Here is a 56106-nt window from a genome sequence, read left to right as displayed (position 1 = left end):
ATGCGGAAGATGGCGAGCACGAACATGATGATTTTGAAAGCTTTGTGGTAGCCGTGCCAGAACAGCACAGTGTGGATGAGTTCCTGACCACCTTGCAAAACACGGCCCGCAGCTTTGACGTGCTGCGCATGAAAGGCTTTGCAAGCGTTGCAGGCAAACCCATGCGTCTGGCCGTGCAGGGGGTGGGCAGCCGCTTCCGGCATGAATTCGACCGTCCCCTCGGTGTTGGGGAGGATCGTACGGGCCGTATTGTGGTCATTGGCCAGAAAGGGCTGGACGCCACGGCCATTGCCACCGCTCTTGCGGGCCATCTGGCCGCGTAAGGGAGTTTACGGGCATGCACCTTCTGGTCCGCGAAAACCGGACACTGGATGAACAGGATACAGCCGAAGACCTGGGCCTGCCCGGTGCGGATATTGTTGTTCTATCCTTTACAGAGAGCGATCTGCTGGGGCTGCGCCACGCGGCACAGCAGATGCGCGCGCAGGTGCATGCCCGCTTACCATCCGTTCAGGTGACAAGTCTGGCCCGCCTGCGGCACCCCATGTCGATCGACCTGTATGTGGAAAGTACCCTGCAGGGTGCCAGATGCGTGGTGGTGCGTCTGCTGGGTGGGCTGGATTACTGGCGTTACGGGGTGGAGGAGCTGGCCGCGTGGGCGCGCGAGCAGGCTGTGCCCGTTGTGTTTCTGCCCGGTCATACTGGGTGCGGTGGGGCTGGGCAGCCAGCAGGCAATACGGTGGAAGATACCCGTCTGGCCGAACTGTCCTACTGTGTACAGGCCGCCCAATGGCAACGCCTGAACGGCTTTTTTGCCCAAGGTGGGCCGGATAACATGGCCGCGGCCCTGCGGCTTATGTCAGCCCTTGCCGGATATGGGGAGGATGACGGCACACAGCCCGAGCCTCTGCCCACATGGGGTGTTTACCGTACGTATCCGGCAGCCGGTGAGCAGGCGGTCTGTTCGGCCGTGCTGGTTTTTTACCGAGCGCACCTTCAGGCATCGGACATGGCGGGAGTGGAACGGCTGGCCACGGTGCTGGCCGGGCAGGGCTGCACCGTGGCGGTGCTGTTTGTGACATCCCTCAAGGACCACGGCGTTGCGCAGGGTGTTGCTGAGTATTTGCGCCGCACAAAGCCCGATGTGGTGTTGAATGCCACCTGTTTTTCCGCTCGTGGGAGGCTGGGGAGTTCCCCGCTGGATGCGGCGTGTGCGCCTGTTTTGCAGGTGCTCCAGCCGGGCTGCACGCAGGCCTTGTGGGCTAAAAGCGCACGCGGGCTGGGGCGCTCGGACCTTGCCATGCAGGTTGTTCTGCCAGAACTTGATGGAACAATCGCCACATTTCCCATTTCCTTCCGTCAGGAGGCGGCTCCGGGCCTGCCTGCCCAGCGCGTGGCGTATGATGCCGGCATTGCCATGGTGGCGGCGCGGGCCATGGCATGGGCGCGGTTGCGGCATACGCCTGTAGAGCAAAAACGGGTTGGTATTGTACTCTCGGACTACCCCGGCGCAGGGTTGGAGCAGGGCAGCGCGCATGTGGCTCATGCCGTTGGTCTGGATGGTTTTGCCAGTCTGCACAACATTATGGAGCATATGCAGCAGCAGGGGTACCGGGTGGGGGAGCCGCCGGTGCCAGCCGCGCAGGAACTGGCCCGCCTTATGGCTCAATCCCCCCCGCAGGCCGTTTTATCTCTGGCAGATTATAAAGCTTTAAGCGCGGAACTGCCGCCGGACTTTATGGCCACCATTGCGGACGCATGGGGCCCGCCAGAGCAGGATGCAGCGGTAAGGGATGGCGCATTCCACCTGCGTTATGTGGCTTTGGGTGCCATAACCCTTGCCGTGCAGCCCGACCGAGGGAAAACCGCAGAGCGTAAAGCCACTTATCACGACCCGGACCAGCCGCCGTGCCATGCCTATGTGGCGTTTTACCTCTGGCTCCGCCACAGCCAAAAACTGGATGCACTGGTGCATCTGGGCACACACGGCACGCTGGAATGGCTGCCGGGCAAGGCAACGGCTCTTTCCCCGCTCTGTGCGCCTGCGGTGCTTACGGGGGATATGCCGGTCATTTACCCCTTTATTGTCAATAATCCGGGGGAGGCCGCTGCTGCTCGCAGGCGTCTGGGTGCTGTAACCATCGGGCATATGACGCCCCCGGTCATGCAGGCCAGCCTGTCGGGTGAAATGCAGGAACTCGAACGCCTGATTGATGAATACGCAGAGGCCGATGGGCTGGACCCCCGCCGTGGTGCCCTGCTGCGGGCGGATATTCTGGAGCGTGCAACCCGCACGGGTGTTCTGGCCGAAAGTGGTGTCAGGCCCGGAGAGCTGGATGAGACAGAAGCACTGGCACGGCTGGATGCGTATCTGTGCGATGTCAAGGATCTGCAAATCCGTGACGGGCTGCATGTTTTTGGTAAAACAGCACCGCGCTGCACGGCTCTTGTGCAAACCATTGCACAGGCCTGTGCCCGGCAGGGGGACCAGGCATTTGAGGCCGATGTTACGCAACGCATAAAGCAGTGCGGCACGGCGGAAATGCACGCCCTGCTGGCAGCTCTGGCAGGGCAGCCGGTAGCGGCTGGGCCAGCCGGTGCCCCCACGCGTGGGCGTATTGACGTGCTGCCAACCGGGCGCAACCTTTTTACCGTGGACCCGCGCGCCCTGCCAACGCCGTCTGCCGTGGTGCTGGCGACCCGGATGGAGCAGGTCCTGCTGACCCGCCATCTGCAGGAACACGGCGAACCCCTGACCAGACTTGTTATGGATATGTGGGGTTCAGCCAGCCTGCGCACGGGGGGGGAGGATCTGGCTCTGGCCCTGCGTCTTATGGGTGTGGAGGTGCAGCGCACTGCCAGCACGGGCCATGTGTGCGGGTTTGAGGTTATTCCCCTCCCCGTGCTGGACCGGCCTAGGGTGGATGTCACGCTCCGTATTTCCGGCCTGTTCCGGGATGCCTTTGGCGAGCAGATTGCCCTGTTCGATCAGGCGGTCAGCGCAGTTGCCGCTCGGCGTGAACCTGATGACTGGAACCCCCTTGCAGCACAGGCCCGTGGGTTGGAAGGGGAGGCCCGCAAACGGGCAACCGCACGTATTTTTGGTGCCGCCACAGGAAGTTACGGTACCGGGGTGGAGGACCATCTGCTCCACGGCACATGGCATAACCGTGAAGAACTGGGGGCCGCATGGCTGGAAGGTTCCTCGTGGATGTATGGTGGCGGGCGGGATGGCACGCGCGATCAGGCTGCCCTGTCCACCCTGCTGGGGCGGGCGGAAACTGTCCTGCATGTGCAGGACAATGCCGAAACCGACTTGCTGGAAAGCCCCGATATTGCTGCGCATGAAGGGGGGCTGGCCGCCGCCAGTCACATGGCGGGGGGCGCACCTGCGGTTCTGCATGGAGATACCTCCCGCCCACAATCCCCCCGCCTGCGCGGCACAGCAGATGAGGTCGCCCGCATTGTGCGGGGCCGTCTGGCCAACCCGCAATGGATAAAAGGCATGCAGCAGCACGGATATGCCGGTGCTGCCGAACTGGCGCGCGGGCTGGACGCGCTGCACGGTTTTGCCGCCACCATGCCCCAGCGCTTTGACCCGCAGTTTGATCTGGTGTTTGCCGCAACACTGGGGAATGCGGAATGTGATGATTTTTTGCGCCAGGCCAACCCTGCGGCAAGGGAGGCCATGCGCCAGCGCTTTAAGGAGGCCATGCAGCGTGGTCTGTGGCACCCACGCGGTAACAGCGTGGCCTGTGTGCTGGATGAGGGTGAATAACGCATGACAACACGGGCCATTATGGTCGCTGCTCCACGGTCTGGCGGGGGCAAGACAACGCTTACACTGGCCCTGCTGGCAGCGTTTGGCAGGCGGGGTTTGCGGGTTGGCGCGGTCAAAACCGGGCCAGATTATATAGACCCGGCTTTTCATGCCGCCATTACGGGCCGTCCGGGCCTTAATCTGGATAGCTGGTGCATGCCCGATGCCCTGCTGGGCCGTGTTATGCAGGCCGCTTGTCAGGATGTGGATATTCTGGTCGTGGAATCGGCCATGGGGCTGTTTGATGGCTTATCCCTGCCCGACGGGCAGCGGGGAGCGCCGTCCGATATTGCTGCGCATTTTGGTATTCCGGTTCTGCTTGTGCTCGACATGTCGGGGCAGGGGCAGTCTGTGGGGCCAATCGCCAGGGGGTTTGCGCAGTGGTCCCCCCATGTGCAGGTGAGCGGGGTTGTGCTCAACCGCGTGGCCTCCCCCCGGCATGAGCGGCTGGGGCGCGAGGCCGTGCAGGCCGCGCAGCTACCCGTGTATGGCGCATTGATGCGGCAGATGGGGCAAACCCTGCCAGAGCGGCATCTGGGGCTTGTGCAGGCGCGTGAGCACGGGAACCTCGCTGGCTGGCTGGCTGATCTGGCAGACAAGGCCGAGCGTGAGCTGGATCTGGATGGTATTCTGGCTGCTGCCCGGCCTTTGCAGAGGGGAGTGGGGGAAGAACTATCCCAGACCGGCGTGTTACCGCCACCGGGGCAGCGGATTGCCGTGGCGGATGATGCGGCTTTTTCCTTCCTGTATGGGCATCTGGCCCTGTTCTGGCGGCAGGCCGGGGCGGAGCTGGTGCCGTTTTCCCCTCTGGCGGATGAAGCCCCGGACCCATCCTGCACAGCCTGCTGGCTCCCCGGTGGTTACCCCGAACTCCATGCAGGCGTGCTGGCGGGGGCTGCCACCTTCCGAACCGGGTTGGCGCATTTTGCCCGCACACGGCCTGTGCACGGCGAATGTGGGGGCTTTATGGTGCTGGGGCAGGGGCTGGAAGATGCACAGGGCGTGCGGCATGGCATGGCAGGTTTGCTTGGCCACAGCACGTCTTTTGCGCGACGCAAGTTGAATCTGGGCTACCGTGAGGCCACTCTTGTAGCCGATGGTGTTCTGGGTGCGCGTGGGGCGCGTTTGCGCGGGCATGAGTTCCATTATGCCACCGTGCTGGAGGGGGGGCAGGATGCCCCACTGGCCAGCCTGCGCTCTGGCATAGGTGAGGAACTGGGGGTGTGTGGTGGCCAGCGTGGGTTTGTGTCTGGCTCCTTTTTCCATGTGCTGGCCAGTGTGCCCGAGCCGATCACCATGTCTTGCGCCTGAATTAAGGGGGTGGTGGTGTGCCCGGCTTGTCGGCAAAGTGTCTGGGGCAGGTCGGGGCCGGTTTGTCTGGCCCGTCTGGTCGGTGTGAACAACGGACAGAGATGAAAAGAGGAGACAGGCCATGCAGTCTTTTCCTGTATTGCTGGTAAGGCATGCTCCCGTGCTGCTGCCCGAAGGTGTCTGTTACGGCAGGCAGGATGTGGCGTTGCGTCCGGGATGGGAAAAAATCGTGTCCGGGCTTTCTGTTCTGGCCAAGGGGGCGGTCTGCCGTGTGCTGTATAGCTCGCCAGCACAGCGCTGCCGGGACATGGCGCAACGTCTGGCATTGGCAACCGGTATGGAACTGCGGGTGGACCCAAGGCTGGCCGAACTGGACTTTGGCCGCTGGGAAGGGCTGCGCTGGCAGGATATCGAGCGCAGGCAACTGGATGAATGGGCTAGGGATCCATCCAGCTTTGCCCCGCCGGAGGGGGAGAGCGGTCTGGCGCTCTGCCACCGCATTACCGACTTCTGGCAGGATATGCACCGTAAGGGGGAGGCCGCGTGTGTGCTTTCACACGGCGGGCCGTTGCGTATTCTCAGCGCACTGGCGGCGGGGGAGCAGCCGGAACTGCTGGCCCCTTCCATGCCGCAGGGTTTTGCCCGGCTGTTTATGGTGGAGCAGGCCGCTACCCGCCCGGCCCTGCACCCTGTTGGGTGAGCCGACCGTACACACGCATTGGATAGACAGAGAATACCAAAACCATGAGTAACGAGCAGCACAATACGCCAGAGCACGACGCCGAACGCCATAAGGAAAAAATGCGCAAACGCAAGGCTGTGCAGGATAAGGAGGTCGCCAGCAAAACCGGGGAAAAAGGTCTGCTGCTGGTTAATACAGGGCCGGGCAAAGGCAAGTCCACGGCAGCCTTTGGGCTTGCATTGCGCATGCTGGGCTATGACCGGCGCGTGGTGGTGGTGCAGTTTATCAAAGGCGCATGGCATACGGGTGAGCGCCGGGCACTCGAACGCTTTGGCGATCTGGTGGAATGGCACAGCATGGGCGAAGGGTTTACGTGGGAAACACAGGACCGCGCGCGGGATGTGGCAGCGTGCGAACGCGCATGGGCCGTGGCGGTGCAGGCACTGGCCCGGCCGGATGTTGCCCTTGTGGTGCTGGATGAACTGAATGTAGCCCTGCGCTACGAATATCTGGATATAGAGCGGGTTCTGACGGATATTAACGCCCGGCCACAAAGCCAGCATGTTGTGGTAACGGGCCGTAACGCCAGACAGTCCATGCTGGACGCGGCTGATCTGGTCACGGAAATGACATTGGTCAAGCACCACTTCAAGGCCGGGATCAAGGCGCAGGAAGGCGTGGAGTTTTGAGCGCTCGCGTTCTTATGGTGCAAGGCACAGGCTCAAGCGTTGGCAAATCCACACTGGTTGCAGGGCTGGCGCGGGCTCTGGTGCGGCGGGGGCTGCGGGTATTGCCCTTTAAGCCACAGAACATGTCCAACAATGCCGCCGTTACGCTGGATGGTGGAGAAATCGGGCGGGCACAGGCCCTACAGGCCCGAGCCTGTGGTGTGCCGCCCATGGCGGACATGAACCCGGTTTTGCTAAAACCACAGGGCGAGACCGGGTCTCAGCTTGTTGTGCGTGGCCAGCGGGTGGATACGGTGGAGGCCCGGCATTACCAGAGCCGTAAAGAGCAGCTTATGCCGCAGGTTCTGCAAAGTTTTAAAAATCTGGCGGCCAGTGCGGATATTGTTCTGGTGGAGGGAGCGGGATCTGCCTCTGAAGTTAATCTGCGGCGGCATGATATTGCCAATATGGGCTTTGCCCGTGCCGTGCAGGCACCTGTTGTGCTGGTAGGGGATATTGACCGAGGTGGCGTGATTGCCAGCCTTGTGGGTACACAGGTTGTGTTGCAGCCAGAAGATGCAGAGCGGATCAAGGGGTTTGTGGTCAACCGCATGCGTGGGGACCCGACCCTGTTTGCCGATGGTATGCAGTTTGTTGCCCAAAAAACCGGCTGGCAGGCGCTTGGGTTGGTGCCTTACCTGCCTGATGTACACGACCTGCCCGCCGAGGATGCCGCCGACCTTATGGATACCCTGCGGGCAAGGCGGTTGCAGGGCCGAGTGGGGGATACGCAACCAGAACCCCGCTTGCGCGTGGTTGTGCCCATATTACCTATGATTGCAAATTTTGATGATCTGGACCCGCTCTGTGCCGAACCGGGGGTCGAGGTTATTCCTGTTATGGAAGGGGAGGCCCTGCCGCAGGCCGATGTTATTTTGCTGCCCGGTTCCAAAGCTACTCTGGCGGATCTGGCGTGCCTGCGCGCGCGTGGCTGGGCCGGGCGTATTGTAGAGCATGCGCAAAAAGGCGGTGTGGTTATGGGTATTTGCGGTGGCTACCAGATGCTGGGCCATAGCGTTGCCGACCCGCACGGCACGGAAGGCCCGCCCTGCACGGCGCAGGGGCTAGGGCTGTTAACCATCCACACCGTTCTGGGGGATGATAAAAAACTTGAATATGGCAAGGGTTTTCTGGCTCAGGGCGGTCAGCCCGTTGCAGGGTACGAAATGCATCTGGGGCACACCCACAGGCCGGAGGGCTTTACCCCTCTCCTGTGGTTGAACGGGCAGGCCGAAGGGTGCGTGTCGGGGAATGGCCGGGTCTGGGGCACATACCTGCATGGCGTGTTTACACACCGTGCGGCCCGGCTGGCCTTGCTTGAACGTGCTGCAGGTGCTGCGTTTGCACCAGAGGGCATATGGGCGCAGGCCGGGCAGACCCTGCCGGACACGCATGATGGTGTGGTGGATGCCGCACTGGACCATCTGGCTGACCATCTGGAACGGCATATGGATATAGACGCTCTTCTGGCACTGGCCAGTCTGCCGGTTTACGCTGCGTGATGGTAAAGGGGTGTATGCCCCGCACGGTACGGGCTAGCGGGCAATCCATTTGCGGCGTGCGGGGTTGCGCTGTTCCCAGCCACGGCGTTCCAGCTCGGGTGAGCTGGCAGGTTCCAGCGGATAGCCAACGCACAGATAGGCCAGAAACTGCCATTCCGGGTTAATGCCCAGCACCCTGTTGGCCTCTTTTGGGTCCAGAATGGAAACCCAGCCAACACCAATGCCCTGTGCGGTTGCTGCAAGCCAAAAGGTATGGATGGCCATAACGGCGGACCATGTGGTGGTCTGGGGCATGGTACCCCGGCCTAGCCCGCGGCCTTGCGCGGGGTTGGTTTCGCAAAAAACGGCAATATGGTGGGGGGCATCGTCCAGCCCGGCCAGTTTGAGCGATGCGTAATGCTGGGCGTCGTCCCCGCCTCGTCCGGCCAGTTCACGCGCATTGCTGTGCGCAAAGTTCTCACGGATCGCATGGCGGCGGGTCGGGCTATCCACTTTTACAAAGCGCCACGGCTCGCTCAGCCCCACGGAGGGAGCCAGGCAGGCGGTTTCCAGCAGGTGTGTTAGGGTACGGTCGGGGAGCGGGTCTGTCCGGAAATGGCGCACATCCCTCCGCCATATAAAAAGCTGCTCAAGTTCGGCTGCAAAAGCGGGGGAAAAGGAGGGTGCATTCATGCCCCTATCATGCCGCCAAGTGCAGCGCACAGCAACCCGGCAATAAGCACGCCGCATGCACGCCGGTACAGGCGCAGCCCACGCTCCAGATCAGCCACACCGGCCCCGGACGTGCCGCTGCCAATCCATGGGTCTTTGGTCATTTTGCCGCCATAGGAGCGCGGGCCTGCCAGCAGGGTGTTCAGGGCTGCGGCCATGGCGGCTTCCGGCCAGCCTGCATTGGGGGAGCGGTGGCGGGGCGCATCGCGTTTTATGGTCCGCCAGATATGGGGCCATTGCTGCCGTGGGGCGGCCAGCATCAGGCACAGCGCAGCCAAGCGGGACGCTGGCAGGTTGATCAGGTCATCCAGTTTGGCCGCAGCCATGCCAAAGGCTCTGTAACGGGGGTTAAGATGGCCAATCATGCTATCGGCTGTGTTGACACATTTGTAAAAAACCGCCCCCGGCAGGCCAAACAGGGCGGTCCAGAACAATGGCGCCACAATCCCGTCTGAAAAGTTTTCGGCCAGACTTTCCAATGCCGCGCGCACAACTGCGGCTTCATCCAGTGCGCTGGTGTCTCGCCCTACAATCATGCTTACGGCTTTGCGGCCAGCAGACAGGCCATTGTGGCGCAGGGCTGTGCCCACAGCCTGCACATGCACCCATAGCGAGCGCTGTGCCACAAGCGTGCTGGCCAGCCCTGCCTGCACAAGCAACATGACAGGGGCAGGCAAAAGGGTATAACCCACCCCAAGCAGGCCGGCTGTAAGGGTAACGGGTATGGCAATGATCAGGGCCAGTGCCACAAACCCCAGTAACCGCCGTGTGCGCTCGGATGTGTCCATCCTGTTCAGCACATGTTCGAGCCGGTCGATCAGCGCGCCAATCCACATAACGGGGTGGCCGATTATGTTCAGCAGGGGGGCGGGGTAACCCCAGGCGGCTTCCATGCCAGCGGCAAGGGCTGCCACTGGCAGGGTGATGGAGAGGGGGAAGAACAGCATGGGGGCGGGTATGAACACTAGGCTGGCACAAAAGATTACGGACGCTACCATGCACCATGCAGCACCGCCTAACGGTTTGTCCTCCACAACAGGTGCAGCAGAATTGCCGGTGCCCAGCCATGGCGGGCAGGTGCAGGCTGTCATGCGGCATTTTGTGGGTGCGCCGGAGCCTTTTATAGACCTCTCCACAGGGATTAACCCCGTTGCATACCCGCTGGTCTGGCCAGACCCGAAAACCCTGCAACGCCTGCCCGAAGAAGGGGAAGAGCAGGCTTTGCAACAGGTTGCCGCCCGTGCCTATGGCGTGCCATCGCCCGACATGGTGGTAACCGGGGCGGGCAGCCAGAGCCTTATAGCCCTGCTGCCCCGGTTGCTGGGGGCACGGAGGGCCTGTGTGCTGGGGCCAACCTATTCTGGCCACGGGCAGGCGTGGGAGCACAATGGTGTGCCATGGAGCGGCGTGGAGCACGTGCAGCAGGTCCGCAAGGCCGCACAACAGGCGGGAACGGCCTGTGTGATCTGTAACCCCAATAACCCCGATGGCCGCCTGCTGGACATGCAGGACCTTGCCACTTTGGCGGAACAGTGCGCAAAGGCGGGGAGCTGGCTTGTGGTGGATGAGGCCTTCGGGGATTTTGCCACCCATAGCGTGGCTTCCCTGCTGCCGCACCCGGCACTTGTGGTACTGCGTTCGTTTGGCAAGAGCTACGGCCTGCCGGGTGTGCGGCTGGGCTTTTTGCTGGCGGCTCCGGCACTGGCACAAAAGGCGCGGTCCCTGCTGGGGTCATGGCCGGTTGGGGCAGTCGCCCTTGCCGCGGGCACGCAGGCACTGGCCGATACGCACTGGGTGCAGCAGGCGGCGCAAAAAGCCCGTCTGGACCATGCAAGGCTGGTAGAGATGCTGCATGGCGCAGGCCTTGCATGGCGGGGGCAGGCGACGCTGTTCACGCTGGTTGATACCCCCCATGCCTATGGGTTGTGGGTGCATCTGTGCCGCCACGGCATTGTAACCCGCCGCTTTGCCGGGTGCTCCCATAGCCTGCGGATTGGCCTGCCCGCCAACGAGGCAGAATGGACCCGGCTCGCATGTGCGCTCAAGGCATGGCAGGTGGGCCGGCAGGAGGCGTAAAAAAGAGATGAACGGGGCGTGGAATGGCGGATTTTAGGGCCTTATGGCTGCAAAAACCTGCCTTGTCATATTTTCATCAAACTGTTTGTCACGCTTTCCTCTTCCCTTTTTTGCGGCATGGTTCATAGAAGGAAACAGGCAGAAAAGGATACCGCCATGCAAGACCAAGACGAAGTGATCGTAGGCTACCTCATCCAGCGTGAAGATGCAGAGGGTGAACTGTCCTTCTGGGAGCCACGGAACGAGTGGCAGGAAGACCCCAACGAAGGCAAGCTCTACGAAAAGGTGGAAGAAGCCGAAGCAGACGCCAAGGCCCTGCAGGAAGGGGACGACGCGACCATTACGGTAGAACTGGTCTTTGAAGCAGACGATGAAGACTGGGACGAAGACGAAGAAGAAGACGCCCCCAAAGCCTGATAAGGCCCCTTGCGTGCCGCTTTAACAGGGCGGCACGCAAATGCGGGTGCTTGTATGCGGCAGGGCTTAGGCTAATGCCGCGTAAAAGCTCAGCAGCAGGCATTCCGCCACCACTGCGCAGCACCCCAGTACATCCCCCGTAAAACCACCAAGCAGACGTCTGGCGCATGATGCAACAAGTGCTGCCGTGGCGCAGCCGATGCCCGCAGGGGCTGCCATAAGTGCCAGAAAGACCCACAGGCTCAGCCCTGCGTGGCCATATGCCAGAACGCTCAGGCAGGCCATGACCCCCACCGCCACAAAAACCGCTCCCCACAGGGAAGGAAAGGGAAGGGGGGAGAGCATGCGCGCCAGCCCGTTGGCGCGGGCCGGGGGCACAAGGGCTGGCACCAGCAGCATGGCCATTCTGGCAAGGCAGGCGGTTGTGGCGCATACCCCAATGCTCGCCCATATGGGGAGTGCCGCCAGAGCGGCCGCACGTACAAGCAGGCTTAGTCCAAGGGCCATAACGCCGTAACTACCTACATGGCTGTCCCGCATGATGGCCAGCCTGCGCTCTGGTGTGCTGCCACCACAACCATCGGCCATGTCTGCCAGTCCATCTTCATGCAGGCCGCCTGTCAGGATGCTCTGGCAGGCAAGGGCCAGACCGGCGGCGGCAAGGGGGGGCACATGCGCCATACGGAGTGCAGCGAGCACACTGCCGGTTAATGCCCCGATCAGGGTGGCAATAACCGGCCAACACCAGATTGATCTGGCCAGTGGCCAGGGTTGGGTGCTGTCTCTGTCCGCAGGTGGGGCCAGCCAGATGGAGGGCAGGCGTGTCAGCAGGCTCAGGCCACATGCAAGGTCGAGCCTGCGCCTGTCCAGCCAGTGGCCGGGCTGGGCGGATGTCATGCTTTTTCAGAAACAGCAGCTTGGGCAAAGGTTGCCATGCCTGTATGGCACGCAACCGCCGCCCGCAGGATGGGAATAGCCAGTGCGGCACCAGAGCCCTCGCCAAGGCGCAGGCCAAGCCCGCTCAAAATGGGCCGCATATGCAGGTGTCGGGCCAGTTGGGCGGTATGGCCTGTTTCGGTCGGGCAGTGGGAGAGGGCGGTATGGTCCAGCGCATTGGGGCGCAGGTGTGCCAGAGGCGCAACCGCTGCGGTGCAGACAAACCCATCGAGTATGACGGGAATACGCATCAGCCGGGCAGCAAGGGTAGCCCCCAGTGTTGCGGCCAGTTCGTACCCGCCCAGACGGCGTGCCACTTCCAGCGGGTGTGCCAGATGAGCGGCATGGTGCTGGAGTGCTGTGTCTATAACCCCGGCTTTATGTGCCGTGCCTGCGGCGTCCAACCCGGTGCCCTGACCAGCCCAGTCTGCACCGCTCTGGCGGGTCAGGGCGGCGCACAGGGCAGAGGCAGCGGTTGTGTTGCCTATGCCCATTTCGCCCAGACAGAGCAGGTCGCATGTCCGGGGCACAGCGTTAAAACCGACCTGCACGGCAGCCAGAAAATCCTGCTCCGTCATGGCCGGGCTGGTGGTAAAATCCGCGGTGGGAACCAAGTTGTTAAGTGCGACTACCGCCAGTTCCGCCTGTGCCACGCGGGCAAGCTGGTTAATGGCGGCCCCTCCCTGCTCAAAGTTCTGCACCATCTGGGCCGTGACTTCCACAGGCCAGGGCGAGACATGGTGCGCCATAACACCATGATTACCTGCAAAAATGAGCACCTGCACGTGTTCCAGCCGGGGGGGCGCGCTGTGTTGCCATCCGCCTAGCCAGCGTGTCATCTCCTCCAGATGGCCAAGGCTGCCGGGTGGTTTGGTCAGCTCCGCCTCCCTTTGCGCTATGGTCTGCTGTGCCTGCAGGTTGGGTGGGGGCAGATCCGCGCACAGGGCCTCTAGTGCAAGCATGGAGGAAAACGGGCCGGGCTGGGGAGAGGTGGAAGAAGAGGGCATGGTGGTAATTGTGTGCTGTTATGGAGGTTCACGCAAATGGAAACAGGGGCAGGCGCGCATATGCACAGTGTAAGGCTCGATCTCCACAAGGGAGGTGCCGCAGGTAGCCTGCTTGTGCTGGGTGGCGCAAGATCAGGCAAAAGCCGCTTTGCCGAAAACGCCATAACAGCTCTGCCCGGCCCAAGAATATATCTGGCCACGGGCCGCGCGTTTGATGATGAAATGCATGACCGCATTGCCCGGCATAAGCGCGAGCGCGCCAGTGCAGGCTGGCAGACGGTGGAAGAAGCCCTGAATGTGGCCGATGTGCTCCAGCAACACGCCAGCACCCCGGTTTTGCTGGACTGCCTGACCTTGTGGCTGACCAATCTTTTGCTCGACGAAAGGGAGGTGGAAGGCCCCACCACCGCCCTGCTTGCCAGTTTGCACGCACGCACCGCTCCGACGGTTATGGTGGGGAACGAGGTCGGGCTGGGTATTGTGCCCCAAAGCCCGCTGGGGCGGCGCTTCCGGGATGAGGCCGGGCTTTTGCACCAGCGTCTGGCAGCCTGTGTGGGCAAGGTGGTGTTTGTGGCGGCAGGGTTGCCCATGGTGCTCAAGAACGAAGGTGCTTCTGCCTAAGTTACGGTAAGGGGCCGGTGGCAGGTGGAGGGTAAAACGCCCTTTGCCCGGTGGCGCGTGGTCTGCCATTATGGCCCAGGCTTTTTTGCGGGCGTGCCAGCGCAGGGCGTAAAATGCAGCCAGACCTCTTGCGCACTCGGGCGGAAGATGGTGAGTGGCTGACGCTTGTGTGGGCATAACCGGGTTATCACCATACCCGTTCATTTTGGCTGAGAGATGCATATGTCAGAGACACCAATCAACACCCAGCTTCTGATCGCAGGACAGTGGCAGGATGCGGCTGATGGCCGTACACTCCCCATTCTGGACCCTGCCAGTGGCGAGCTTATTGGCAAGGTTGCCCATGCCTCTGTTGCCGATCTGGATAAAACGGTGGCCGGTGCCGCTGTGGGTTATGACGCATGGCGCAACCTGAGCGCATGGGACCGCTATGCGATCATGCGCAAGGCTGCCGACCTGCTGCGTGAGCGTGCAGATACCATTGGCCGGATTATGAGCCGCGAACAGGGCAAGCCTCTGGCTCAGGCCGTGATCGAAATTAATGCCGCCGCTGGTGTGATCGAATATTTTGGTGAAGAAGGCCGCCGCCTGAACGACGAGCTGGTGCCCGCGCGCGTGCCAGATGTTGAACAGCGTGTGCTGCACCGCCCCATTGGTGTGGTCGCTGCCTTTACGCCGTGGAACTTCCCCATCAACCAGATTGCCCGCAAGCTGGGGGCAGCACTTGGGGCCGGGTGTGGTGTTATTGTTAAAGCTCCGGAGGATACCCCCGCCTCTCCGGCCGAGCTGATCCGCTGTTTTTGTGATGCGGGTATTCCCGCAGGGGCTGTGTCTTTGGTTTATGGCACGCCAGCGGAAATTTCGGAGTATCTGATCGCCCATCCGGTGGTGCGCAAGATTTCCTTTACCGGTTCTACCCCCGTGGGCAAGCATCTGGCCGCACTGGCTGGTGGGCAGATGAAGCCGGTGACCATGGAACTGGGTGGTCATGGTCCGGTGATTGTCTGCCGGGATGCGGATCTGGATCAGGCGGCCGAGCGTGTGGCTGCTGCCAAGTTCCGCAATGCCGGGCAGGTGTGCATCGCCCCCACCCGCTTTTTGCTGCACAAGGACATTGCCGCCGCGTTTATTGAAAAGTTCAAGGCCCAGATGAGCGCGCTCAAAATTGGCCGTGGGCTGGACGCAGGCGTGACAATGGGCCCCGTTATTAACGAACGGCGCGTCAAGGCATTGACCGAACTGGTGGATGATGCCCGCGCCAAAGGGGCAGAGCTGTGGCAGCCTGATACCGCACTGCCTAACAAAGGCTTTTTCTTCCCCCCGACGCTGGTGCTCAAGCCCACACTGGATATGCGGGTCATGCAGGAAGAACCGTTTGGCCCGATTGCCATTATGGATGAGTTTTCCGAACTCGCAGACGCCATAAAGGAAGCCAACCGTCTGCCTTACGGTCTGGCAGCATATGTGTACACCGGCTGTGAGCGGACAGAACGCCTGCTGGGTGAAAAACTGGAAGCTGGTATGGTGGCTATTAACCACCACGGTATTGGCGTTCCGGAAGTGCCGTTTGGCGGCATCAAGGATTCCGGCTACGGCACGGAGGGTGGCCCTGCTGCTCTGCGGGCGCACACGATCATCAAACTGGTTTCCAGCCTGCATCGGCCATCTGCTTACTAAAAGCATTTGGTTTTATCATCAGGTTTAAAAAATGCCGTGCGCTGGTGGAGCGCACGGCATTTTTGTATGTAAAAGGCGGCCCAAAAAATCAGAAAGTGGCAGAAAGACTGACGTTGAACGAACGACCCATACCCGGCATGGGCATGCGTGTGCCATCGCGCTTTAAGTCGTATGTCAGAATACCGCCAAGAGGCATGTAGTAAGCCTGATTCAGCACGTTATCGATCCCTGCTGTCAGGGTCATCATTTTCCAGTTGTAGCTGCCGTTCAGGTTCAGCAGCGCATAGCCGGGGGTGCGTGGCTCGTTACGCAGTGAGTCCACTGTATCCTTGGCTTTGACAAAGTTCATTTCTGCCCGGCCTGTCCACGGGCCTACGGTTTCGTTCAGGCCGAGTGTACCGTTCAGGGGCATTTGCTGGTACAGGCCGGTATGGGTGACCTTGTCCTGCCCACGGACCCAGTTGAGTACGCCGGTTATTTCCCCTTTGCCGTAACGGTTTGTATTCCACACCGTATAATGGCCGGAGGTGTTAATGCCGTACATCTGGGCATTATGGTTTTCAAAAATATACTGGTTACTGTTGGCGCTCAGGTTTTTGACAAAATTGACGTTAATGTAGTTGTGCACATAGGTGTAATAGGGCTGCACCTTCAGCTCCCACCTCTGGGCGGAGGTGGGGTCATGCCAGTCGAATGTTACGCTGGCCGTGTTCCCGATTTCGGACTTCAGGTTCGGGTTGCCAACGTAGCCGTTGCCATCACCAAACCAGCCGATCATTTTGGAGGACATGCCTCCCTGCCCCCATGCATAGCGCTCGTACAGGTTGGGCGCGCGGGATTTGCGGGCATAGCCTGCTTCTATGGTCAGGCTGTCTGTCGCTTTCCAGCGGGTCAGGGCGGTGACGTCAAAGTTTACGTCCGAGCGCCCGTGGTTAATGCGGTTGAAGTTGTCGGCGGCTTTTATGTCCGCAGCACTCATCATGCCGGTCCAGGAATAGGGCGAAACATTGCCCGTGTTCATCATGACCAGGTCATTGCGCATGCCAAGCAGGGTGGAAACGCGGGGTGTCCACTGGGCCTCCCATTCCGCAAAGTGGCCCAGCCGGTCTCTATGGCCGTTATTAATGTTGTTGAAGGTGTTGGGCCCCATCATCATGCTGCCAACAAGGGGGGGCCACCAGTCCCGCAGGCCTTCATGGTCGAATGAGCTGCCAAGGCGGAGTGTATGCTGGCGGGCCAGCGGAATTGTAGCCTTTATGGAATAACCAGCCGAGCGCTGGTCATCATTCATGGGCATGCCTTTTGTGGTGGAGTGCCCACCCTTGTCATCCAGCATGTTCATGGCGTGGGTGACGCGCTGCCAGTGGCCACGGGCTTCCAGCGTACCCCAGTTGAAGTCCCCCACATATTTGCCGTTTACGTAGGTGGAGCGGTTGTTGGTCATGTCCATGTACTGGTTGGCAAACCCTTCCCGCGGGGCGTCCTGCTGGCCAAAGGTCAGCACCAGCAGATGGTTTTTCTTATGTATGCCAAGCGTTACGTCATGCGTGTAGCGCACGTATTCGGTCGATCCGACTTTACCTATGCCGCCCCCGCCGCTGTAGTCCTCCGACTGGTCGTAAGAGGCATTGTAGCGCAGGCTGAAGGTGTCGTTCGCAACGGTCATACTGCCTGCGGCGGAATAGCCGCCACCATTGCTGCGGTAGGTGCCGCGTGCGCGCCCGGTAAACAGGATTTTGCCGTGGCGGGCAAAGCGGGGGTCTGCGCGTTCCACATCAATGGTGCCACCCAGACTGTCCCCCCCATTGCTGACCGATGTCAGCCCTGCAATGGCGGTTGCGGTCTCCACACTGTCAGGGTCGATGTAAGAGAGTGCAGGGTTCATGTGGTTAGGGCAGGCGGGGTTGATGCGCACACCATCCACCACGGTTGCAACCCGGTCATCCGCCATGCCGTTGAGCACGGGCAGGTTGGCCAGACGCCCCCCGCCGTAACTGCTGAAACCCGGCTGGTTACGGAAGAGCGATGCCGCATCCGGGCTGGAAAGGCGCGACATGCGAGCCGAGCTTTTATCAACCTGTGACGCACTTAAAAGGCTATCGGCCAGAGCGGCATCTTCCTGCGCGGTGGAAATATCCACCCGTGGGAGGGTCACAACAGTTGCGGCCAGGCCGGGGCTTGCGGCGCAGGGGAGTGCACACGCAGCCATAAGCCACAGCCAGTTACGCTGGCTGCGGGCAAAAAATGGATAGGACATAAACAGAAAAAACCCTGTTCAAAGCATACTGAGTAAAGTCCCCGGTCAAGAGCACATGGGCGCAAGCGCACGGATGCACCAAAGCGGGGAGCGAGGTTTCAGAAAGCCTGAAGCAGGGTAAGGGGTGGTCCGCGGGAGGGGGGCAGGCCCAGAATGCAGGCGGGTGGTGCCCGTGGGGCGGAGGCCGCACTGCCACGGCGGATCCAGCGCAGGGCAGGGGCTGGCAGAAGCAGGAAAACAGCAGGCAGTGCCGCAAAAAATGCCAGTAATGGGCAAAGCGGGCAGCTTGCCTCATCATGATGATGGGCGGGATGCTGCTGCTGGTTTTTTTGCGCACTGGCCATGCAGTGCATGTGGTGCATGCTGCCCCCGGGCATGGGGGCGCAGTGTGCCTGCGCACTGTGCGGTTGTGCCGCGTGCGGGGCAATATCTATGCCTGTCAGCCGGATAAGCGTTGCACGGGGGAGTTCTTCTGGCAGGGAAAGCGACTGGAGTGCCATAAGCCCAACAAGACCCGCCAGCGTAACCATGACCAGCGGCCATAACAGCAGCGCGCGAATAATGGGGTTGCGACGGAACATAGGGCGGATCAGAAGCTTTTCAACAGTCAGAAGTACACAGGCACTTTGCCATGGTTGTGCCATGTTTGCGCTTTTATGAACCACCCTGTCAAATCAAACAGGGCTATGCCATAATTCAGGGCGGAGGCAGCACCGTGAGCAAATGGCATACAGACAGACAGCAACAGGTTGAGCCTGACCACAAGGCCGTGCCATGCGCGCCTGTGGAGTGTTCTGTTGGAGCGCGCAGGCAGCGCGGGCTGGCTATTGGGCTGTCTGACGAGCACAGGTTTGTCTGGCTGGTGGCTTTTGCCGTGGCGGTTCTGGCGCATGTTGCCATGACCGTGTGGCTGATCATGACAGTCTCCCCCCAGACCGGCACGCAGCAGCCCGCTGCGGTTTCCATGCTGTTTGAAGCGCCCAAGGCACCATTGCCTGAAGCTGAACAGGCGCAGGCGGGGCAAACAGCCCCCAAACTTCAGGCCCAGCCCGCTCCGGCCATGGAAGATATGCCGGATATGGATCCGCAATCCCTTACTCAGAACGAGGCAGTGGTTCTGCCGCCTTCTGCCAGGGCTGAAGCCGAACATCTTCCCCCGGCATCTGCCGTGCCCAAAAAACTGGTTCAGCCCGCTCCGGCTATGCAACACGACAAAAGTGTACATGCCACCACCAAAGTGCCACCGGAGGCAGCGCATACGGGGGAAGGTACTACAACGGCTCATACCCATGCAAAAACGGATATGGCTGCAACAGGTGGGCACGCCGTGGCACCTCCCAGCGCTGCTGCTGCGGGGCAGAAAGGGGGCTTTCAGCTCTCCTGCTCTGCCCCCGAATCACACTACCCCGTATCTGCACGCCATTTGCATGAAGAGGGTGAGGCCGTGGCCGAAGTCAGTATCAACGTCAAGGGACAGGTAATTGCCGCAAGGCTGGTGCAAAGCACGGGGTATGATGATCTGGATGATCAGGCGTTGCAGACCGTTAAAAATCTCCATTGCACTCCCCCTGAATCGGCTGTGGTCACGGGCCGGATACCTGTTGGCTTCCACATTCAGTAATTAAGCTTGTGTCGGAGAGAATTTTACAGTAGGAGACTGGTCATTGCCTCTGTCCCGTTCGTCTAGAGGCCTAGGACACTGCCCTTTCACGGCGGCAACACGGGTTCGAATCCCGTACGGGACACCATACGTCTAAAAGGCATTGATTTTTCAACAAAAATCATACTTGTCTTCCCTCACTGTGTAACATGTCTGTGTTACATAAGGGACGCCAACTTTGCCTACTCCATATATGGTTAGACGACACCATACCTGGTATCTCAGACTGCGTGTTCCTGCTGACCTTTCCCCTGTCGCTGGTCAGCATATTGTTCGTTCCCTCAAAACCAGTGATAGAACAGTCGCAAGGGCAAAAGCTCTCGGACTGGCTTCAGCGTTCAATGGTATCTGGATGGAACTCAGACAAAGACTGGCAGAAAAGCTTCAAGCCTATTTCAACAGGGAAATCCCTGTTGATGAGATGAAAGCCTTTGTGCATGAACACGCTTCAGAAATCGAAGCCATGCCAGAGAACGTCAAAAAACATTTCTCCGACTGGCTCAACGTTGTCATGCAACGCAAGACACAGGAAGCACAGGATGCCCGCGAGAGTGCTGATATGACAGCAACCCTTGCAGATATGTGGAAACAGGCCAAACAACAGGGAATGCTGGAAGGGATGGAAAAAGCCATTTCCCTTGGTGGACTGACAACACAGGCTCCTCCTGCTCCCTCTATCCTCCCTACTCCATCAGCAAGCACAGAATGCTCTGAACCATGGACAAACCTGATTGAACGTTTCCATGACGATAATCCGGGGCAGACAGAAAAAACACGTGTCAGCTACCGCATTACCTTCACACAGTTTCAGGAAATTGTTGGCAATAAAGCCCTGAACCTCCTGACCAAACAGGACATTAAAGCCTATGCGGACTGGCTGAAAAACAAGCCTTCCTTACGTGGGGGAACATTGGGTCATGGCACGATTGTCAGGCACCTTGGGGAAGTAAAATTTTTTCTGAAATGGTGCGTCCAGTCAGGTCTGATTGAGGATAAAGGCTTTGCAGATGTCAAAGCCAGAGCCAAGACCCAGAAAGAGAAACTGACCAGACAGGAAGAAGTTCGCAGGGCGTTCACCAATGATGAACTGAAACAGATTTTCAACAGCCCCCTGTTTTCCGGCTACCATAGCAAGCACTTCAAAAGCAGACCCGGCCACCAGACAAAACGTCTGACTGACTTCTGGTTTATCTGCATTCTTGCCCTGACTGGTGCCAGAATTGGGGAAATTTCTGACGTTCCTGCCAAACTCTATGACCTGGAAGGAATTCCCTGTCTGGATTTACGCCAGACAGGAACAAAAACAGGAAACAGTCCCCGTCTGATTCCCATCCTGCCAGAACTGCGAAAAATTGGCTTTCTTCATTATGTCCAGAAACAGGCCCAGGCTGGTCTGGGATTAATGCAGTCACGCAGAGGGGAGGTTATCAAGCCTGAATCATGGTCAAAGCGTATCAATCGTTACCTTGAAGATATTGGACTGACAGACAAAAGCCTTGTGGCTTATTCCTTCCGTCATACCTTCAGGCAGGCTTTAAGAACCTCTGACCTGAACATGGAAATCATCAATAAAATTTTTGGACATGAAACGGATTCTGTTGGGGCTGGATATGGTTCCAACCTTTCCAGAGGGGAAGCACAGGCTTTTCTGGATAAGGTGAAATACCCCATTTTCCTTGACCATCTGGCAGACAGGAATGGGGTCTTCCTTAAATAGCATCCTGCCTGATGGTGTCAAAAATACTGCTCTGGCGTGTAAACTGGTTTTGCTGTTGCATGGCCTGAACACGTCTGACCAATGTGGCTAAAGACACACCAGCAATGGAACACGCATGTCTGTAACTTTTTCCTGATGCCAGAAGCTCAAGAGCATGTTGAACTTTAACAGAACTAACTTTGGGTCTTCCTATGGGGCGACCTGATTTTGTCCCATATTTCTGGGCATGGTCTATGCCACACCTGATGCGCTCATTAATGGTTTCACGCTCATTTTGAGCAATGACAGACATCAGCAGATAACTGACACGGCTTGACCTGTCTGACGTATCAACCCCTTCTGTCAGACTCCTGACTGTAATCCCTTTTTCGTTAAACTCTTCCAGCAATCGTGCAAGATGGGCTGTTCTTCTCCCAAGCCTGTCCACTTTCCAGACAGTCACAACATCCCCCTTGTGCAACAGATTTAATAATTTGTTTAACTCTGGTCTGTCTTCTGTTGCACCGGATATATTTTCAGTAAAAATTCTTTCTTTTGGAATTCCAGATTCCAGCAAACGAGTGACCTGCATATCAGTGGACTGGTCTCTGGTGCTGACACGTGCGTAACCATAAATTGCCATTAAAATATCCTCCTTAAATTATCGATCAGGTATTAATTTTTAAAATTAATTATGAATACATAGTATTGAATACAATTTAACCCTTATGTTTACAGTGTAAGGGGTTTGTGTTCCTAAAGGCAAGTTTTTGGAACAGTCTATATTTGAATATTTTTTGATTTATATTTTCAGAAAAATTTTACACTTCATCATGATTTAGGCAATAAAAAACCACCAGACCGTTTTTGGAGGGGGTCTGATGGTCACTTATGTCGCTACAACATAAAATTATTATTTAACATAAAAAAGATAATGTCAAGAAAATAATTTAAAAAAGTTCGATTTTCTTGCATATTAGCAAATGTATTTATTATTATATATTTAAGGCATCATAATAGTATGGTGTTCAATATTAATATTTGGAGGATTTTCATATGAAAACTTTAATTAAATCACGTAAAAATGAAGTCGGGGCAACCGCTATCGAATATGGTCTGATTGCTGCCTTAATTTCAGTCGTAATTATCGGTGCTGTCTCAACTGTTGGTGGAAACTTGAAAACTACCTTTAATACTATTGGTACTACTATAGGTGAAACCTCTACTGCTGGTTAATCCACAGAATCAATCACAAGGCTTTAACGGGGAACCTTTCGGGGTTCCTTTTTTTGTGTTCAAAGTCTGGAAGAATTTTTCCAAATAGTTCGATATAATTGAAGTTATTCCTGAATATATACTACAATAATTTACGTATATACAATGGAGGATTTTAAATCATGATTTTAACAAGGGTAAAAAATGAGATTGGGGCAACAGCCATAGAATATGGGCTTATAGCCTCTTTGATTGGTGTAGCTACAATAACGGGACTGCAATTAACTGGTGTAAAACTTGATAATACATATTGTTACATCGCTACCCAAATAAGTAAAGCTGTCGGAGGAAGTGGTGGTGGTTGTTCTGCTACGTCTTCGTCAAATTCAAACTCTTCCAGTAGCAGTGCTGATGGTTCAAGTTCTTCTGTCGATAACTCTGGCTCATCTGCTGACAGTAGTAGCGCAGATGCTTCATCATCTGCTGACAGTAGTAGCGCAAGCAGTTCACAAGAAAATAATGTGATTATTAACACCGGACAAAACGCATTTCATGGACAAGCAGGTCAGATGGATGATTTCATACAGTCATTGGCCGATAATAATATTACATCAATAACCGGTATATATGATGAGTATGGAAACGAATTATCAACACCTGAAAAGCTTATGAATTATTTTGGTGTTTCAATGGACACCTATAATGATGCTGTTAACAAAACATCTTCCAGGGCAGATTACAATTTGCAATTGGCTGCCAATAAAACTACGCCATGGATTTATTCGAAAGATTTAACACGGGTGTCCGTCGGAAATAGTAACGGAGTTTATTCTTATGATTCAAAAAACTCTAGCGGCGGTTTTGTAAAAATATCTGGATTGAAAAATACAAGCTTCAATATCTACCGTCCTGGCTTTATGTTGCCTTGATGCGGGAACCTTTCGGGGTTCCTTTTTTTGTGCGTTTCACATCATATTTTCAAAATTTTTCCATGACTTTCAACGTCTGAATTATCCTGTTTCATCCATGTCATGGCTTCATTGGTCTGTTGGAGAATTTTCGCATTTTCTGCGTCCATCTTCCTGTTCTTCCAGTCAATAACTTTGTCTTCCAGATAATCCACATTTTTGGAAATCATCTGTGTCAGAACGTCTTTTCCATGCAGGTTCAGGAAAGACTCAAACGTGACAGGAATTCTGTCCTGGTGTTCATAAAATTTCTGATAATTTTTGTAGGAAGCCCTGTATAAAAGGTAGCTCTGAAACAGGATATCTTCCTGCTGGTCATCGCTCATCATGTTCCATGTCGCATCACTGATGGGAGCAGGAAATCCAAAATTAATCGCAACAGGATAAACCTTCTCTCTGATGGTCACAGACCCACCAAAAAACAGACTTAGAAACAGTTCAACAAGCAAAAGCAGAATGTTGCTGTCGATGCTGTTGTTCCATTGGTCAAGCCAGTATTCCTGGTCTTTAAGGTTCTGATAGGCCCTGCGATAGAAATACCAGTCTTCCTGTTTTGCCTGTTTCAATCGGGTTTTTATATCCCTGATATAATCCGGGGTTATCAGAACAATATGGGACAGGCTGACAACATGGGTGATGCGTCTGTTCAGTGTTCCAGTGCAGACAATCTTTTTAATATCTGGCTTTGTGCTGACAGGATTTGAACCTGTTGCTGTGCGATGGTTTCGAGCAACTGCTGTATCTGGTCGATGGGTGAGGGTTTGTCTCCCGTCTGGTTGCTCATGAGGTCGAGAATGTCCTGTGTGTTCCTGTTCGCTCCACAGGCTTCCTGGTAGGTCTGCTGGTATAAAAAAATTCTCTTGTCCTGTTCCGAGTTCTGGAAGTGTTCTGTCATTAATTTTTCCTTTCTTTTGAATGTCTGCATACAATGGGAGGTCATACCCCCTGACGTAGTCCACAGCCTGTTTTGCTGTGATTTTCAGAGGTTTCCCCTCTGCTTTGGAGGCCATGTTGACCAGCCTGTTCAGCGCATGAACATTGCCCGTCTGGTCTATGACAACCGGCCCCTTATCCCCCATAGCCAGAAAACAGCCCTGAGCCTTTAACTGCTCCTTGAGAACATCCGGGTTATAGCCCTTCCAGCCCTTAAGAACGATTAAAGCCAGTCCAGCCTTATCAATATGGGTGCGTTCCTGTTGGGCACGTTCCTGGGGCTTCAGTTTCCCTCTGGTGCGTGTTCCTGACAGTCCTGCATCCCTGAGTAATTGGGCTTCTGCTGTTTTCCCTTCAGCATCCAGAGCCTTGATGACAGCATCATTATGTCTGCCGGACAGGATAGGTTCTCCTGTGCGTATTTCTGCCAGTCGATTCAGCTTCTCACGTCTGATGAAATCGTTATCCATTCGGATACAGGAGCCAGATGGTAATAGAAGGGAATAAACCCTGTGCTTATGTTCCCTGCCATGTTTGACATGCACAACTTCAGTGAAGGGCTGTTTTTGGAGAGAAAATTCATTTTCGTAATCCTGCCAGAAATCAGCCCATTGGTCTGATGTCCAGTCTTTCGCGGGGTCTGCATGAACATGGTGTAGAGGTTTGGAATGGCTGGCATAACGGCCAATACTGGTCAGTTCCTTAATCTGGTCTTTCGTGCCGGTTTCAATCAACCCACGTGATGCACCAACCATGACAGCATCATTCTGACGCTTGTAGTCCAGAAGGTGACGCCATAGTCCTGAGCCACCCTTGCCACGTGTAGCCCCGCTAATCATTATTTTCCTTCAAGCTTCTTGCGGAGCCTGTCCAGATTACGCACAGCATCACGCACATCAGGGATAAGGGTCTCTGCTTCAGCATGAGCCATGGCATGGCCCTCATGACGTGATTTGATGGCATATTGAACCAATGCTCCACACAGTTCAGCCGTGCTTTCCCTGAGCCTGTAGAGTTCCTTGATGTATTCCGGTTTCGGGGGAGCAAAGGCTTTAACAGTCTGCTTTGGAGGCAATGGGTAGGATAATGTGTCAGCCATCGTGCGACGAACAAGACTGTTTGCAGTCACATCCTGCTGTCTGGCCTGTTCTGTTATCCTGCCATACAGGTCATCGTCCAAACGGACTAAAAGGGAATGGTTCAGTTTTCTTTTTTCACTCATGAAATGGGTCTCCTGCTTAAATGGGGGTCAACGGGGGAAAAGCATTTTCCCCCTTGCCAGATTACCGAGTGTAGCAACGCGGATACTCGGTATGCCTGGCTATAATCAAAAGATAACAAAGGAGATGGCAAACAAGATGAGAAAACATAAACAGGTATAAAAAGGTATTTTACAGGTGAAATACAGGTGCTTTACATAAAATGTGTTACATATATAAAAACTTAAACATAATTTTGTGTTGATGTGATTTTATAAAAACAGGTCAATAGTCAACATAAAATCCTGTTGACTATGAAGGGAAAAACATAAGGAATGGTCAAGCGGGAACGCTGTTGACTGTTTCCTGTTTTTTCTGTTGGCGTGACTTCCTACGAACAACCTTGCTGACAGCATCCTTAAACGCATAAGCATGTTGTTTGATTTCTGCGAGGTCTTCAGGATTATCCTGAATAACATCCAGTAAGGTGCCAAGGTCCTGGAAGATGGAAGGAAGGGTTGTAATCTGTCTTCTGACACGTTCCCTGTTTACGGCTTCACTGGTGACACGCCACCATTCCAGAACCTCAGCTTTTTCCTGCGTGGTGCATTTATCCAGAATGGCACTTGAAACCATGGAATAACGGCAGGGGAAAGAGCCAAGGGTTTCCTTGATGGCTCGCTTCTTTTCAGGGTTGTATGTCCAACGACTGATTTCCCATTTGGATGTGCCTTTGTTGTCTAATAATCGAAATTGCATAGTTAAAATCTCCTTATAAAATAAATGGTCAACATTTCATCAATGTGACGGTCAAATATAATTATAAGTAAATAATAAACAGTATTTCAAATATATTATTATAACTATTTTAAAAATAAATATCCAACATAATTGTATGCTGATGCATCAGATTGTAATTTGGCGTATGCTGACGTAATGACCATCTCGCCTAAAGACAGTTTGCTCACTAGGCAAAGAGAAGACCAAAGATATTTCTTTCTTTCCCATGTCTGTCAAAATTTTTCTATCCGCATATACGACAAACTGATTATGGTTTTTGTTGAAGATAACACGCCCACGGGGCCATTCTTCATATTCAGACCAAAGGGGAACGCGAGACACTAAGGGTGTCTTTTTTTGTGTTCGGATTTTTTCCCAAAAATCATAGTGTCCACTCCATGTAACGGAGTCACCATATTCCTCCCCATCTTCAACCGAAATCATATCTGTTAGAAAACGTGATTCTCCATTTTCTATGATAAGCCAAAAAATACCAATTTTAGGAGAACAGGATATATTGATATTAGTGTCACTCATCACGCACTACATCCCATATTAATCTTAATTATAAAACATAAAAATTTTGATGCGTCAATTGTTAAATGCAGGTCTACAGAGCACATCAGAAATCTCATAAAAATAGAAAAATTTTCAATCGTAAACGCTCTTTAAAGCCTGTTGGCAAACATGACGAGTTCGCGTCATTGTCGACCATCTCTAATGGAGTAAATTATATGTCTAACATTAATCCAATAGACCTTCTTCCTCCTTCTTTGAAAAACCACCAGTTTGGTGGCCCTGGAGACATTGGTTCTCCCGAGAAACGCTCCCTATGGTTGTGTGGCATTGAATATGGTGAGTCAGAGAATGAAAACGGAACAGAAACCGAAATTGAAAATTATACGGTAGGTCTCCAGTGGCGTAATTGGACCTACAATCGGAATGCTTTCAAATTAATTGCATCTATCGAGGGACAAAAAGTCGAAGATGCATTGTCATATGCAGAACAGAAAAAGATTTTTGAGAGTTCAACAGCAGGCTATTTCCAGACCAACTTATTCCCTGTGGAATGTCGCACCCTTGAAGCGTGGTCTGAAGATGCGAAAATCAGAACGGGTTTCCTTGACAAAAGAGCCTATGCCGATTACATTCGGTCAATCTGTTTCGAAAATATGCATAAGCAGTTACAGGCCAAAAAACCTCGTTTGTTTTTAGGTGTTGGTATTACCCATGTGGGTGATTTTTCGCAGGTTGTGTTTGGGAAACAGGTTGAACTGGACCGTCATGACTTTGAGGTTGGTGGACATAGGAAGACTGTTTTTCTTCGTCCGGGAGAAATACCATTTGCTGTAGTTTCTCATCTTTCGTCCCCAAGTGGTTTGAATAGCAATGAAGCTCTGGAAACGGCAGGACATCTTATTCGAAAGATGATGCACAAATAACTGGGAAATCCGTGCAGGGATATCCTCGACATTCCTGCACATAGCGTTTTTCTTAGAAGTAATAATAGGAAAATTTATATGTCTGAAATTGAAGCAAGTAAAAATTTTTTAGAGGATGCAAAAACGCATTTTCCAGTAAAAAAACCATTAAACATATTTAGTCTTATGAAGTTAGATCATTATGAAAATCCAATAACTGACCTTTTGGCATTTTTCTTATATGACAAAAACGACCATGGTTTAGGCAATGTGTTTTTCCAAGGTTTTTTGGACTGCATACCTAATGGCGATATTTTGGGGAGAGAATTAATTTGTAAGCCCCAAAGGGAGGTATCGACCGAAGATGGAAAACGGATTGATTTGATTCTTTCAGGAGCAGATTTTTCTATTATCGTAGAGAATAAAATCAGACATTCTGCTGTTAATCCTTTTAAGTCTTACGTTGAATATGCCGAAAAATATTTAATGGAAGACGAGGAAAAGATTATTTACGTTCTGCTTTCTCCAGGAGGGCAGTCTGAAAAGAAAAATTGGATTGGAGTATCTTACCCCAATCTTGTTTCTGCAATTAGAAAACGTTTACTGACTATTTCTCTTAAAAAAGAAAATAAATGGTATATGTTTTCTGAAGAATTTTTGAACCATTTGGCAAGTTTAACGGAGAAATATGAAATGCAAGATAGGAATAAAGATTTTATTTTTAGTAATCTTACGAATATTAAAGAGTTAGAGAAAATTAAAAAAAATGTTTATAATATATACGAGAGTGAGATAAGTGAAAAAATATTTCCTTTTCTACACGGCTTTAAAAAGAAAGTGTCTTGTAAAGCGCCTTGGCCGAATGGCCCACGTTGGGAAATAGAATCTTGGAATGGAGCCGCAAAAATTATTCTGTATTACAAATCGATTGGCAACAATATCACCCCACAAATCCGGTTTTATGTATATAAAATAAACACAGACAAATATAAAAAGGAAGATGGCCAGGAATTATTGGAAAAACATTTCTTTGATTGGTTTAATGAAACCAATTTAGATTCTAAAAAAAATAAGTTTGAAGTAGACTGGACCAGTGATGTTTTTGATGAAGATATAGTGTTTTCAAAGCTGATATCCGGCATAGAGAAAATGAACACTTTTTATAAAGATTTCATTGAATAATTTCCATATTTGATGTGATTTTTTCTGGTGCAAACTGTTGCCAACGATGAGCCGGAAAGGGAATAATCTGAGCCGGTTCATCCATAATTTTCCCGAACTTCGCAACCAGTTCACTCGATAAATTCCTACCAATATTAGTAGCTGAGTTCATGAACAGTTTCAGATCCATCCAATGGCACGTCTTCATCCAACCTGTATCAAGATTAAAAGCCTTGCAGGTGTTCAGAAGCATCTGAGCGTCAAACGCCACATTAAACGCATAGACAGTCCTGCCAGACAGATGTTTGACCACTTCAGGGTAAATCTCCTGCCATGTCGTGATCCCCTGATTCCCCATGATGTTAGCGCGTGTCAAAATATCCTTCGTCATGTGATGGTGGTCGCTGGCTTCCTTCTGAATGGACACAGAAGGCTGACAGAAACGATTATACAGCAGATTACCCTTATGGTCGGTAATCGTAATCTGAATTACCTGGTCATGGTCTTCCCTGCCAGTCGTTTCAACATTCAGGACCAGATACGCTTTTGCAGGAATTTTCTTCTTTTCTGACATAGGACACTGAGCCAGTTTTTCCGGCTTTTCTATCTGTCTCAACAGGGCTTTCAATGCTTTGTCTGTGTCCAGACTGGTCATGAGACGGGAAAAATCATTGTTCCACCATAACATGGAAATTTCTGCGGGTTTCAATCCTTCCCAGATGTCTTTCAGGATGGTCTTCTGAACCTGAGAGAAACAGTTCCTTAATTGCCCAAGGGCTGGCATCAGCATCCTGTCAAAACCAAAATCCATACGCTTTTTGGTGATGAAAGGCTGAAGATATGGTTCAACAAGTTGTTCAAGAACTTTACGCTTATAACCAGCCTTATCCTTGACGTTTGCGGGAACGTCTATGAAATTCGGGAATAACCCCAGAATGTCATATCCAGTCTCTTCCACTTTATCCGCAACAGATGTTCTTGGTGCGTTCACCATGACAAAATCACGAATGTAAAAAACCGTGGAACGCCCCACCTTACGTTCATCAGAAAAACAACGCAGGTAACGCCCTGCCAAGGGACAGGAACGATTATCCGGGATTCTGATGCCTTCAGATAACAGGGAAAAAACAGTGCTGTAATTTATCATAGTATTACTCCATTCAATAACTTCTTAAATATACGTTATTTATAAACTATATTTATAATAAATGCAATATTAATATATTATAAATGAAGTAATTGCGTTAAATAGTTATAATTTTAAAAAAATAATCAACAGATTTCTGTATTGTTTCAATGCTGTGTTTTGCGTGGAATGGTCAGCAGTGTTTTTTGTTGACTGATAAGAAAAAAAACACAGCAAGGTTCAACAGGAAATCTGCGCGACTATATGGCAAAAATATCAGGAATGAACGAAATACCCCGGATATCAGCTACAAACAGATTTGCTGGAATAACCCGGATGGGAAAGCATCAGACATGCTGTTCCAATGCGAATTAAGCCACACACAGACACGAAACAGGAACAAAGGGTATAATCCTTCCCTGAAAGGGGAAAAATCGCATCTACGGGTCAATTTTGGTTATTTACGGGGGATATGGAACGAACCCGATAGACGAAGATTCCACGAAACAGAAAAAAGGGTCTGTTTAGTCTGAAAGTGATAGGGAAAAAGAAAAGAACCAAAAGAAAAAGAAAAAAAAGAAGGTCGGGTGGATTTCATAATCCCTAGTTATCCGTCCACACCTGTCGCACGTCAAAAACAAAACCAGAACCTTACAAAGTCCCTGATTTTTTCATTCTGTAATAACCCGGATGGGAAAGCATCAGACATGCTGTTCCAATGCGAAATAAGCCATGGAGAGAAACAAAACAGACTTTCAGGGAAGGATTATACCCTTTGAGGGGAAAATCTGCATCTACGGTTTATTTATGAAGAAAACCGGAAGTTCACTACAAAGCAAAAAAATCTGTAGTGAACTTTGAAACCAGAAACAGATTTTCCAGATGAATCTGGTGAAACAGATAAAACGCGAAATAAGCCACACACAGACACAAAACAGGAACAAAGGGTATAATCTTCCCTGAAAGGGGAAAAATCGCATCTACGGGTCAATTTTGAAGATTTACGGGGGATATGGAACGAACCCGATAGACGAAGATTCCATGAAACAGAAAAAAGGGTATGATTTGGTCTGAAACCTGATAAGTGGGATATCCAAAACTTCCAAAGTATGGAAAAAAGTTACCTCGCGCGCGGGTAGTATACAATTTTTTTTCATCATATCCGATAACTATACTATCGTATAGTTATCCGTCCCCACCTGTCACCCCCTAAATCCTAGGAAAACACTGGGGTTTTTTATTAAATCAATCCCTGTTTTTTTCGTTTATAAAAAGTTTTTCTGGAAATATTCAAAACTTCCCAGGGTCTGGACGCTGACAGATTATTTTCAGCAAGCCATTCCTGACGTGCCTTGCCCTGACTGGTAGGTCTTTCCTTACGCCCTTCTGTTTGTCTCTTTGTGCGTTTTCTGAGCAATCTTTCCTCATGGTCAATGAGCACAGTCATATGGGCCATTTCCTCACGGGTCAGGGCGAGAAGCTGAATCATGTCGCTGGTCGTGTAGGAATAGCCACGCTTTTTAGCCCCTTTTTCAAAATCTTTCTGGGCATTGGCTTTCAATGTGCTGAGAAGGGCATAACAGTTCTGGGTCATCCATGCGTCAAAATGACCATCCATCCATTTTTCCACTTCCCGCATGATGTAGGCAGGCTTGTGAAGTTGGGCAATCATGCACCCCGCCAGAAACAGGGGCATATCACGAAAGCCCGGTTTTGCTTTCAGTCCATGACAACGCAGATGAATCAGGGTTTTCAGATCATGCAGAACCTTTTTGCACCAGGATTCCCAGGACCTGTAACCTTTTGCGTTTTTGACCTGTGACACATCCGCACATTCCCTGTGTCCAATGGTTCTTTTGAGGTAGGTGACACTGGCATCACGCTTGACCCTTGGTTTTCTCGGCTTTTTGACTTTCTGATATTTTTTGCGTCTACGTTCCAGGTTCGAGGCATGATCTGCATCCTGTGCCACCTTGATGGCGTCAGGAAGATTCAGGGCTGTGCAGAAATCGAGAATATCTGAGGTTTCCATCCCTTCCTGATGAAATTTCTTACTGGTGAGTTTTTCATACAGGTCATGGAAATCATACGTTATTCCATGCTTTACGGCTGGTTCAAAATACTGTTCCGGCAACCAGTTGCCCTGCACCGGCCAGACAATACGACAGGGCAGTTGGGCCTTTGAATTAATGGAACCGGGAATACGAAGCACGCGGGACGTATCCTTGACGGCTGGATCAGCATTCCAGACCCCAAACAGGGAAATGAGTTTGACCATCATCTCGCGGAATTTGAGTTTGACATCCTCTGTGGCGGGCTGGTTTTCTGTGAACTGCCAGAGGGCATAAGCCCCTTTCCCGGAATTAATGATGTAGGACGGCATGACGATATGATGCTGGTCACAGAACATGCGAAGCCTTTCGGACTCCCATGCCCCCATACCTGTCCTTTCCCTGATAAACAGGGAACGATACTCACTCGATGGTGGGTTTTTATAGAAATCCAGGTCCACCCAGATATGGCTGATAAACGCACAATGAACACTCTTGCGATCTGGTTCATTGAAAAAACATTGGGAGAAATAGCGGTCCACCTTTCCCTGATGTTCGTGCATCAAGGCATTGAAGGACTCTGCTTTATGTGAGGTCTGAACAGGTTTTCCACCGGACATGTCCAGAATGGAAACATATGTGCCAACAGGAAGGGTGCGACCCAATAGACTGTCTTTGTGATAATGCGCGTAAGCTTCATCAATCTGTGTGAAAAAATCCTGCTCATCATGATTTTGTTCTAATGCTAAACTCATAAAATTTTTCTCCTTCAATCATGATGAAGAAAAATTTTCCGAGAACTACATTTTTTTACTTGACTAATTCATTTAAATACTACATAATCAAATCATAAAAACAGAGTGTGTGTTTTTGTTCTCGGTGGCCTCTTCTCCATCGCATTTGTGAAAGCCGGATGTTTGTCGCATCTGGCTTTTTCAATTATTAAAGCATGAAATGTTAATTTTTGCAAGTAAAATATAAACCGTATTTGCCAATACTAAAATACAAAAACATGGAATGAATTTTTTTTTGACAAAATACGATGAATATTGCATGATAAATTTACTTCGCAAAAGTGGTAATCTTTATGGGAACTACCCCATTGAGATTATGGAAGCCAGATGTTCACGCATCTGGTTTTTTTTGTGTCCAAATTTCCTGTCAAACTGGCTGTTGAGCCATTTCCTGCAATAGCCCGTCTTCCTTGCCTGTTTACCTGTCATACTTGTTGGACAGGTCTGTTCAACAGGGAAGGAAACATATGGAAGACACGACAAAAACATGGGGTATCAGGGGAATTTCTGCTGATGTCCGGCAAGCTGTGATTACACAGAGCCAGAAGCAGGGCATGAAAGCCGGAGAATGGCTGACAGTGGCTATTCTGGAAAAAATCAGACAGGACAGAAACGCAGGGAAAGCCCTGGTGGCTTCCAATGGGAAACCTGCTGTCAGTGCAGAGGATGCCTCTGCTGTTCTGGCTTTGCTGGAACGTCTACAGGGGATGGGAATTGAACCTCCTGAGCGCATGAAGAAACAGGCAACCACGCTGGTCAGGAAGTGCATGACATTAGCCAGAAGGGGAAACGTCTGACAAAAAATTTTTGGACGCGATTAAATGGTTTCCTGTCCTATTGGTTCATCATCCATGAGAAAATTAAAGATGAGCGGGTTTATGCACCTATGCAAAATTTTTAAGTCTTAAGCTTTGCCAGTTAAAAACACATGTGCTACATATGTGTAACACAGTGACTAAAAAACAAGATTTTGTGATTTTTTGTTCATAAAAATCAATATGTTGTAGCATTTGGTAAAAAAGCTCCCGTACGGGATACCATAGGTTTTTGAAGCATTGATTTTTCTAGTAAAAATCAGGCGCATTTTTCCTTAAAAGTAAAATTACTTTCCTCTGCAATTATTAATATGTCTTGCGGCCATAGTGCCCATAGCAACGGCCGTTGCCGTGCAGGGATGGCGGGGATTGGCGACATCACCAATGGCATACACAGATGGAATGCTTGTCTCGCAGTTCCCATCGACTACAAAATAATTATTCTCATCCCTGACCGGGCGAGGATTTCCAAAAAATTCTATTGTTGCAGAGGAGTTGGCACTATATCCGAGCATCAGGAGAATTGAATCCGATAAAATCGTCTGGTTGTTATTTGTTTCTATTTTTATTTTCTCATCATCTTGCATGGAAATATTGGTTATTTCTGTTTCCATGTGTAAATCAACCAAACCTGTCTGAACGAGGTCTTTAAATTTCCCTTGGCTGTCCTGATCTGCCCGGAAATGTTCTGAGCGAACTAAAAGAATAGGGTGGCTTCCTCTGCGGCTTAAAATGGAAGCGCATTCCAAAGCATTGTCGCCGCCCCCTACAATGACTGGGTGATCACCAAACCAAGAGTTGGGGTTCATATAGGATGCCGGTCCCATATGAATTAAATTTTTACATTTTTCAGCACCGGGGATCGATTTAATCCACTTCTGGCCGACAAAATCAGTGCCCGTAGCAATAACAATTGCTCTGACAATCAGGGTAATATTTTTAGGTCTGGCCCCTTCTTCTGCACGCAATAAAGTCGCCTGCCATTCGGTTTCTGAGAGTTTCGTGATGCTTATGATCTGGCTGGATAACATTGTCTGAATACGTTCATATGCGACATGTTTGGAAAAAATCGCGGCAACATCTTTGCCTAGAACAGACTGCCACCCTAAAAGCCATGTATTGGAGGCTAGGCTTTTCGCCTGAAGCCCCCCTAGGTTTTTGTCTTTTTCAACAATAACTGGATTTAAGCCATAATTTTTGAGCCATAATGCGCAGGACATTCCAGCGGGTCCGCCGCCGATGATCAAAACATTCAGGTTTTGTCTTTTTTGCATTTACCGGCTCCCTTCAATGTCACAATTACATTGTCAGTGTCTTTTTTATTTCGTCATCTAAATGAGCGTTCGGGATCAGGCTAAAACAGGCAGGGCATTCTTGTGTAAATGACCGCAAGAAGAATAGCAGATCCTGTGAGAAGAAGAGCTGTTCGCTTGGGTCCCAGAGAAATTCAGAGGACACATAGCATGTGGCAACCAGACACAAATAGGGGTCTTGGCCATAAACCCGTTCAAGCAGAGTATCATTGATTTTATATACGAGACGAGAAGTTGTTTCTTTATTCTCTCCCTCGTCTTCATAATCTTCGGTTTCTTCATCCACAGTTTTTTGCTTATGCCCCCCTGTTGTATGATGGAATTTATTGATGACAAAGTCAGATATGTCATCAATGTTGGGGGAGGAGTTGTTATGACTCAGTGAGTATTGGCTAGTAATGATGTTTTTATCTAAAATAAGATTGAAATTGATTTTTCTGACATTTATTTCGAGCCTGATCATCAATTTAAGATGATGGTCATTACCATGAGGCAGATAAGTTATGACATCTGCGTAGCATTCGCCTTTTTGTAAATTGGTGAAAATATAAGGATTGCGTGTCCGTTCTTTGAGTTCAACTGAAGACGAGGCTTGATAGAATTTTGAACGGATTTCATGAATGCCAGACAATGTCTCAGGTAGAACTGACAGGAAAAACTCTTCTGTTTTTCGGCGTAGAGCATCCACGCCAGTGCTGGAATGAGATACCAGAAGGGCAACAATAATAATTGGAAGAATAACCCCCAGAAGCTCGATACTGACCTTGATCAGTTCATCACCGTTCCATTCGAATATGCCAAAGAAAAACACAATGGTATTAATAATACCAACGGTAAATAATAGAATAAATATAAAGGCTTTGACCCAGCGGGGAACGCTAAGTATTTTAATTGATTGCAGTAGCTCCATTTATGCGCTCCACTTCCCGCTTTGTAATATCAATATATATTAAAAATTATTACTCAAACTACCGTTGTATCAAAAGCCACGTCTCTTACACGGTTGATAAGGCTTTCTCCTCCGTCAAGGTAGATGACCTGCCCAACCATGGATGCGGCCGACAGAATTAAACTCAGGCATGCAGAAATTTCTTCCGGGGTGGAACTGCGACCGAGTGGGGTGGCACGCCAGGCACGCTCAAAGCCTTCGTCTGTCTGCTTGCCGCTTCTCAAGGTCAGGCCGGGGGCAATGGCGTTTACCCGGATCTTGGATTTGAATGCCATGGACAGGACCTGTGTCACGCACAGCAGTGCTGCTTTGCTGATTGTGTAGGAAAGAAAATCGGGGTTAAGGCTTTTAACCTTGTGATCCAGAATATTTACGATGCAGCGGTCATCAATATTCCCTGGAGCACGCGCAAAATCCCTTGATAGGAAAAGGGGTGCCGTGAGGTTGGGTTCCATATGCTTGTCAAATGAATCGTAAGTAAGTGAATCAATATTATCGTATTCAAAATTGGAAGCATTGTTAACAAGAACGTCTATGGCACCATAATGCTCAACAACTGCCGGAATAAGTTTTTGAACATCTTCACGATTATTAAAATCGGCATGAACAGCAAAGCACTCGTAACCCATGGAGGTCAGAGAGTTTACAAGTTCAAGAGCTTCCTGTTCGGAGTGATTATACTGAATGGCAACTTTCCAGCCGTTCCGGGCAAGATCCTGCGAAAGAACAGCTCCGATGCGCTTTGCTCCCCCTGTTACAAGAGCAACCCGGGCATTGTTATTCTGATCGCGACTGGTCATTGTTTTTCCTGTTTACATTACCTGCGGGCAGTAGCTCAGAGCGTTCACCACAAATCTCAATACCAGCTCCGTCTGTTTCGTTAAAGATATCAAGTTTGGTGATGGAGATACGGATCGCATCCACGAATGGGTTAGCAAAACAAACCTCAACCAGTTCTCTGGCAAGGGTTTCCAGCAGGGGGGTATGCGGCCGTTCTGGCCATGTGATGATGGCATTGCGGACCGGATCGTAATCAATGTAAAGGTCTTTGTCGTGGGCTTTTGCGCCGTGCAACCATGCAAACATTTCGACATTAACGCAAAGTCGTGTCGGTCTTTCCGGGTAGAGTTCCCATGGGTGCAAACCAACCTGCGCATTCACAATGACATTTCGTAAGACTGACTTGAGGTACGGTCTGGTGCCTAAAGGTGATACAGCATTAGGTGATGGCATGTTGTCCCTAATCATCTCACCAAACATCCTTTGTTGGTAAATAATAAAATATAAGATTTTTGAGTATAAAAAATTCCTCAATCTCGGCAAGGGGAATGTCCGAGCGCTGATGCTTGGAACTTGTTTGAATTATTGTCTTTTTTGGGCTCCAGTTGCGTCAGCGGCAATGGTTTGGCATGATATTTCAATCCAGTTATTTGGTGGTATTGTAATAAAAAAGTCAATTTATCTGAATTATTAAAATAAAATTATATATAAACAAAATAGAGTTTATGAGAAAATAAAAGTTAGTTCCCAATGTATAGGAAAAATATTTTTGCCTTCTCACTAGGAGAGGATCAGGAATGATTGTCATAGTCGTATGCCTGTATTACGGAAAGAAGGAGGGCTATAGCGCGCCGTAAGGCTTGGGGGTACGAGCATGGTTGGTGACAAAGACGGAACCGGTGGTAGCCCGGAGCAGGAGAGCATGCCCGATATTGTGCCGGTTATTCTGTCTGGTGGGGCTGGGAGCAGGTTGTGGCCCGTCTCGCGCGGGAGCTTTCCCAAGCAGTTCTGGTCCTTGTTAACCGACTTTACACTTTTGCAGGATACGGCTTTGCGGGGGCAGGCCAAAGGGGTGGCGGCCCCGGTTGTTGTCTGTAATGCCGAGCACCGCTTTGTTATTGCCGAGCAGCTTCGCGGTGTGGGTATCCACGATGCCCGGATTATTCTGGAGCCCGTTGGCCGTAATTCGGCTCCGGCCATTGCCGCCGCCGCATTTGTTGTGGCCGAACATAACCCCGATGCCGTGTTGTGGGTCATGGCTGCGGATGCGGCTATTCAGGATGTAAACAAACTGCATGTTGCTCTTGAACATGCCGTGGCGGCAGCCAAAGCAGGCTATGTGGTCACCTTTGGCATGGCCGCAACCCGGCCGGAAACAGGCTACGGGTATATTGAACAAGGTGCAGCTCTTGCGGGCATGCCCGAAGTTTATTCCGTCACCCAGTTTGTGGAAAAACCGGACAAGGGCAAGGCAGCCGCTTTTCTGGCGCAGGGGGGGTATTTGTGGAATTCGGGCATGTTTGTTGTCCGTGCCGCGACTTTTCTGGCCGAGATGCAGCGTTACGAACCTAACCTGTATGCCTGTGTTGAAGAGGCCGTGCAAAAACGTAAGACAGATATGGATTTTGAAAGACTGGACCCGGACAGTTTTTCCCGCTCTCCCGATATTTCGGTTGATTATGCCGTGGCGGAACGCACGGATAAGGCAGCCGTTGTGCCCGGCAGTTTCGGCTGGTCGGATGTGGGGAGTTGGGACGCCTTGTGGGAATTGGGGCACAAGGACGCCCAGGGCAATGTGACACATGGCAACGTGCTGCTAGAAGATGTAGGTCAGTCTTACGTGCGTACCGATGGTTTGCTTGCAGCGGTTCTGGGCGTGGATAATCTGGTGGTTGTGGCAACACAGGATGCGGTGCTGGTTGCCAGTAAGGACCGGGCGCAGGATGTTAAAATCCTTGTGCAAAACCTGAAAAAAAACAATATGCCCGAAGCGGACACGCATCGTCTGACCTATCGGCCCTGGGGGCATTATGAGGCTTTGACAGCAGGGCATCGTTTTCAGGTCAAAAAAATTGTCGTCCAGCCGGGGCAGAAACTCTCGTTACAAAAACATTATCATCGGGCCGAACACTGGGTGGTTGTGGAAGGCACAGCCCTTGTCACGCGTGGTGTGGAGCAGGTGATTGTGCGGGAGAACGAGAGTATCTATCTGCCACTGGGCAGTCTGCACAGGCTTGAAAATCCCGGCCGCATGCCTGTTACCCTGATCGAGGTTCAGTCCGGTTCGTATCTGGGTGAGGATGACATTGTGCGTTTTGATGATATTTATAGCCGGACTAAGTAGATTTTTTCAGTAAAGACTGGGGAAGAAAAAATGCCTAACGTTTCTTTTATTCCCCATGCAGCGGCGCGTGTTTCTGCTGTTTTGGCGCAATTGAAGGATTATCTGGGGGACAAGGTCTCCACCAACCAGTCTGTGTGTGAAGCGCACAGCCATGGCGAAGCGCTGGAACTGGCGCGCCTGCCCGCAGCGGTTGTGTTTGCCGAAACAACGGAAGATGTCTCGACCGTTCTGGGCATATGCCACGGGGCCTATGTGCCTGTTGTGGCCTTTGGGGCTGGTACATCGGTGGAAGGGCATGTTACGCCGCCTGAACATGCCGTGAGCCTCGACCTGTCCAGAATGACCGGGGTTCTGCAGGTGAATGCGGAGGATATGGACTGCCGCGTGCAGGCAGGCTTAACCCGGCAGGAGCTCAATATCCGTTTGCGTGATACAGGGCTGTTCTTCCCCGTGGACCCGGGTGGTGAGGCCACGTTAGGGGGCATGTGTGCAACCCGTGCTTCGGGCACCGCAGCAGTGCATTACGGCACAATGAAAGAAAACGTGCTTGGTCTGACAGTGGTTATGGCAAATGGAGAGGTCATAAAAACTGGTGGACGGGTAAGAAAATCCTCCACCGGGTATGACCTGACCTCCCTGTTCATCGGGTCAGAAGGGACTTTGGGCATTATTACGGAAATCCAGTTGCGCCTGCACGGTATTCCCGAGCAGCTTTCGGCTGCGATCTGCCAGTTTGAAAATCTGGAAGATGCGGTCCGCACGGCGGTGGAAGTGATTCAGGCCGGGGTGCCAATTGCGCGCGTGGAACTGATGGACGATGTGCAGATGGCGGCCAGCATCCGCTATTCCGGGCTGGATGAACTGCGGCCGATTACTACCCTGTTTTTTGAATTTGCCGGTGCCCCCGCTTCCGTGCGGGAGCAGGTGGAGGTGACCGAAGCTCTGGCCGGGGACAATAACGGCCTTGGCTTTGCCTGGGCAGACACACCCGATGAACGGGCCCGGTTGTGGAAGGCGCGGCATAACGCTTTCTGGGCCGTTAAGGCACTTTATCCGGGCTTTAGGGTGATCAGCACGGATTGCATCGTGCCTATTTCTCAGCTCGCTCCCCTTATTGTGGGGGTTAAGGCCGATATTGAAGCATCCGGGTTACAGGTTGCCATTCTTGGCCATGTTGGGGATGGTAATTTTCATACGCTGATCATGACGGAAGATACGCCTGAAGGGAGTGCAAAGGCTCTGGAGCTTGACCGCAAAATTGTTGCGCGCGCACTGGCACTTGATGGCTCATGCAGTGGAGAGCACGGCGTAGGGGTTGGCAAGCTGGAGTTTTTGGAACGAGAACATGGCGCGCAATCCCTTGAGGTGATGCGAACATTAAAAGTTGCTCTGGACCCACGGAATATTCTCAACCCCGGCAAGCTTTTGCCGGAAGGGCTGGCTTATATCGGGTAACGGGCTTGCAAAGGTCTATGCGGAGTGCTTCCGGGTAAAAACCGTATTACCTTTGCGGATCATGGGGGTGGGACACTACAAATAAACTTGACAATCGGGTGCTATATTTTATTCAAGCAGAACTGATAGTGATTTATTGTGTTGTCTCTTCCCATTCCTTATAGCGGGGTTTGTCAGCGATGGTTTCTTTCCTTCTTTCCCGTCGGGCTGTACTGGCTGGGAGCATGGCGTTGGCATGTGCTCTGGCGGGCCAGACCGCATATGCCGCGCCACAGGTTCTGCGCGTAGGCATTATGGCAGGGGAAGATGAGGACGTGTGGCCCGTGGTGGCGGCCAATGCCGCCCGGGATGGGCTGGAACTCAAGCTGGTTACTTTTTCAGATTACAACGCTCCGAACGAAGCGCTGGCAGAGCATGAGCTGGATGCCAACGCCTTCCAGCATACTCCTTTTCTGGATGCCCAGAACAAAGCCAAGGGGTATGGCATTGTGTCGGTTGGGCATACTTACGTGGCACCGATCGGGCTTTACTCAACACGCTGGAAATCTGTTGCCGACCTGCCAGACAAGGCTGTGATTGGCGTACCCAATGACCCGACAAACGAAGGGCGCGCCCTGCTTCTGCTGCAAAAACTGGGGTTGATCAAACTCGCGGCGGATGCAGGGAATACCCCAACAGCGCTCGATATTACGGAAAACCCCCATAACATCAGTATCCGTGAGCTTGATGCCGGTGTGGTGGGGCGTGCCCTGACCGATCTGGATGGCGCGATAATTAATACGGACTGGGCCAAGAAGGTTGGCGTGGATATTGAAAAAACACGCATTGCGCAGGAAACAGCCGATAATAACCCGTATATCTGCATTATAGCCGTGAACGAAGCCGATAAATCCGCTCCGTGGGTTGCCAAGCTGGTGCACGCCTATCAGCAGCCCAATGTGCGGCAGGCTCTGGACAAGGCGTTTCATGGCGCTGTGCTGCCATCCTGGCCATGAACCTTTTAGAAGTCGAACGCCTTAACCGTTCCTTTGGCGGCCAGCCTGCCCTGCACGATATTTCGTTTACGGTGCCCAAGGGGCAGCGGCTGGGTATTATTGGCCGCTCAGGGGCAGGTAAATCCACGCTTTTACGGTGCCTGAGCGGTCTGGACCGCCCCCAGTCTGGCAGAATACTGCTGGAAGGGGAGGATATGGCTATCCTGCCCGAGGCAAAGCTTGTTCTGCTACGGCGCAGGATCGGGCTGGTTTTTCAGCACTTCAACCTGCTTAACTCGCGCACCATTGCGGCCAATGTGGCCTTGCCGTTGCAAATTGCCGGTATGCCCAAGGCCGAGCGCAGCAAGCGTGTGATGGAACTGCTGGACCTTGTGGGGCTGGCGGACCACGCGGGCAAATATCCGGCTATGCTTTCTGGCGGGCAAAAGCAGCGTATTGGCATTGCACGGGCATTGGCTGCCCACCCGGCCCTGTTGCTGTGTGATGAAGCAACCTCGGCGCTGGACCCGGAGACAACCCAGACAATTCTGGCGCTTCTGGCCGATATTAACCGTGTGCTGGGCCTGACCGTTGTTTTTATCACGCATGAGATGGATGTCGTGCGCAGTTTGGCGCAGCAGGTGCTTGTGCTGGAAAAAGGGCGCATTGTGAGCCGTGGCAAACCGGCCGATATTCTGGATGCCAACCAGCTGGCCGCTGTTCTGCCGCCTAATCTCAGCCAGACCCCGCAGGATGGCAGCCACGCCATTGTGCGCCTGACCGTGGCCACACAGGCAGTGTTTACCCCTTTGCTCCACACGCTGGAACAACAGTGCCGGGCCAGTTTTGCCCTGCTGCACACCCTCCCCAACCCGGAAAGGGAGGAACTGGTGGATGTGGTGGTGCAAACAGATGGTCTTTCCGTCGCAACCATGAACGCTCTTCAGGCGCATGCCTGTGCAGCCGAGGTAATTGGATATGTCCCGGCTCATTCTTGATCTGCTCTGGCGCGCCACGGCTGAAACACTGGAAATGGTTCTGGCCTCCGGAGCGTTGGCGGTTGCTGGCGGCCTGCCGCTGGCTGTGCTGCTTGTTCTTACCTCCCCTTCGGGGCTGTATCCTCTGCCGCTGTTATCCCGCTTGGTGGGTGGGGTCGTGGATGCGGTGCGGGCTGTACCGTTTATTATTTTGCTTGTGCTGCTTATTCCCTTCACGCGCATGGTGGTTGGCACGGCATTGGGTACAACGGCTGCTATTGTACCTTTGTCCATTGCGGCCATTCCTTATTTTGCCCGTATTGCCGAAGTGTCTTTGCGGGAGGTGGATACCGGGTTGGTCGATGCCGTACGGGCCATGGGGGGCACTCGGTGGATGGTGGTACGCTATGTGCTGCTGCCAGAAAGTCTGCCGGGGCTAATCTCGGGCTTTACGGTTACGCTGGTAACGCTTGTGGGCGCATCTGCCATGGCCGGGGCCATAGGCGCAGGTGGGCTGGGTGATCTGGCAATCCGCTATGGGTATCAGCGCTTCAACACCACGGTCATGTTCGGGGTGGTGGCTGTTCTAATCGCTCTGGTTATGGCCTTGCAGGGCGTGGGTAATTTTCTTGCACACTCCTTGCGTCATACAAACCCGGGGCGGGCAGAGTAAAAGGGCAGCACTATCCAACGCTCGCATACGGGGCCAGTGCAGTAGGGATTCAGCCGAGTCACTGCACGGGTCGAGCTATGTGGAGCAGGCAGCGAAGTGTTATTTTTAAAGCATAAGTCATGCAGGTGCTGTGGCCGCTCCAAGGCTGCAAACCTGTGTGCCGTATTTTATTCTTCCTGAGCACATCACTGAATAAAGCAAAAAATAACACTTATTTTATTATTTTGAGCGCCAAAATAAATCTCGCTCACACAGGAATGTGACCACAAAATAGAGCTTTGAAAAATTAACGCCCCGTAATTTGTTGCACATGATTGATCCTGTGTTATGACTATAACAGGTATGCACCACTTTATTGGTTACCTGCTTTTCTCATGGATATGATTTGAGGCAGAGCAGCGCGCACTCTGTGCATTTTTAAATATGGTGCGAATTTTTCCGGCAAAAGCATTCTGCCACGGCGTGGTAAAATGGAGGAATTAAGATGGCTCAACGGGACAATGTTATCTCGCCGGGTGTTGAACTTGGTCAGAGAATCAAAATTCTTCGCAAAACTGCCGGTCTTACACAGCAGCAGGTTGCCGATGCACTCGGTGTCTCCCGCCCCGCCATAGCATTCTGGGAAACAGGGCGTGAGGGAAGTGCGCGCAAGCATATTCCCAAACTGGCAGCATTGTTGCACGTGGAACCAGAAGTGTTTCTGACAGGCTACGTGCAGGAAGATATTGATCTGATCGTCTCGCCCGATGAGCGGGATATGGTTTCCCTTTACCGGATGCTCGATGCGTCCCGCAAAGTTTCCGCCCAGAAGTGGATGGAACGGCAGGCAAAAACGGTTAATCTGGAAGGATAATCGTTTTTAGGTAATCTGGCTGCCAAAGGTAAACGTTCTTACCGTTGTGCATGCGGTGCAGGGTTACGCACGTAAACGGGCTGCCTGCAAACGGGGTTGAGTAGGGGAAAACCTACCCAACCCTGAACCGCTTAGAACTCCATGGAAAGAGTGAAGTGGTAGATGCGGGGCAGGCCGGCATAGAGTGTCTCAGGTGTATTGGACACTGCACCGGGGGAGCCTGCAAAAACCGATGCCCAATAGCGCTCATTTGTCGCGTTGCTCACCCCAAAGCGTACAACCCAGGGGAACTTGACGACATTAAAGGCATAACGCGTGCCCAGGTCCAGCGTGGTGTAGGATCCTGTATGGAGCGTATTTGTCAGGTTTGCTGCACGGTTGCCCATGTAATGCACATTGGCATTGAACGCCCAGCCAGAAGCAAAGGAACCAAGCGAGGCAGGCAGCCGGTAGTCCAGCAGCATGTTGGCCTGTAGCGGAGCTGCCCCAATAATTTCCTTATTATTATATTTGCTTTCCTTGCTGTTAATAAGCTCGGCATCCAGCCAGGTGACACCAGCCAGAACGGACAGGTTGGGCAATACTTCGCCAGAAATCTGGGCTTCCACACCGTAGTTACGCTGTGTTCCAACATAACCATATTCCAGCGGCAGCTGCGCTCCGCTCACGGGGTTGGTGCAGGTGGAACCGTTGGGGCAGTAGCTTGCCGCGTATTTTGATGTCATGCGGAAACCTGCAACGTTAAACTGCATTTTCCCGTAACGGAGTTTATAGCCGACTTCATATTCTTCCGGGCGGATCAAAGGCTGTGTCTGATACGCGTTGGAGTTGGAGGCATTGGCCACCGCACCCGGTTCAACCGAGCGGGCATACGTGAAGTACAGGGTCTGGTTATCGGTGGGTTTATAGAGCAGGCTAACCGTCGGGCTAAAAGCAGCACTGGCCTGAACGGATTTTTCCAAAGGACTGGGCACGACTTTGCTCTTGGGGCCTCTCTGGTCTATCCAGCTCCAGCCCAGTGTGCCCAGAATTGACCAGTGTTTGTTAAAGGTCAGGGTATCCCCAATAATAAAAGACTGTGTGGTAATGCGCCCTGATTCCCAGCGCCCATGGTAGTAAGGCTGTTTGCCGTTGACCTTGATGGGGTTGTAGATGCTGGCGTGGTCGGCGGCTGTTACCGTGCTGACCGCGGTGCCAGGGGTGGTCGGGTTATAGGTCCCTGACATGTAGCCATTTGTACCAATTACCAGATCATGCTTGACGGGGCCTGTGTAAACACGCCCGTTGAAGTAGGCCATGTTACTGCCGGTACGGAAATCATTAGCTGTTGCAGCTGCCGTGACCGTTTGGGTGTAACCCCCGGTGTTATTGATAAGCGTATCGTTTGAGGCAAAAGACTGGCGTGCGGCGTCTTGGTACAATCCGCCGAGTGTAAAGCTCCAGTCTTTGTTGATCTCATGCTTGATCTTGGCCAGAAACGTATTGGTTTCCATATTGTAGCCGCTCCAGTCCTGCCCCAGATAGGGCTTGCTCAGGTCCGGAGCAGTGGGGAGGGAGCTGACATAGGACGGAATCGCTTTTGTAGGCGTTTCCTGCACGGCAAAGCCCGGGGCGGTCCCGCGTTCTACAAACGTGTAATGGCTGGCATCAAGCTCAATGACCGTTTTTTCATCCAGATGGATGTCAAAATCAGCACTGACCATCTCACGCCGGATCCAGCTGCCCTGTGTGTAGGCCGTGCCATTGGCGTGTAGCATGTTCAGCCGGTAACCAAACCAGCCATTTTTGCCAACCCGGCCTGAAATATCACCGTTAACCGTAGGTGTGCCGATGGAATCTACACCAACAGACAGGCGTTCGGTCCGTCGGTCTGTGGGGCGTTTGAGCGTGTATTCAAACATGCCGGCAGGGTTCTGGGGGCCATACATTGCACCGGACAGGCCATTGAGAACCTGCAGGTTATCCACCCATTCCCCTGCATAAGGGGTGGTGGAAACCACGTTCAACCCATCCAGACGGGAGTTGGACCACACATCGGCTTCAAACCCGCGCGACTGCGGGCGGGAGGTATTGGGGTCCCCGCGAATTTCAAGCTGAACAGACGGCAGATACTGTGCCATGTCATTAATGTTGCGGATCTGCTGGTTAACCACAACGTCATGCGGCACCCCCATAACGGAGTAAGGCGTATCCAGTGTATCCCGGTTTCCCAGCGGGCCAAGGTAGACAATCTTGTTCATGTATTTGGCGCTGGTGCCGTCTGCGGCGTGGTGGCCATGCACGTTTACGGTTTCACCGTTCGAGCCGTCCAGAATCCCGGCAATGGGGGCCATGGTTTTGGCTGTTTTGGGTGCTGCGGTTTTTGGGGTGGTGGAGGCGGATGCCTTGATGGAAGTCTGCTTGCCGGTGGTGTTCTGTTGCTCTGGTGCCACAGGTTCTGCGGCCAGCGCGGACGTAGTTAGCAACAACGCGCTAAATGTTCCGGTGGCGAAAAATGTATGGAAACGTGCGTGCATGGATCAGGCTCATCCGGGATAAGGAGGGGTATAAAATTGATGCCTGTTTTGCCGGGTGAGTCGGGGGCTTGTCTATATACGGTCACACATAAACCTATATATGAACGAATATAACCATGAAGTGATGCAGGAATAACACACCAGCTCTGTATGCCATGATAAATGGCGATAAACCGGGTTTTTAAGGCCCGAACGCGCGCAAAGCCAGTGCCGCGGCAGTTGCCACATCCCTGCGCAGGGCCACCACATTGCCTTGCCCTTGCGGGTGTACGCGGTTTGTCAGAATCATCACAAAGCTACGGGTATTGGGCACCAGCCAGAGGGACGTGCCGGTAAAACCGGTATGGCCAAAAGAGGAGGAAGGAAAGTAAGCCCCACGGGCCGTGGAGTAGTGGGTTGCTATATCCCACCCCAACCCGCGCAGGTTGGTTTTGCCTGCGGGCTGCTGGGGGGTGGACATAAGGTACAGGGTTTCTGCCCGCAGAGGAAAAGCCGAGGGCAGGCCGGCCAGTTTGTTCAACAGGGCTTGTGCGTAAGAGACTGTATCCTGCGCGCAGGAAAATAGTCCCGCGTGCCCTGCCACCCCGCCCATACGTCGGGTTGTTGGGTCGTGCACAACCCCGCGTAGCATATGTCCGTTTTCATCATACTGTGTGGGCGCGATAGTGTTCTGGTATGATGATGCAGGAAGAAAAAAAGAATTGTGTAAACCAAGGGGTTTGAGAATATGCTCCATGGCATACGCGGCAAGGGGGTGGCCGGATAGGCGCTCCACAATCAGGCCCAGCGTTATAAAATTAAGATCACTGTAAACAAACTGTTCGCCCGGCGGGGTTTGGGGGGCGCTATTCATGAGCATCCGCACCCCTGTCTGCTTGCCCTGCCATGCAAAGCTCAGGTCCAGATCTGGCGCAAGCCCGGAATAATGTGTGAGAAGCTGGCGGATGGTAATGTCCTGCTTGCCATTAGCCGCGAATGCGGGAAGGTAATGGCTGGCCGGTGTATCCAGCGCGATAAGGCCTCGCTCATAAAACTGCATGATGGAAGGTGCTGTTATCAGAACCTTGGTCAGGGAGGCCATGTCAAAAATGGTATCCCATGTCATGGCTTCTGCGGGGGGGAGCAGGCTGCGCTGGCCGAAAACACCGTGCCATACCATGCGGCCTTCATGGCCTATGGCGGCAACGGCTCCGGGCATTTTGCCATTCTGTATGGCCTTGCGGAAAATCTCTTCCACCGGGGCAAACGGGGCAGGCTGAGTTTGCTGGGCATAAGCCGGGGGGCATAGGCCCGCAAGGCAAGTGGCCTGTGCCAGCCCAGCATGCAGGGCTTTGCGGCGGGTCAGCAGAGTGCGCAAGGGCATGTTGAGTTGCTCCGGGCCAGAATAAAGGATCAGGAAGGGGCCGCAACATGGCGGAAGGTGATGTTATAGCGCGTCAGCCCCGTTACCGGGTGTGGGGCAGGGGCAAGCCCTTTAATGCCGTGGTAGTGCAGGCGCGCGGGTCCACCCCAGACCAGTACATCCCCATGGTCCAGCGCAAAGGTGCGCACCCTGTCACGCCGGTTTTGGCCACCCCACATAAAAAGACCGGTTCGCCCGAGCGAGAGTGAAACAACGGGCTGCGTCATATCTCCTTCATCCCTGTCCTGATGCAGTCCCATATGGGCACCATCCTGGTAACAGTTGAGCAGGCAGGCATTGGGGGTAAAACCGGGGTACCCGGCTGTTTGCGCGGCGTTGCGTGCAAGGGCAAAAAGGCTGGCAGGCATGGCAGGCCATGGCTGCTGGCTTAGCGGGTCCACAGGCGTGTAAGCGTAGCCCTGCGCGGAGCTGACCCAACCCAGTGCTCCGCAACTGGTCATGGCGGCGGACATGGTGCCCCCACCGGGGGTGTGCATGTGGCGGAAAGGTGCCAGTTCGGCCACCGCCTGCAAAGCCTGTAAATAAATGGTGGCTGAGGATGTGGCAAACTGGCGCAGCAGCAGGGCACCGGGCTCCAGCACCTCGCGCGCGGAGCGGTTGTCTGGCAGCAGGAGGTCCAGTTGTCTGGCAGGGGGCTGGGGGTGTGTCATGGCGGCTCCTGATGAAAACCGTTTGCGACCCCGCACACTCTTTGGCACAGGACAGAAGAATGCTATCAGCATTGCCAAACACTGCCCCCGCTTGCAAGGAGCCAGACAGCCCCCATGCCCCCTTCCGCACAGGATATTATGCTTATTGGTGGTATTCCTGCCCTGATCAGCTACCAGGTGCCACGCTCGGTTTTTCGGGGGGTGTTTGTGGGGCTGAACGCTGAAGTGGACTTTTTCGCCAGCACGGTCGCCGGGCTGGAGCCGCAAGGCGAGGCCGCGTTACGCTCCTTTTTAAACCTGTGCCAGAGTAACCGGCGGTCCCCCCTGCTTTTGAGCGGTGATGCCCAGAAAACCTATCTGCTGGAAGAGATTTATGAGCAGATGGCCGAACCTGCCCGCCGGTGCGGCATAGATTTGTATGACGTCGTGCGTGAGCAGGTCAGGACTTTTCAGCCCGGTGGGGGAAAAGCCGCTCCGGCTATTCTGCTAAGCCTGTAAGGCCGCGCCAGTTGTATAGCCATAAAAAAGGGATGCGCCCTGCCGGGAGCATCCCTTTTTGCTGTGTAGCGTGTGGACCGGTGTTTAGGCCGGTTCTTCCACATTGTCGTGTTCTGCCACGATGGTTGTCTTTTTGGCTGGATAGAGAGCCGAAACCACAACAACAATAATCACATTGACCCCAAGGGCCAGCAGACCCGTGGAAACATTGCCCGAGAACAGGCCAAAGTTAACCGGGTGAATAGGCTTAAGCCCATCCATCCAGCACAGGCTGACCCCAAACACGGTGCCAATCAGCCAGCCTGCCAGCATGGCCGTGGCGGAAAAGCGTATTTTGAGCAGACCCAGAATAAGTGCGGGAAAGGTCTGCAGAATGAACACGCCGCCAAGGAGCTGGAAGTCAATGGCGAACTGTGCATTCAAAAACAGCACGCACACCAGAGCGCCCAGCTTGACCACAAGCGAGGTCAGGCGGCTGGTACGCACAGGGTTTTCCTGTGTGGGGAGCAGGTTGCTGGTGACAAGGTTGGCTGCCCCAATAGCCATAACGGCTGCGGGTACAAGGGCGCCAACAGCAATGGCCGCCAGACAGAAGCCCGCAAACCATGCAGGAAACACTTTCTGGAACAGCATGGGCACAACCATGGAGTTATTGGTTGTGATAATCCCAGCGGCATGCGCCATAAAGCCCAGCATGGCAATTAGGCCCAGCACAATGGTGTAAATGGGCAGGAAGACCGCGTTCTGGCGGATGGTGTCCGCCGAGCGGGATGCCAGAATACCCGTAAGCGTGTGCGGGTACAAAAAGGCTGCCAGTGCGGAGGAAAGGGCAAGCGTTGCGTAAGGCAGACCCTGACCGGGTTTGAGCATGTTCTGCGCATGTTCAACCGAGGTAAAAAGTGCTCCATATCCGCCGGTGTGCAGCGGAATGACCGTAACTGCCACAAGCACGGCAATATAGATCATGATGTCCTTGATAAACGCTGTCAGGGCCGGGGCATGCAGCCCACCCAGCCACGTATAAGCCGCCAAGGACAGGAAGGCGATAATCAGGGGCAGGTCCCCCGGCAGCCCAAGTGCCTGAATAACGGTGCGGATCCCAATAAGCTGCAGGGCAATATAGGGCATGACGGCAACAAGCCCGGTCAGTGCAACCACAACTTCCAGCGCGCGGCTGTCAAAGCGGGCACGCACAATATCGGCCGCCGTGGCATGCCCGCCTTCACGCGCGATTTTCCACAGTTTGGGCATAACGATAAAAATGAACGGGTACACGATAATGGTGTAGGGCAGCGCAAAAAAACCGTAAGCGCCTGCGGCGTAAACCAGTGCCGGCACGGCAATAACGGTATAGGCCGTGTAAAAATCCCCACCGACCAGAAACCACGTAACCCAGGGGCCAAACCCACGCCCGCCCAGCGACCATTCCTCATGCGAGGTGGCCGTGTTTTTTTTGCTGAACATCCCGCGTATCCACTGGATGGAAGACCCGATCACAATGGTTGCGGCAAAGAACAGGATAAAGACGCCAAGCGCCCACGGATTGATCGTGCTCATGCGCGGTTACCCTTTTTCCAGACCACCCAGATCAGGACGGATGTCACCGGAACCCAGGCGAACTGGTACCAGTAAAAGAAGGGAAACCCGAGCAGGACCGGGTCGTGCCGATCATACAGCGGCGTCCAGAGCAAACCCAAAAAGGGTAGCAGAAGGAGGTAATTAAGATATTTCATTTCGTGAGACCGGCTTATTTTGTTATTTTTGTTCGCAACCGGCTGACCATGCCGATGGAAACCGGCTTATGTCAATTACGCCTGAAGCGATTTCAGGCGAGTATAATCAGAATTGTGTTTTTTGCGCATCAGGTATGCCCCTGTTATAACGCGAACGTCATAAGCAGGGGCAGAAGCGGTTAGCGTGTGGTGTTGATCTTGTGTTCCTGCAACACCTTGTTCAGGCTGTCGCCGTACTGGCGGTAGCTGCCTTCTGGCACGCAGCCAAGCTCCTCCAGTTCTTCCAGATCAGCACCATGGTTGATCCACTGGTTGGTCTCGCGCGAGTCCAGTGTGCTGGGAATGGGCCGGGCCTCGTACACAACCGGCTGTTCCGAATCTTCCGATGCACCAAAGGACAGGAAACTGTCTTCAGCCGGAGCCTTGTTTTCGCTCAGGCTGACTTGTCCGCAGACGACCTGTTTCTTGTCGCTGTTGGTATGTACGCTCAGCTTGCGGAACTTGGGGTGTGCGCTGGGAAAACGCGTTGTCAGCGATTTGAGCGTTTCCTTGACAAAAGGTGATGCTTTTTGGGCGCTGTTATCCAGCATGGTCTGAGCTGCGGCAGTGTGGTGCACGGCCACGTAACCCAGGCTGGGCAAAAGAATGCAAAGCGCGAAAAAACGTTTCATCAAGAAGGTCTTTCCTGTCAGTCTGAATGGGGTGGGGGAGGGCTGGTCGTGTGTGCATCTGGCCAGAGCCGACGCCCCCACGGCGTAATGCTCATGCAGCTCAGCCGCCCACCTGTCTGGGGCGACGGTACACCCGTTGTGGTGGGGAGGGAAAGAGGCAACCCCGCAAGGCTGCGCACCGCCAGAAAGCCAAAACATTCAGCTTCCAGTGCATCTCCGTTCCAGCCAAGCTGTTCTGCCGGGTGCAGGGTGCCGGGCAGGGCTTGGGCCAGTGCTGCCATAAGGGCCGGGTTGTGCCTGCCTCCCCCGCAAACAAACCATTCCTTTGGCTGTTCTGGCAGCAGGGTGCGGGCAATACTCTGTGCAGTAAAGGCGGTAAGCGTTGCTGCCCCATCCGCCGCACCCAGTGCCCCGACCTGCGCCAGAGCGGAATGGAAGCTCATACGGTCGAGCGATTTGGGGGCAGGTTTATGGAAAAAGGGATGCGCAAGGAGGCGGTCCACCAGAGCCAGGTCGGCGGTACCCTGGAGCGCCAGTTGGCCATTGGTGTCGCACGGTATGCCGGTGTGCTGGTAGGCCCAGTCATCCAGCAGGGCGTTCCCCGGTCCGGTATCACACGCAAGAATGTGCCCGTCACGGGTGACAAGGGTCAGGTTGGCAACGCCACCGATATTGAGCGCTGCAACGGGGTAAGGTCGGTTACGGAGCAGGGCCGCGTGGTAAAGCGGGACCAGAGGGGCCCCTTCTCCCCCTGCGGCAACATCAGCGCTTCTAAAATCATGCACCACGGGCAGGTCAGTCTGGGCAGAGAGGCAGGCGGCATCCCCGATCTGCCATGTGCGGCCGGGCTGGTGCAGAATGGTCTGGCCATGAAAGCCCACAACATCCACCGCCCAGTCCGGGGCAAGCGCGCGCAGGCGTTGCACGGCCTGCACATGCACCAGTGTCAGGGCATGTTCCGCTTCCTTGAGTGCGGCACTATCGGGGGTAAGGGTCGGTGCACTATCAAGCAGGTCGCGCAGATTTTGGCGTATATGCGCGGGGTAAGGCAACGTCAGCGATGGGCCATGGGCGGTAACGGATAGGCCATCCGTGCGGATGAGGGCGGCATCCACCCCGTCGAGCGATGTGCCGCTCATCAGGCCCAGTGCGTTCAGGCTGCCATCTGGCGTAAACGGGGGAGGGGGCGCAGGCATTAGCGCATCAGGGCTGTGTGGCTTCCAGCCCGGGCTGAACCTGCCCGGTAGCCACATTCCATAGCATGATCCGCTCGTGCTCCTTGCTCGCAATCTGGATGGCCAGCAGGTCATCATGCACGCGGGTTATGGCCAGCATGTGCTCGTCCGGCCCAAGGGCAAGGTGAGCGTTGCGGGCATCCGTTAGCGGGATGGCACTGGCAAGGGCAGGCTGGTGGGGGGCGTTCATGCGGTGGATGACCACGCCTACCAGAACAACCACACCGACAATAATCAGCACCCCCATGCCCACAACCGCAGCCATGAGCGCTTTTGGCGTCTTGTAGTCCTGCTCTTCCATTTAGTGTCCTGCTGCTTTGTCTATATGGGTGCGCATGGTCTGGATAACCGTTGGCAGCCCGTCAAAAATGGCCTGACCGATCAGGAAGTGGCCGATATTCAGTTCCCGCACAGGGGTAAGGGCTGCAACAGGTCCGACATTCTCGTAAGTCAGGCCGTGGCCTGCATGCACTTCCAACCCAAGGCTGGCTGCCTGTGCGGCGGCCTGTTGCAGGCGTTCAAGTTCTCCCGCCCGACCCTGTGCATAAGCGCCGGTATGCAGTTCTACTACCTGCGCGCCTGTGGCGGCTGCCGCGGCAATCTGTGCGGGGTCGGGGTCTATGAATAGGGACACCCGGATCCCCCAGCCCTTGAGTGCATGGACCTTGGGTGTCAGCACCGAGGACTGGCCAGCTACGTCCAGCCCGCCTTCGGTTGTCAGCTCCTCGCGGCGTTCGGGCACAAGGCAGCAGGCATGGGGGCGCAGGTTCTGGGCAATGCCGAGCATTTCCTGCGTTGCGGCCATTTCCATGTTCAGGGGGGCGTCTACCTCGGTGCGCAGGCGCTCAAGGTCTGTATCACGGATATGGCGGCGGTCTTCGCGCAGGTGGGCTGTTATGCCATCTGCTCCGGACTGCACGGCCAGCAGGGCAGCGGCTACGGGGTCGGGGTGCTGGCCCCCACGGGCGTTACGGACGGTGGCAACATGGTCAATGTTGACGCCAAGCCTGATGGCCGGTCTCATGCATTTTTCCTTCTGTTCGCGGCCAGTGTTGCGGCCAGCTTTATGGCCGCTGCCAGGCTGCGTGGGTCTGCCTTGTTCTGGCCTGCTATGTCAAATGCCGTCCCGTGGTCTGGCGATGTGCGGATAATGGGCAGGCCAAGGGTTACGTTTACGCCTTCGGCCATATCCAGTGTCTTGAGCGGGATCAGCCCCTGATCATGGTACATGCACAGGGCAACATCGTATTGCGCGCGGGCATGGGGGGTGAACATGGTATCCGGCGGCAGGGGGCCGCTTACGTGCAGCCCTTCATTGCGCAGGGTATTTATGGCGGGGAGAATAATCTCCTGTTCCTCATGCCCCATGAGCCCGTGTTCGCCTGCATGGGGGTTCAGGCCCGCAAAGGCCAGTCTGGGGTGGCGTAGGCCAAAGTCACGTTGCAGACCGGCAGCAACCGTGCGGGCCGTGTGGATGATCAGTTCGGTGGAAAGCTGGGCAATGGCATCCCGCAGTGCCACATGCACGGTAATGGGCACGACCTTGAGCGAAGGGCCAGCCAGAAGCATGACCTCATCCCCCGGTGTCTGGCAGAGTTCTGCCAGATAGCTCGTATGCCCGGGGTGCCGGAAGCCTGATCCTTGCACAACCTCCTTGCTGATCGGGTTGGTGATCATGGCCGAGGCCTCCCCGCTCAGGGTGAGTTCCGTGGCAAGGCGAATGCTCTCAAGAACACTGGCGGCATTGCGGCGGTCCGGCTCCCCCGGTGCGGGGGGCGTTGCCAGATGCAGGGGCAGCACCGGCAGGGCGTGGCCAAATACATCTACGCCATCAGACAGGTAACGAATGGTCTGTACCGGCACGCGCCGCTCCAGCAGGGCGGGATCGCCCACATATACAAAAGCAGGCCCGTTCTGGCGGAGGGCCTGCCAGACCGCGGCGGTAATTTCGGGCGCAATACTGGCCGGGTCACCCTGCGTCAGAACCAGCATGGCTGTGTCTTCCTTATCCGTCATTGTTGCTGTCTTTGCCTGAACCTCTGGCAGAGAAACGCAGAAAGGCTCTTGCGTAAAGGGGGAGAGTGTTTGGCCGGGCGGGATATGTGTTTATGCCAACACGCGGGTAAAAGACCGTGGTAGGGTGGTACAGGCTGCCTTGCGGCTGGTTTGTCTGCCATTCTTGTTCTTTGCGTAGGATAGGGCTACCACATCATCATGATCAGGCTCATAATTGTTGTACCGTTCCTGCTTGCACTTGTTGTGTTCAGTGCCAGTAATCAGGACCCGCTGGATATGTGGATGCTCACATATAGCTGGAAGTGCTCGCTGGGTGTGCTTGCACTGAGTGTGGGGGCTCTGGCTTTTCTGCTTGGAGCATTCTGCCTGTGGGTGGTCGAGTTCCGGCAGGGGCGCAGGGCGCGCAAGGCCGAACAGCAGGTCCGGGACCTGGAGGCACAACTGGCACAGGTGCGGGCCATGCTGGCTAACCGCGCGCCTCCCGTTGTGCCTGTTCCTGATGTGCAGCCTGTTGTTACACCACAGCTTAACCCTGCAGGGAGCGAAGAGCACTCCAATGTCTAATACACCCCGGCGCACCGGCCTTATTGTTTCTCTGGATACGCAGGACCCTGCTCAGGCGCGCCAATGGGTGCAGGATGTAGCGCCCGTGTCCGGCATCATCAAACTGGGGCTTGAGTTTACTTACGCTGCCGGCTTTCAGGCTGTGGCAGATGTTGCCGGTGGGGCACCACTGTTTCTGGACCTGAAGCTGCACGATATTCCCAATACGGTTGGTGCAGCGGTGCGCTCCCTGTCGCACCTGCGGCCGCGTATGCTTACCCTCCACGCTTCTGGCGGTCGCGCCATGATGGAAGCGGCCCGCACCGCTTGTGATGAGGCTTTTCCCCAAGGGCAGCGGCCTTTGCTACTGGGTGTTACGGTTCTGACCAGTCTGGATGATCAGGGACTGGCGGAAACCGGGGTTATGGATGGCGCGCGGGCGCAGGTGCGCCGTCTGGCCAAGCTGGCTGTTGAGTCTGGTATGGATGGCCTTGTCTGTTCCGCGCATGAGCTGGATGTGCTGCGTGATGATCTGGGAAGTGCCCCGGTTATTGTGACGCCCGGCATCCGTCCCGCTGGTGCAGCAAAAGGCGACCAGAAGCGGGTCATGACCCCCGCTCAGGCGAGGGATGCAGGCGCAGACTGGATTGTGGTTGGCCGCCCCATAACGCAGGCTGCACAGCCTGCTGCTGCGGCTGCTGCCATTATGGCGGAACTGGAAAGCTGAACATGCCCGGGCGTTTACACACAGGTGTTAAAATCTGCGGCCTTACGGAGGAAGCGGGGTTTGATGCCTGCGTGGAACACGGAGCTGACTGGATTGGCTTTGTTTTTTTTGATCGCTCCCCACGCTGTGTAACGCCGCAGCAGGCCGCAAGTCTTGCCACCCGTGGCGTGGGCCAGGCCAAAACTGTAGGCCTGTTTGTGCACCCACGGGAT

Annotated in this window: 54 protein-coding genes and 1 tRNA gene (2 of these 55 only partly in view); 28 read left to right on the top strand and 27 right to left on the bottom strand. The window is 53.6% G+C overall.

Going from position 1 to position 56106, the window contains the following annotated elements:
- The 6 genes from cobW to LKE65_RS00920 all read left to right on the top strand — a co-directional run.
- Positions 1 to 323 carry the 3' end of a cobalamin biosynthesis protein CobW gene (gene cobW, locus LKE65_RS00945; RefSeq protein ID WP_086646200.1) on the top strand. 730 nt of this gene lie to the left of the window's left edge, so the window shows 323 of its 1053 coding nt (coding positions 731-1053); the start codon falls outside the window, past its left edge; it ends in the stop codon at positions 321 to 323.
- A 14-nt stretch (positions 324 to 337) separates the two neighbouring features.
- Positions 338 to 3778, top strand: coding sequence for a cobaltochelatase subunit CobN (gene cobN / locus LKE65_RS00940; protein WP_278740061.1), 3441 nt, complete (start codon positions 338 to 340; stop codon positions 3776 to 3778).
- Positions 3779 to 3781: 3 nt separating this feature from the next.
- Complete coding sequence (locus tag LKE65_RS00935; protein WP_278740059.1) at positions 3782 to 5131, top strand: cobyrinate a,c-diamide synthase; 1350 nt, start codon at positions 3782 to 3784, stop codon at positions 5129 to 5131.
- Positions 5132 to 5252: 121 nt separating this feature from the next.
- A complete protein-coding gene (locus LKE65_RS00930; RefSeq protein WP_086646197.1) occupies positions 5253 to 5831 on the top strand; it encodes a histidine phosphatase family protein in 579 nt (192 codons plus the stop codon).
- A 44-nt stretch (positions 5832 to 5875) separates the two neighbouring features.
- On the top strand, positions 5876 to 6502 hold the full coding sequence (gene cobO / locus LKE65_RS00925; RefSeq protein ID WP_278740057.1) for a cob(I)yrinic acid a,c-diamide adenosyltransferase: 627 nt from the start codon (positions 5876 to 5878) through the stop codon (positions 6500 to 6502).
- Between the two features lie 14 nt (positions 6503 to 6516).
- The gene (locus LKE65_RS00920) at positions 6517 to 8043 is read left to right on the top strand and encodes a cobyric acid synthase (protein WP_278741720.1); all 1527 of its coding nucleotides are present in this window, start codon (positions 6517 to 6519) and stop codon (positions 8041 to 8043) included.
- Between the two features lie 33 nt (positions 8044 to 8076).
- Here the strand turns inward: LKE65_RS00920 and bluB are convergent, their stop codons facing one another.
- Both bluB and cbiB read right to left on the bottom strand, forming a co-directional pair.
- Positions 8077 to 8715 (bottom strand): 5,6-dimethylbenzimidazole synthase, encoded by a 639-nt coding sequence (bluB, locus tag LKE65_RS00915; protein ID WP_278740056.1) that lies wholly within the window; start codon positions 8713 to 8715, stop codon positions 8077 to 8079.
- Positions 8712 to 9701, bottom strand: a complete 990-nt coding sequence (gene cbiB / locus LKE65_RS00910) for an adenosylcobinamide-phosphate synthase CbiB (RefSeq protein ID WP_278741719.1) — start codon at positions 9699 to 9701, stop codon at positions 8712 to 8714. The genes bluB and cbiB overlap by 4 nt, the downstream gene beginning before the upstream one ends.
- A 49-nt stretch (positions 9702 to 9750) precedes the next feature.
- Between cbiB and cobD the strand changes: the two genes are divergently transcribed.
- Both cobD and LKE65_RS00900 read left to right on the top strand, forming a co-directional pair.
- Positions 9751 to 10830 (top strand): threonine-phosphate decarboxylase CobD, encoded by a 1080-nt coding sequence (gene cobD / locus LKE65_RS00905; RefSeq protein ID WP_278740054.1) that lies wholly within the window; start codon positions 9751 to 9753, stop codon positions 10828 to 10830.
- Between the two features lie 156 nt (positions 10831 to 10986).
- Entirely contained in the window at positions 10987 to 11247 is a 261-nt protein-coding gene (locus LKE65_RS00900) for a hypothetical protein (protein WP_086646250.1), read from the top strand.
- A 66-nt stretch (positions 11248 to 11313) separates the two neighbouring features.
- Here LKE65_RS00900 and LKE65_RS00895 read toward each other — a convergent pair whose 3' ends face one another.
- Both LKE65_RS00895 and cobT read right to left on the bottom strand, forming a co-directional pair.
- On the bottom strand, positions 11314 to 12144 hold the full coding sequence (locus LKE65_RS00895; protein ID WP_278740053.1) for an adenosylcobinamide-GDP ribazoletransferase: 831 nt from the start codon (positions 12142 to 12144) through the stop codon (positions 11314 to 11316).
- On the bottom strand, positions 12141 to 13190 hold the full coding sequence (gene cobT, locus LKE65_RS00890) for a nicotinate-nucleotide--dimethylbenzimidazole phosphoribosyltransferase (RefSeq protein WP_278740052.1): 1050 nt from the start codon (positions 13188 to 13190) through the stop codon (positions 12141 to 12143). Before cobT ends, LKE65_RS00895 begins: the two co-directional genes overlap by 4 nt.
- Positions 13191 to 13250: 60 nt before the next feature.
- Here cobT and cobU point away from each other — a divergent pair, with 60 nt between their 5' ends.
- Together cobU and LKE65_RS00880 are read left to right on the top strand one after the other, a co-directional pair.
- Entirely contained in the window at positions 13251 to 13811 is a 561-nt protein-coding gene (gene cobU / locus LKE65_RS00885; RefSeq protein WP_278741718.1) for a bifunctional adenosylcobinamide kinase/adenosylcobinamide-phosphate guanylyltransferase, read from the top strand.
- Positions 13812 to 14033: 222 nt separating this feature from the next.
- The gene (locus LKE65_RS00880; protein WP_278740051.1) at positions 14034 to 15488 is read left to right on the top strand and encodes an NAD-dependent succinate-semialdehyde dehydrogenase; all 1455 of its coding nucleotides are present in this window, start codon (positions 14034 to 14036) and stop codon (positions 15486 to 15488) included.
- An 88-nt stretch (positions 15489 to 15576) separates the two neighbouring features.
- Here the strand turns inward: LKE65_RS00880 and LKE65_RS00875 are convergent, their stop codons facing one another.
- Both LKE65_RS00875 and LKE65_RS00870 read right to left on the bottom strand, forming a co-directional pair.
- A complete protein-coding gene (locus LKE65_RS00875) occupies positions 15577 to 17745 on the bottom strand; it encodes a TonB-dependent receptor (RefSeq protein ID WP_408744017.1) in 2169 nt (722 codons plus the stop codon).
- Positions 17746 to 17843: 98 nt separating this feature from the next.
- Complete coding sequence (locus tag LKE65_RS00870) at positions 17844 to 18389, bottom strand: DUF2946 domain-containing protein (protein WP_278740050.1); 546 nt, start codon at positions 18387 to 18389, stop codon at positions 17844 to 17846.
- Positions 18390 to 18460: 71 nt separating this feature from the next.
- Between LKE65_RS00870 and LKE65_RS00865 the strand changes: the two genes are divergently transcribed.
- The 3 genes from LKE65_RS00865 (at position 18461) to LKE65_RS00855 (ending at position 21122) form a co-directional block, all read left to right on the top strand.
- Positions 18461 to 19366 carry an energy transducer TonB gene (locus tag LKE65_RS00865; protein WP_278740049.1) on the top strand — a complete coding sequence of 302 codons (906 nt, stop codon included), beginning with the start codon at positions 18461 to 18463 and terminating at the stop codon, positions 19364 to 19366.
- A gap of 51 nt (positions 19367 to 19417) precedes the next feature.
- A tRNA-Glu gene (locus tag LKE65_RS00860) sits at positions 19418 to 19493 on the top strand.
- A 105-nt stretch (positions 19494 to 19598) separates the two neighbouring features.
- A complete protein-coding gene (locus tag LKE65_RS00855) occupies positions 19599 to 21122 on the top strand; it encodes a DUF6538 domain-containing protein (RefSeq protein ID WP_278740048.1) in 1524 nt (507 codons plus the stop codon).
- Here the strand turns inward: LKE65_RS00855 and LKE65_RS00850 are convergent.
- The gene (locus tag LKE65_RS00850; RefSeq protein ID WP_278740047.1) at positions 21115 to 21744 is read right to left on the bottom strand and encodes a recombinase family protein; all 630 of its coding nucleotides are present in this window, start codon (positions 21742 to 21744) and stop codon (positions 21115 to 21117) included. The genes LKE65_RS00855 and LKE65_RS00850 overlap by 8 nt on opposite strands.
- Before the next feature lie 413 nt (positions 21745 to 22157).
- Here LKE65_RS00850 and LKE65_RS00845 point away from each other — a divergent pair, with 413 nt between their 5' ends.
- Together LKE65_RS00845 and LKE65_RS00840 are read left to right on the top strand one after the other, a co-directional pair.
- Positions 22158 to 22337, top strand: a complete 180-nt coding sequence (locus LKE65_RS00845) for a Flp family type IVb pilin (RefSeq protein ID WP_278740046.1) — start codon at positions 22158 to 22160, stop codon at positions 22335 to 22337.
- Between the two features lie 161 nt (positions 22338 to 22498).
- Positions 22499 to 23245 (top strand): Flp family type IVb pilin, encoded by a 747-nt coding sequence (locus LKE65_RS00840; RefSeq protein WP_278740045.1) that lies wholly within the window; start codon positions 22499 to 22501, stop codon positions 23243 to 23245.
- Positions 23246 to 23286: 41 nt separating this feature from the next.
- On the opposite strand, the gene LKE65_RS00835 is transcribed toward LKE65_RS00840, so the two are convergent.
- The 4 genes from LKE65_RS00835 to LKE65_RS00820 form a co-directional block, all read right to left on the bottom strand.
- Positions 23287 to 25056 (bottom strand): hypothetical protein, encoded by a 1770-nt coding sequence (locus tag LKE65_RS00835; RefSeq protein WP_278740044.1) that lies wholly within the window; start codon positions 25054 to 25056, stop codon positions 23287 to 23289.
- Complete coding sequence (locus LKE65_RS00830; protein ID WP_278740043.1) at positions 25056 to 25439, bottom strand: hypothetical protein; 384 nt, start codon at positions 25437 to 25439, stop codon at positions 25056 to 25058. Before LKE65_RS00830 ends, LKE65_RS00835 begins: the two co-directional genes overlap by 1 nt.
- Positions 25440 to 25755: 316 nt before the next feature.
- Complete coding sequence (locus tag LKE65_RS00825; protein ID WP_278740042.1) at positions 25756 to 26175, bottom strand: hypothetical protein; 420 nt, start codon at positions 26173 to 26175, stop codon at positions 25756 to 25758.
- A 147-nt stretch (positions 26176 to 26322) separates the two neighbouring features.
- Positions 26323 to 26733 (bottom strand): hypothetical protein, encoded by a 411-nt coding sequence (locus tag LKE65_RS00820; RefSeq protein ID WP_278740041.1) that lies wholly within the window; start codon positions 26731 to 26733, stop codon positions 26323 to 26325.
- A gap of 197 nt (positions 26734 to 26930) precedes the next feature.
- Here LKE65_RS00820 and LKE65_RS00815 point away from each other — a divergent pair, with 197 nt between their 5' ends.
- Together LKE65_RS00815 and LKE65_RS00810 are read left to right on the top strand one after the other, a co-directional pair.
- Positions 26931 to 27638 carry a hypothetical protein gene (locus LKE65_RS00815; protein WP_278740040.1) on the top strand — a complete coding sequence of 236 codons (708 nt, stop codon included), beginning with the start codon at positions 26931 to 26933 and terminating at the stop codon, positions 27636 to 27638.
- Between the two features lie 78 nt (positions 27639 to 27716).
- Positions 27717 to 28799, top strand: a complete 1083-nt coding sequence (locus LKE65_RS00810) for a PD-(D/E)XK nuclease family protein (protein ID WP_278740039.1) — start codon at positions 27717 to 27719, stop codon at positions 28797 to 28799.
- Here the strand turns inward: LKE65_RS00810 and LKE65_RS00805 are convergent.
- The gene (locus LKE65_RS00805) at positions 28789 to 29925 is read right to left on the bottom strand and encodes a 3'-5' exonuclease (RefSeq protein ID WP_278740038.1); all 1137 of its coding nucleotides are present in this window, start codon (positions 29923 to 29925) and stop codon (positions 28789 to 28791) included. The two genes, LKE65_RS00810 and LKE65_RS00805, sit on opposite strands and share 11 nt — an antisense overlap.
- Positions 29926 to 31144: 1219 nt before the next feature.
- Positions 31145 to 32710, bottom strand: coding sequence for a hypothetical protein (locus LKE65_RS00800; protein ID WP_278740037.1), 1566 nt, complete (start codon positions 32708 to 32710; stop codon positions 31145 to 31147).
- Between the two features lie 506 nt (positions 32711 to 33216).
- Between LKE65_RS00800 and LKE65_RS00795 the strand changes: the two genes are divergently transcribed.
- Positions 33217 to 33546 carry a hypothetical protein gene (locus tag LKE65_RS00795; protein WP_278740036.1) on the top strand — a complete coding sequence of 110 codons (330 nt, stop codon included), beginning with the start codon at positions 33217 to 33219 and terminating at the stop codon, positions 33544 to 33546.
- A gap of 305 nt (positions 33547 to 33851) precedes the next feature.
- On the opposite strand, the gene LKE65_RS00790 is transcribed toward LKE65_RS00795, so the two are convergent.
- From LKE65_RS00790 to LKE65_RS00775, 4 genes are read right to left on the bottom strand one after another with little or no spacing between them, the layout of a single operon-like run.
- Positions 33852 to 34838: an NAD(P)/FAD-dependent oxidoreductase gene (locus LKE65_RS00790; protein ID WP_278740035.1), complete on the bottom strand. Its 987-nt coding sequence runs from the start codon at positions 34836 to 34838 to the stop codon at positions 33852 to 33854.
- 25 nt (positions 34839 to 34863) lie between these two features.
- Positions 34864 to 35787 carry a hypothetical protein gene (locus LKE65_RS00785; protein ID WP_278740034.1) on the bottom strand — a complete coding sequence of 308 codons (924 nt, stop codon included), beginning with the start codon at positions 35785 to 35787 and terminating at the stop codon, positions 34864 to 34866.
- Positions 35788 to 35840: 53 nt separating this feature from the next.
- Positions 35841 to 36626, bottom strand: a complete 786-nt coding sequence (locus LKE65_RS00780) for an SDR family oxidoreductase (protein ID WP_278740033.1) — start codon at positions 36624 to 36626, stop codon at positions 35841 to 35843.
- The gene (locus LKE65_RS00775; RefSeq protein WP_278740032.1) at positions 36604 to 37074 is read right to left on the bottom strand and encodes a dihydroneopterin aldolase; all 471 of its coding nucleotides are present in this window, start codon (positions 37072 to 37074) and stop codon (positions 36604 to 36606) included. Before LKE65_RS00775 ends, LKE65_RS00780 begins: the two co-directional genes overlap by 23 nt.
- Positions 37075 to 37480: 406 nt before the next feature.
- Here LKE65_RS00775 and LKE65_RS00770 point away from each other — a divergent pair, with 406 nt between their 5' ends.
- From LKE65_RS00770 to LKE65_RS00745, 6 genes are all read left to right on the top strand, one after another.
- Positions 37481 to 38950 carry a mannose-1-phosphate guanylyltransferase/mannose-6-phosphate isomerase gene (locus LKE65_RS00770; RefSeq protein ID WP_278740031.1) on the top strand — a complete coding sequence of 490 codons (1470 nt, stop codon included), beginning with the start codon at positions 37481 to 37483 and terminating at the stop codon, positions 38948 to 38950.
- Between the two features lie 30 nt (positions 38951 to 38980).
- On the top strand, positions 38981 to 40405 hold the full coding sequence (locus tag LKE65_RS00765) for an FAD-binding oxidoreductase (RefSeq protein ID WP_278740030.1): 1425 nt from the start codon (positions 38981 to 38983) through the stop codon (positions 40403 to 40405).
- Between the two features lie 179 nt (positions 40406 to 40584).
- Positions 40585 to 41400, top strand: coding sequence for a MetQ/NlpA family ABC transporter substrate-binding protein (locus tag LKE65_RS00760; protein ID WP_278740029.1), 816 nt, complete (start codon positions 40585 to 40587; stop codon positions 41398 to 41400).
- Positions 41397 to 42377, top strand: a complete 981-nt coding sequence (locus LKE65_RS00755) for a methionine ABC transporter ATP-binding protein (RefSeq protein ID WP_278740028.1) — start codon at positions 41397 to 41399, stop codon at positions 42375 to 42377. The genes LKE65_RS00760 and LKE65_RS00755 overlap by 4 nt, the downstream gene beginning before the upstream one ends.
- Entirely contained in the window at positions 42358 to 43029 is a 672-nt protein-coding gene (locus LKE65_RS00750) for a methionine ABC transporter permease (protein ID WP_278740027.1), read from the top strand. The genes LKE65_RS00755 and LKE65_RS00750 overlap by 20 nt, the downstream gene beginning before the upstream one ends.
- 484 nt (positions 43030 to 43513) lie before the next feature.
- Positions 43514 to 43882 carry a helix-turn-helix domain-containing protein gene (locus LKE65_RS00745; protein ID WP_095350300.1) on the top strand — a complete coding sequence of 123 codons (369 nt, stop codon included), beginning with the start codon at positions 43514 to 43516 and terminating at the stop codon, positions 43880 to 43882.
- 131 nt (positions 43883 to 44013) lie between these two features.
- Here LKE65_RS00745 and LKE65_RS00740 read toward each other — a convergent pair whose 3' ends face one another.
- The 3 genes from LKE65_RS00740 to alkB form a co-directional block, all read right to left on the bottom strand.
- Positions 44014 to 46398: a TonB-dependent siderophore receptor gene (locus LKE65_RS00740; RefSeq protein WP_278740025.1), complete on the bottom strand. Its 2385-nt coding sequence runs from the start codon at positions 46396 to 46398 to the stop codon at positions 44014 to 44016.
- A gap of 181 nt (positions 46399 to 46579) precedes the next feature.
- The gene (locus LKE65_RS00735; protein WP_278740024.1) at positions 46580 to 47761 is read right to left on the bottom strand and encodes a serine hydrolase domain-containing protein; all 1182 of its coding nucleotides are present in this window, start codon (positions 47759 to 47761) and stop codon (positions 46580 to 46582) included.
- 29 nt (positions 47762 to 47790) lie between these two features.
- On the bottom strand, positions 47791 to 48471 hold the full coding sequence (alkB, locus tag LKE65_RS00730) for a DNA oxidative demethylase AlkB (RefSeq protein ID WP_278740023.1): 681 nt from the start codon (positions 48469 to 48471) through the stop codon (positions 47791 to 47793).
- Positions 48472 to 48585: 114 nt separating this feature from the next.
- Between alkB and LKE65_RS00725 the strand changes: the two genes are divergently transcribed.
- A complete protein-coding gene (locus LKE65_RS00725) occupies positions 48586 to 48969 on the top strand; it encodes a hypothetical protein (protein WP_086645724.1) in 384 nt (127 codons plus the stop codon).
- An 84-nt stretch (positions 48970 to 49053) separates the two neighbouring features.
- On the opposite strand, the gene LKE65_RS00720 is transcribed toward LKE65_RS00725, so the two are convergent.
- The 7 genes from LKE65_RS00720 to pdxA form a co-directional block, all read right to left on the bottom strand.
- On the bottom strand, positions 49054 to 50526 hold the full coding sequence (locus tag LKE65_RS00720) for a sodium:solute symporter family protein (protein WP_278740022.1): 1473 nt from the start codon (positions 50524 to 50526) through the stop codon (positions 49054 to 49056).
- Positions 50523 to 50702 (bottom strand): DUF3311 domain-containing protein, encoded by a 180-nt coding sequence (locus LKE65_RS00715; protein WP_086645726.1) that lies wholly within the window; start codon positions 50700 to 50702, stop codon positions 50523 to 50525. Before LKE65_RS00715 ends, LKE65_RS00720 begins: the two co-directional genes overlap by 4 nt.
- A gap of 179 nt (positions 50703 to 50881) precedes the next feature.
- Positions 50882 to 51373, bottom strand: coding sequence for a hypothetical protein (locus tag LKE65_RS00710; protein ID WP_278740020.1), 492 nt, complete (start codon positions 51371 to 51373; stop codon positions 50882 to 50884).
- Positions 51374 to 51390: 17 nt separating this feature from the next.
- A complete protein-coding gene (locus LKE65_RS00705; RefSeq protein ID WP_278740019.1) occupies positions 51391 to 52569 on the bottom strand; it encodes an anhydro-N-acetylmuramic acid kinase in 1179 nt (392 codons plus the stop codon).
- A gap of 7 nt (positions 52570 to 52576) precedes the next feature.
- Positions 52577 to 52909, bottom strand: coding sequence for a DUF6476 family protein (locus tag LKE65_RS00700; protein ID WP_278740018.1), 333 nt, complete (start codon positions 52907 to 52909; stop codon positions 52577 to 52579).
- Positions 52910 to 53632, bottom strand: a complete 723-nt coding sequence (locus LKE65_RS00695; RefSeq protein ID WP_278740017.1) for a pyridoxine 5'-phosphate synthase — start codon at positions 53630 to 53632, stop codon at positions 52910 to 52912.
- Positions 53629 to 54600, bottom strand: coding sequence for a 4-hydroxythreonine-4-phosphate dehydrogenase PdxA (gene pdxA / locus LKE65_RS00690; RefSeq protein ID WP_278741715.1), 972 nt, complete (start codon positions 54598 to 54600; stop codon positions 53629 to 53631). Before pdxA ends, LKE65_RS00695 begins: the two co-directional genes overlap by 4 nt.
- Positions 54601 to 54822: 222 nt before the next feature.
- Here pdxA and LKE65_RS00685 point away from each other — a divergent pair, with 222 nt between their 5' ends.
- The 3 genes in view from LKE65_RS00685 to LKE65_RS00675 are tightly spaced (at most 2 nt apart) and all read left to right on the top strand, a layout consistent with a single transcriptional unit that may run on beyond the window.
- Positions 54823 to 55188 (top strand): lipopolysaccharide assembly protein LapA domain-containing protein, encoded by a 366-nt coding sequence (locus LKE65_RS00685; protein WP_095350308.1) that lies wholly within the window; start codon positions 54823 to 54825, stop codon positions 55186 to 55188.
- Positions 55181 to 55894 (top strand): orotidine-5'-phosphate decarboxylase, encoded by a 714-nt coding sequence (pyrF, locus tag LKE65_RS00680; RefSeq protein ID WP_095350309.1) that lies wholly within the window; start codon positions 55181 to 55183, stop codon positions 55892 to 55894. Before LKE65_RS00685 ends, pyrF begins: the two co-directional genes overlap by 8 nt.
- A 2-nt stretch (positions 55895 to 55896) precedes the next feature.
- Positions 55897 to 56106, top strand: the beginning of a protein-coding gene (locus LKE65_RS00675; RefSeq protein ID WP_278740010.1) for a phosphoribosylanthranilate isomerase. 435 nt of this gene lie beyond the right edge of the window; 210 of the gene's 645 nt are visible here — the first part of the coding sequence; its start codon is at positions 55897 to 55899; its stop codon lies off the right edge, out of view.

The organism is Acetobacter fabarum (genome assembly GCF_022483405.1).
Taxonomy (GTDB): domain Bacteria; phylum Pseudomonadota; class Alphaproteobacteria; order Acetobacterales; family Acetobacteraceae; genus Acetobacter; species Acetobacter fabarum.
The sequence above is the reverse complement of the archived record's forward strand: the minus strand, read 5'-3'. Positions and strand labels throughout refer to the sequence as shown.

What these genes read in the sequence shown, in the direction of transcription:
- cobN (WP_278740061.1), top strand. Translation starts at nt 338, where the DNA reads ATGCACCTTCTGGTCCGCGAAAACCGGACACTGGATGAACAGGATACA.
- LKE65_RS00935 (WP_278740059.1), top strand. Translation starts at nt 3,782, where the DNA reads ATGACAACACGGGCCATTATGGTCGCTGCTCCACGGTCTGGCGGGGGC.
- LKE65_RS00930 (WP_086646197.1), top strand. Translation starts at nt 5,253, where the DNA reads ATGCAGTCTTTTCCTGTATTGCTGGTAAGGCATGCTCCCGTGCTGCTG.
- cobO (WP_278740057.1), top strand. Translation starts at nt 5,876, where the DNA reads ATGAGTAACGAGCAGCACAATACGCCAGAGCACGACGCCGAACGCCAT.
- LKE65_RS00920 (WP_278741720.1), top strand. Translation starts at nt 6,517, where the DNA reads ATGGTGCAAGGCACAGGCTCAAGCGTTGGCAAATCCACACTGGTTGCA.
- bluB (WP_278740056.1), bottom strand. Translation starts at nt 8,715, where the DNA reads ATGAATGCACCCTCCTTTTCCCCCGCTTTTGCAGCCGAACTTGAGCAG.
- cbiB (WP_278741719.1), bottom strand. Translation starts at nt 9,701, where the DNA reads ATGCTGTTCTTCCCCCTCTCCATCACCCTGCCAGTGGCAGCCCTTGCC.
- cobD (WP_278740054.1), top strand. Translation starts at nt 9,751, where the DNA reads ATGCACCATGCAGCACCGCCTAACGGTTTGTCCTCCACAACAGGTGCA.
- LKE65_RS00900 (WP_086646250.1), top strand. Translation starts at nt 10,987, where the DNA reads ATGCAAGACCAAGACGAAGTGATCGTAGGCTACCTCATCCAGCGTGAA.
- LKE65_RS00895 (WP_278740053.1), bottom strand. Translation starts at nt 12,144, where the DNA reads ATGACATCCGCCCAGCCCGGCCACTGGCTGGACAGGCGCAGGCTCGAC.
- cobT (WP_278740052.1), bottom strand. Translation starts at nt 13,190, where the DNA reads ATGCCCTCTTCTTCCACCTCTCCCCAGCCCGGCCCGTTTTCCTCCATG.
- cobU (WP_278741718.1), top strand. Translation starts at nt 13,251, where the DNA reads ATGCACAGTGTAAGGCTCGATCTCCACAAGGGAGGTGCCGCAGGTAGC.
- LKE65_RS00880 (WP_278740051.1), top strand. Translation starts at nt 14,034, where the DNA reads ATGTCAGAGACACCAATCAACACCCAGCTTCTGATCGCAGGACAGTGG.
- LKE65_RS00875 (WP_408744017.1), bottom strand. Translation starts at nt 17,745, where the DNA reads ATGTCCTATCCATTTTTTGCCCGCAGCCAGCGTAACTGGCTGTGGCTT.
- LKE65_RS00870 (WP_278740050.1), bottom strand. Translation starts at nt 18,389, where the DNA reads ATGGCACAACCATGGCAAAGTGCCTGTGTACTTCTGACTGTTGAAAAG.
- LKE65_RS00855 (WP_278740048.1), top strand. Translation starts at nt 19,599, where the DNA reads ATGGTTAGACGACACCATACCTGGTATCTCAGACTGCGTGTTCCTGCT.
- LKE65_RS00850 (WP_278740047.1), bottom strand. Translation starts at nt 21,744, where the DNA reads ATGGCAATTTATGGTTACGCACGTGTCAGCACCAGAGACCAGTCCACT.
- LKE65_RS00845 (WP_278740046.1), top strand. Translation starts at nt 22,158, where the DNA reads ATGAAAACTTTAATTAAATCACGTAAAAATGAAGTCGGGGCAACCGCT.
- LKE65_RS00840 (WP_278740045.1), top strand. Translation starts at nt 22,499, where the DNA reads ATGATTTTAACAAGGGTAAAAAATGAGATTGGGGCAACAGCCATAGAA.
- LKE65_RS00835 (WP_278740044.1), bottom strand. Translation starts at nt 25,056, where the DNA reads ATGATTAGCGGGGCTACACGTGGCAAGGGTGGCTCAGGACTATGGCGT.
- LKE65_RS00830 (WP_278740043.1), bottom strand. Translation starts at nt 25,439, where the DNA reads ATGAGTGAAAAAAGAAAACTGAACCATTCCCTTTTAGTCCGTTTGGAC.
- LKE65_RS00825 (WP_278740042.1), bottom strand. Translation starts at nt 26,175, where the DNA reads ATGCAATTTCGATTATTAGACAACAAAGGCACATCCAAATGGGAAATC.
- LKE65_RS00820 (WP_278740041.1), bottom strand. Translation starts at nt 26,733, where the DNA reads ATGAGTGACACTAATATCAATATATCCTGTTCTCCTAAAATTGGTATT.
- LKE65_RS00815 (WP_278740040.1), top strand. Translation starts at nt 26,931, where the DNA reads ATGTCTAACATTAATCCAATAGACCTTCTTCCTCCTTCTTTGAAAAAC.
- LKE65_RS00810 (WP_278740039.1), top strand. Translation starts at nt 27,717, where the DNA reads ATGTCTGAAATTGAAGCAAGTAAAAATTTTTTAGAGGATGCAAAAACG.
- LKE65_RS00805 (WP_278740038.1), bottom strand. Translation starts at nt 29,925, where the DNA reads ATGATAAATTACAGCACTGTTTTTTCCCTGTTATCTGAAGGCATCAGA.
- LKE65_RS00800 (WP_278740037.1), bottom strand. Translation starts at nt 32,710, where the DNA reads ATGAGTTTAGCATTAGAACAAAATCATGATGAGCAGGATTTTTTCACA.
- LKE65_RS00795 (WP_278740036.1), top strand. Translation starts at nt 33,217, where the DNA reads ATGGAAGACACGACAAAAACATGGGGTATCAGGGGAATTTCTGCTGAT.
- LKE65_RS00790 (WP_278740035.1), bottom strand. Translation starts at nt 34,838, where the DNA reads ATGCAAAAAAGACAAAACCTGAATGTTTTGATCATCGGCGGCGGACCC.
- LKE65_RS00785 (WP_278740034.1), bottom strand. Translation starts at nt 35,787, where the DNA reads ATGGAGCTACTGCAATCAATTAAAATACTTAGCGTTCCCCGCTGGGTC.
- LKE65_RS00780 (WP_278740033.1), bottom strand. Translation starts at nt 36,626, where the DNA reads ATGACCAGTCGCGATCAGAATAACAATGCCCGGGTTGCTCTTGTAACA.
- LKE65_RS00775 (WP_278740032.1), bottom strand. Translation starts at nt 37,074, where the DNA reads ATGATTAGGGACAACATGCCATCACCTAATGCTGTATCACCTTTAGGC.
- LKE65_RS00770 (WP_278740031.1), top strand. Translation starts at nt 37,481, where the DNA reads ATGGTTGGTGACAAAGACGGAACCGGTGGTAGCCCGGAGCAGGAGAGC.
- LKE65_RS00765 (WP_278740030.1), top strand. Translation starts at nt 38,981, where the DNA reads ATGCCTAACGTTTCTTTTATTCCCCATGCAGCGGCGCGTGTTTCTGCT.
- LKE65_RS00760 (WP_278740029.1), top strand. Translation starts at nt 40,585, where the DNA reads ATGGTTTCTTTCCTTCTTTCCCGTCGGGCTGTACTGGCTGGGAGCATG.
- LKE65_RS00755 (WP_278740028.1), top strand. Translation starts at nt 41,397, where the DNA reads ATGAACCTTTTAGAAGTCGAACGCCTTAACCGTTCCTTTGGCGGCCAG.
- LKE65_RS00750 (WP_278740027.1), top strand. Translation starts at nt 42,358, where the DNA reads ATGTCCCGGCTCATTCTTGATCTGCTCTGGCGCGCCACGGCTGAAACA.
- LKE65_RS00745 (WP_095350300.1), top strand. Translation starts at nt 43,514, where the DNA reads ATGGCTCAACGGGACAATGTTATCTCGCCGGGTGTTGAACTTGGTCAG.
- LKE65_RS00740 (WP_278740025.1), bottom strand. Translation starts at nt 46,398, where the DNA reads ATGCACGCACGTTTCCATACATTTTTCGCCACCGGAACATTTAGCGCG.
- LKE65_RS00735 (WP_278740024.1), bottom strand. Translation starts at nt 47,761, where the DNA reads ATGCCCTTGCGCACTCTGCTGACCCGCCGCAAAGCCCTGCATGCTGGG.
- alkB (WP_278740023.1), bottom strand. Translation starts at nt 48,471, where the DNA reads ATGACACACCCCCAGCCCCCTGCCAGACAACTGGACCTCCTGCTGCCA.
- LKE65_RS00725 (WP_086645724.1), top strand. Translation starts at nt 48,586, where the DNA reads ATGCCCCCTTCCGCACAGGATATTATGCTTATTGGTGGTATTCCTGCC.
- LKE65_RS00720 (WP_278740022.1), bottom strand. Translation starts at nt 50,526, where the DNA reads ATGAGCACGATCAATCCGTGGGCGCTTGGCGTCTTTATCCTGTTCTTT.
- LKE65_RS00715 (WP_086645726.1), bottom strand. Translation starts at nt 50,702, where the DNA reads ATGAAATATCTTAATTACCTCCTTCTGCTACCCTTTTTGGGTTTGCTC.
- LKE65_RS00710 (WP_278740020.1), bottom strand. Translation starts at nt 51,373, where the DNA reads ATGAAACGTTTTTTCGCGCTTTGCATTCTTTTGCCCAGCCTGGGTTAC.
- LKE65_RS00705 (WP_278740019.1), bottom strand. Translation starts at nt 52,569, where the DNA reads ATGCCTGCGCCCCCTCCCCCGTTTACGCCAGATGGCAGCCTGAACGCA.
- LKE65_RS00700 (WP_278740018.1), bottom strand. Translation starts at nt 52,909, where the DNA reads ATGGAAGAGCAGGACTACAAGACGCCAAAAGCGCTCATGGCTGCGGTT.
- LKE65_RS00695 (WP_278740017.1), bottom strand. Translation starts at nt 53,632, where the DNA reads ATGAGACCGGCCATCAGGCTTGGCGTCAACATTGACCATGTTGCCACC.
- pdxA (WP_278741715.1), bottom strand. Translation starts at nt 54,600, where the DNA reads ATGCTGGTTCTGACGCAGGGTGACCCGGCCAGTATTGCGCCCGAAATT.
- LKE65_RS00685 (WP_095350308.1), top strand. Translation starts at nt 54,823, where the DNA reads ATGATCAGGCTCATAATTGTTGTACCGTTCCTGCTTGCACTTGTTGTG.
- pyrF (WP_095350309.1), top strand. Translation starts at nt 55,181, where the DNA reads ATGTCTAATACACCCCGGCGCACCGGCCTTATTGTTTCTCTGGATACG.